Source organism: Paraburkholderia sp. TE9906, assembly GCF_056279605.1.
On sequence record NZ_JBWCCT010000018.1, the window covers coordinates 55,093 to 110,878 of the forward strand.

General features: G+C 64.0%; 58 protein-coding genes, 1 tRNA gene and 1 riboswitch (1 of these 60 cut by a window edge). Of the genes, 47 read left to right on the top strand and 12 right to left on the bottom strand.

Annotation, left to right across the window (positions count from 1 at the left end; genetic code table 11):
• The 4 genes from ACZ9H4_RS32415 to ACZ9H4_RS32430 form a co-directional block, all read left to right on the top strand.
• Positions 1–666, top strand: the final stretch of a protein-coding gene (locus tag ACZ9H4_RS32415; RefSeq protein WP_476122465.1) for a type IV pilus secretin PilQ. It extends 1,074 nt beyond the left edge of the window; the window shows 666 of its 1,740 coding nt (coding positions 1,075–1,740); the start codon falls outside the window, past its left edge; it ends in the stop codon at positions 664–666.
• Between the two features lie 106 nt (positions 667–772).
• Positions 773–1,324 (top strand): shikimate kinase, encoded by a 552-nt coding sequence (locus ACZ9H4_RS32420; RefSeq protein ID WP_121315876.1) that lies wholly within the window; start codon positions 773–775, stop codon positions 1,322–1,324.
• Positions 1,324–2,409, top strand: coding sequence for a 3-dehydroquinate synthase (aroB, locus tag ACZ9H4_RS32425; protein ID WP_476122466.1), 1,086 nt, complete (start codon positions 1,324–1,326; stop codon positions 2,407–2,409). The genes ACZ9H4_RS32420 and aroB overlap by 1 nt, the downstream gene beginning before the upstream one ends.
• A 75-nt stretch (positions 2,410–2,484) precedes the next feature.
• Positions 2,485–3,690 carry a deoxyguanosinetriphosphate triphosphohydrolase gene (locus ACZ9H4_RS32430; RefSeq protein ID WP_408146415.1) on the top strand — a complete coding sequence of 402 codons (1,206 nt, stop codon included), beginning with the start codon at positions 2,485–2,487 and terminating at the stop codon, positions 3,688–3,690.
• A 177-nt stretch (positions 3,691–3,867) separates the two neighbouring features.
• Here ACZ9H4_RS32430 and ACZ9H4_RS32435 read toward each other — a convergent pair whose 3' ends face one another.
• On the bottom strand, positions 3,868–4,248 hold the full coding sequence (locus ACZ9H4_RS32435; RefSeq protein WP_408146417.1) for an ElaB/YgaM/YqjD family protein: 381 nt from the start codon (positions 4,246–4,248) through the stop codon (positions 3,868–3,870).
• Between the two features lie 346 nt (positions 4,249–4,594).
• A complete protein-coding gene (locus ACZ9H4_RS32440; RefSeq protein ID WP_408327314.1) occupies positions 4,595–5,320 on the bottom strand; it encodes an OmpW/AlkL family protein in 726 nt (241 codons plus the stop codon).
• A gap of 187 nt (positions 5,321–5,507) precedes the next feature.
• Between ACZ9H4_RS32440 and ACZ9H4_RS32445 the strand changes: the two genes are divergently transcribed.
• The 3 genes from ACZ9H4_RS32445 to ACZ9H4_RS32455 all read left to right on the top strand — a co-directional run bounded on the left by ACZ9H4_RS32445 (position 5,508) and on the right by ACZ9H4_RS32455 (position 12,802).
• Positions 5,508–6,215 carry a transposase gene (locus ACZ9H4_RS32445; protein ID WP_168663499.1) on the top strand — a complete coding sequence of 236 codons (708 nt, stop codon included), beginning with the start codon at positions 5,508–5,510 and terminating at the stop codon, positions 6,213–6,215.
• A 294-nt stretch (positions 6,216–6,509) separates the two neighbouring features.
• Positions 6,510–11,213, top strand: coding sequence for a glutamate synthase-related protein (locus ACZ9H4_RS32450; RefSeq protein ID WP_408155297.1), 4,704 nt, complete (start codon positions 6,510–6,512; stop codon positions 11,211–11,213).
• Between the two features lie 119 nt (positions 11,214–11,332).
• The gene (locus ACZ9H4_RS32455) at positions 11,333–12,802 is read left to right on the top strand and encodes a glutamate synthase subunit beta (protein ID WP_175164692.1); all 1,470 of its coding nucleotides are present in this window, start codon (positions 11,333–11,335) and stop codon (positions 12,800–12,802) included.
• A 226-nt stretch (positions 12,803–13,028) separates the two neighbouring features.
• Here the strand turns inward: ACZ9H4_RS32455 and ACZ9H4_RS32460 are convergent, their stop codons facing one another.
• Together ACZ9H4_RS32460 and ACZ9H4_RS32465 are read right to left on the bottom strand one after the other, a co-directional pair.
• Positions 13,029–14,294 carry a D-amino acid dehydrogenase gene (locus ACZ9H4_RS32460; RefSeq protein ID WP_476122467.1) on the bottom strand — a complete coding sequence of 422 codons (1,266 nt, stop codon included), beginning with the start codon at positions 14,292–14,294 and terminating at the stop codon, positions 13,029–13,031.
• A gap of 37 nt (positions 14,295–14,331) precedes the next feature.
• Positions 14,332–15,591: an MFS transporter gene (locus ACZ9H4_RS32465; RefSeq protein ID WP_408146425.1), complete on the bottom strand. Its 1,260-nt coding sequence runs from the start codon at positions 15,589–15,591 to the stop codon at positions 14,332–14,334.
• A 353-nt stretch (positions 15,592–15,944) separates the two neighbouring features.
• On the opposite strand from ACZ9H4_RS32465, the gene ACZ9H4_RS32470 reads away from it, so the two are divergent.
• Entirely contained in the window at positions 15,945–16,895 is a 951-nt protein-coding gene (locus ACZ9H4_RS32470; protein WP_408155290.1) for a tyrosine-protein phosphatase, read from the top strand.
• Between the two features lie 193 nt (positions 16,896–17,088).
• On the opposite strand, the gene ACZ9H4_RS32475 is transcribed toward ACZ9H4_RS32470, so the two are convergent.
• Both ACZ9H4_RS32475 and ACZ9H4_RS32480 read right to left on the bottom strand, forming a co-directional pair.
• Positions 17,089–18,384, bottom strand: coding sequence for an ATP-binding protein (locus ACZ9H4_RS32475; RefSeq protein WP_476122468.1), 1,296 nt, complete (start codon positions 18,382–18,384; stop codon positions 17,089–17,091).
• Positions 18,381–19,121, bottom strand: a complete 741-nt coding sequence (locus ACZ9H4_RS32480; protein WP_408146431.1) for a response regulator — start codon at positions 19,119–19,121, stop codon at positions 18,381–18,383. The genes ACZ9H4_RS32475 and ACZ9H4_RS32480 overlap by 4 nt, the downstream gene beginning before the upstream one ends.
• Before the next feature lie 417 nt (positions 19,122–19,538).
• Between ACZ9H4_RS32480 and ACZ9H4_RS32485 the strand changes: the two genes are divergently transcribed.
• The 4 genes from ACZ9H4_RS32485 to ACZ9H4_RS32500 all read left to right on the top strand — a co-directional run bounded on the left by ACZ9H4_RS32485 (position 19,539) and on the right by ACZ9H4_RS32500 (position 21,462).
• Positions 19,539–19,721: a hypothetical protein gene (locus ACZ9H4_RS32485; protein WP_408146433.1), complete on the top strand. Its 183-nt coding sequence runs from the start codon at positions 19,539–19,541 to the stop codon at positions 19,719–19,721.
• A 15-nt stretch (positions 19,722–19,736) separates the two neighbouring features.
• Positions 19,737–19,934 (top strand): DUF6726 family protein, encoded by a 198-nt coding sequence (locus ACZ9H4_RS32490; protein WP_408146435.1) that lies wholly within the window; start codon positions 19,737–19,739, stop codon positions 19,932–19,934.
• A gap of 3 nt (positions 19,935–19,937) precedes the next feature.
• Positions 19,938–20,687, top strand: coding sequence for a hypothetical protein (locus tag ACZ9H4_RS32495; protein WP_476122469.1), 750 nt, complete (start codon positions 19,938–19,940; stop codon positions 20,685–20,687).
• Between the two features lie 103 nt (positions 20,688–20,790).
• Complete coding sequence (locus ACZ9H4_RS32500; protein WP_476122470.1) at positions 20,791–21,462, top strand: flagellar basal body L-ring protein FlgH; 672 nt, start codon at positions 20,791–20,793, stop codon at positions 21,460–21,462.
• A 70-nt stretch (positions 21,463–21,532) separates the two neighbouring features.
• Here the strand turns inward: ACZ9H4_RS32500 and ACZ9H4_RS32505 are convergent, their stop codons facing one another.
• The 5 genes from ACZ9H4_RS32505 to ACZ9H4_RS32525 all read right to left on the bottom strand — a co-directional run bounded on the left by ACZ9H4_RS32505 (position 21,533) and on the right by ACZ9H4_RS32525 (position 26,346).
• Entirely contained in the window at positions 21,533–22,270 is a 738-nt protein-coding gene (locus ACZ9H4_RS32505) for a response regulator (protein WP_121315861.1), read from the bottom strand.
• A gap of 90 nt (positions 22,271–22,360) precedes the next feature.
• Positions 22,361–22,987, bottom strand: a complete 627-nt coding sequence (locus ACZ9H4_RS32510) for a hypothetical protein (protein ID WP_408146596.1) — start codon at positions 22,985–22,987, stop codon at positions 22,361–22,363.
• 97 nt (positions 22,988–23,084) lie between these two features.
• The gene (locus ACZ9H4_RS32515) at positions 23,085–23,546 is read right to left on the bottom strand and encodes a hypothetical protein (RefSeq protein WP_408146441.1); all 462 of its coding nucleotides are present in this window, start codon (positions 23,544–23,546) and stop codon (positions 23,085–23,087) included.
• 248 nt (positions 23,547–23,794) lie between these two features.
• Positions 23,795–24,589 (bottom strand): SDR family NAD(P)-dependent oxidoreductase, encoded by a 795-nt coding sequence (locus ACZ9H4_RS32520; protein WP_408146442.1) that lies wholly within the window; start codon positions 24,587–24,589, stop codon positions 23,795–23,797.
• 5 nt (positions 24,590–24,594) lie between these two features.
• Positions 24,595–26,346, bottom strand: a complete 1,752-nt coding sequence (locus ACZ9H4_RS32525) for an ABC transporter ATP-binding protein/permease (RefSeq protein ID WP_408146444.1) — start codon at positions 26,344–26,346, stop codon at positions 24,595–24,597.
• A gap of 408 nt (positions 26,347–26,754) precedes the next feature.
• A riboswitch (TPP riboswitch) is annotated at positions 26,755–26,878 on the top strand.
• Positions 26,879–27,109: 231 nt separating this feature from the next.
• On the opposite strand from ACZ9H4_RS32525, the gene ACZ9H4_RS32530 reads away from it, so the two are divergent.
• The 28 genes from ACZ9H4_RS32530 (at position 27,110) to tatC (ending at position 48,878) form a co-directional block, all read left to right on the top strand.
• Complete coding sequence (locus tag ACZ9H4_RS32530; RefSeq protein ID WP_476122471.1) at positions 27,110–28,240, top strand: FAD-dependent oxidoreductase; 1,131 nt, start codon at positions 27,110–27,112, stop codon at positions 28,238–28,240.
• Between the two features lie 65 nt (positions 28,241–28,305).
• On the top strand, positions 28,306–28,503 hold the full coding sequence (gene thiS / locus ACZ9H4_RS32535) for a sulfur carrier protein ThiS (RefSeq protein ID WP_121315856.1): 198 nt from the start codon (positions 28,306–28,308) through the stop codon (positions 28,501–28,503).
• 48 nt (positions 28,504–28,551) lie between these two features.
• Entirely contained in the window at positions 28,552–29,367 is an 816-nt protein-coding gene (locus ACZ9H4_RS32540) for a thiazole synthase (RefSeq protein ID WP_476122472.1), read from the top strand.
• On the top strand, positions 29,364–30,467 hold the full coding sequence (gene thiE / locus ACZ9H4_RS32545; protein WP_476122473.1) for a thiamine phosphate synthase: 1,104 nt from the start codon (positions 29,364–29,366) through the stop codon (positions 30,465–30,467). Before ACZ9H4_RS32540 ends, thiE begins: the two co-directional genes overlap by 4 nt.
• 94 nt (positions 30,468–30,561) lie before the next feature.
• On the top strand, positions 30,562–31,383 hold the full coding sequence (locus tag ACZ9H4_RS32550; RefSeq protein WP_408146452.1) for an ABC transporter ATP-binding protein: 822 nt from the start codon (positions 30,562–30,564) through the stop codon (positions 31,381–31,383).
• Positions 31,380–32,147 carry a lipid asymmetry maintenance ABC transporter permease subunit MlaE gene (gene mlaE / locus ACZ9H4_RS32555; protein ID WP_408146454.1) on the top strand — a complete coding sequence of 256 codons (768 nt, stop codon included), beginning with the start codon at positions 31,380–31,382 and terminating at the stop codon, positions 32,145–32,147. The genes ACZ9H4_RS32550 and mlaE overlap by 4 nt, the downstream gene beginning before the upstream one ends.
• A 91-nt stretch (positions 32,148–32,238) precedes the next feature.
• Entirely contained in the window at positions 32,239–32,778 is a 540-nt protein-coding gene (gene mlaD / locus ACZ9H4_RS32560) for an outer membrane lipid asymmetry maintenance protein MlaD (protein ID WP_408146456.1), read from the top strand.
• 11 nt (positions 32,779–32,789) lie between these two features.
• A complete protein-coding gene (locus tag ACZ9H4_RS32565) occupies positions 32,790–33,827 on the top strand; it encodes an MlaA family lipoprotein (RefSeq protein ID WP_476122474.1) in 1,038 nt (345 codons plus the stop codon).
• A gap of 114 nt (positions 33,828–33,941) precedes the next feature.
• Positions 33,942–34,574 carry an MlaC/ttg2D family ABC transporter substrate-binding protein gene (locus ACZ9H4_RS32570; RefSeq protein WP_408146460.1) on the top strand — a complete coding sequence of 211 codons (633 nt, stop codon included), beginning with the start codon at positions 33,942–33,944 and terminating at the stop codon, positions 34,572–34,574.
• Entirely contained in the window at positions 34,571–34,864 is a 294-nt protein-coding gene (locus ACZ9H4_RS32575; RefSeq protein ID WP_408155274.1) for an STAS domain-containing protein, read from the top strand. Before ACZ9H4_RS32570 ends, ACZ9H4_RS32575 begins: the two co-directional genes overlap by 4 nt.
• A 349-nt stretch (positions 34,865–35,213) precedes the next feature.
• Positions 35,214–36,146 (top strand): ABC transporter ATP-binding protein, encoded by a 933-nt coding sequence (locus ACZ9H4_RS32580; RefSeq protein ID WP_408146464.1) that lies wholly within the window; start codon positions 35,214–35,216, stop codon positions 36,144–36,146.
• Complete coding sequence (locus ACZ9H4_RS32585; RefSeq protein ID WP_408146465.1) at positions 36,143–36,907, top strand: ABC transporter permease; 765 nt, start codon at positions 36,143–36,145, stop codon at positions 36,905–36,907. The genes ACZ9H4_RS32580 and ACZ9H4_RS32585 overlap by 4 nt, the downstream gene beginning before the upstream one ends.
• A 15-nt stretch (positions 36,908–36,922) precedes the next feature.
• Complete coding sequence (locus ACZ9H4_RS32590; protein ID WP_007180203.1) at positions 36,923–37,162, top strand: BolA family protein; 240 nt, start codon at positions 36,923–36,925, stop codon at positions 37,160–37,162.
• 111 nt (positions 37,163–37,273) lie between these two features.
• Positions 37,274–38,536 carry a UDP-N-acetylglucosamine 1-carboxyvinyltransferase gene (gene murA, locus ACZ9H4_RS32595; RefSeq protein ID WP_121315848.1) on the top strand — a complete coding sequence of 421 codons (1,263 nt, stop codon included), beginning with the start codon at positions 37,274–37,276 and terminating at the stop codon, positions 38,534–38,536.
• Positions 38,533–39,219, top strand: coding sequence for an ATP phosphoribosyltransferase (hisG, locus tag ACZ9H4_RS32600; protein ID WP_042329176.1), 687 nt, complete (start codon positions 38,533–38,535; stop codon positions 39,217–39,219). Before murA ends, hisG begins: the two co-directional genes overlap by 4 nt.
• A 63-nt stretch (positions 39,220–39,282) precedes the next feature.
• Positions 39,283–40,617 (top strand): histidinol dehydrogenase, encoded by a 1,335-nt coding sequence (hisD, locus tag ACZ9H4_RS32605; RefSeq protein WP_408146469.1) that lies wholly within the window; start codon positions 39,283–39,285, stop codon positions 40,615–40,617.
• Between the two features lie 183 nt (positions 40,618–40,800).
• Positions 40,801–41,871 carry a histidinol-phosphate transaminase gene (gene hisC / locus ACZ9H4_RS32610; protein WP_476122475.1) on the top strand — a complete coding sequence of 357 codons (1,071 nt, stop codon included), beginning with the start codon at positions 40,801–40,803 and terminating at the stop codon, positions 41,869–41,871.
• Positions 41,872–41,938: 67 nt separating this feature from the next.
• On the top strand, positions 41,939–42,526 hold the full coding sequence (hisB, locus tag ACZ9H4_RS32615; RefSeq protein WP_042329170.1) for an imidazoleglycerol-phosphate dehydratase HisB: 588 nt from the start codon (positions 41,939–41,941) through the stop codon (positions 42,524–42,526).
• A 128-nt stretch (positions 42,527–42,654) separates the two neighbouring features.
• Positions 42,655–43,296: an imidazole glycerol phosphate synthase subunit HisH gene (gene hisH / locus ACZ9H4_RS32620; RefSeq protein WP_476122476.1), complete on the top strand. Its 642-nt coding sequence runs from the start codon at positions 42,655–42,657 to the stop codon at positions 43,294–43,296.
• A 214-nt stretch (positions 43,297–43,510) separates the two neighbouring features.
• Positions 43,511–44,263 (top strand): 1-(5-phosphoribosyl)-5-[(5-phosphoribosylamino)methylideneamino]imidazole-4-carboxamide isomerase, encoded by a 753-nt coding sequence (gene hisA, locus ACZ9H4_RS32625; RefSeq protein ID WP_121315844.1) that lies wholly within the window; start codon positions 43,511–43,513, stop codon positions 44,261–44,263.
• 242 nt (positions 44,264–44,505) lie between these two features.
• The gene (gene hisF / locus ACZ9H4_RS32630) at positions 44,506–45,279 is read left to right on the top strand and encodes an imidazole glycerol phosphate synthase subunit HisF (protein WP_408146475.1); all 774 of its coding nucleotides are present in this window, start codon (positions 44,506–44,508) and stop codon (positions 45,277–45,279) included.
• A gap of 1 nt (position 45,280) precedes the next feature.
• Positions 45,281–45,691, top strand: coding sequence for a phosphoribosyl-AMP cyclohydrolase (hisI, locus tag ACZ9H4_RS32635; protein WP_408327284.1), 411 nt, complete (start codon positions 45,281–45,283; stop codon positions 45,689–45,691).
• Positions 45,688–46,071 carry a phosphoribosyl-ATP diphosphatase gene (locus tag ACZ9H4_RS32640; protein WP_408146478.1) on the top strand — a complete coding sequence of 128 codons (384 nt, stop codon included), beginning with the start codon at positions 45,688–45,690 and terminating at the stop codon, positions 46,069–46,071. Before hisI ends, ACZ9H4_RS32640 begins: the two co-directional genes overlap by 4 nt.
• A gap of 84 nt (positions 46,072–46,155) precedes the next feature.
• Complete coding sequence (locus tag ACZ9H4_RS32645) at positions 46,156–46,551, top strand: DUF4870 family protein (protein WP_408146480.1); 396 nt, start codon at positions 46,156–46,158, stop codon at positions 46,549–46,551.
• An 81-nt stretch (positions 46,552–46,632) separates the two neighbouring features.
• Positions 46,633–46,998 carry a histidine triad nucleotide-binding protein gene (locus tag ACZ9H4_RS32650; protein ID WP_408146481.1) on the top strand — a complete coding sequence of 122 codons (366 nt, stop codon included), beginning with the start codon at positions 46,633–46,635 and terminating at the stop codon, positions 46,996–46,998.
• A 265-nt stretch (positions 46,999–47,263) separates the two neighbouring features.
• Positions 47,264–47,503 carry a Sec-independent protein translocase subunit TatA gene (gene tatA / locus ACZ9H4_RS32655; protein WP_408146483.1) on the top strand — a complete coding sequence of 80 codons (240 nt, stop codon included), beginning with the start codon at positions 47,264–47,266 and terminating at the stop codon, positions 47,501–47,503.
• Between the two features lie 39 nt (positions 47,504–47,542).
• A complete protein-coding gene (gene tatB, locus ACZ9H4_RS32660; protein ID WP_476122477.1) occupies positions 47,543–48,061 on the top strand; it encodes a Sec-independent protein translocase protein TatB in 519 nt (172 codons plus the stop codon).
• Between the two features lie 34 nt (positions 48,062–48,095).
• Entirely contained in the window at positions 48,096–48,878 is a 783-nt protein-coding gene (tatC, locus tag ACZ9H4_RS32665; RefSeq protein ID WP_408146487.1) for a twin-arginine translocase subunit TatC, read from the top strand.
• A gap of 144 nt (positions 48,879–49,022) precedes the next feature.
• On the opposite strand, the gene ACZ9H4_RS32670 is transcribed toward tatC, so the two are convergent.
• Entirely contained in the window at positions 49,023–50,246 is a 1,224-nt protein-coding gene (locus tag ACZ9H4_RS32670; protein WP_408146489.1) for a Do family serine endopeptidase, read from the bottom strand.
• Between the two features lie 19 nt (positions 50,247–50,265).
• Between ACZ9H4_RS32670 and ACZ9H4_RS32675 the strand changes: the two genes are divergently transcribed.
• The 7 genes from ACZ9H4_RS32675 to ACZ9H4_RS32705 all read left to right on the top strand — a co-directional run bounded on the left by ACZ9H4_RS32675 (position 50,266) and on the right by ACZ9H4_RS32705 (position 55,405).
• Positions 50,266–51,012 (top strand): Nif3-like dinuclear metal center hexameric protein, encoded by a 747-nt coding sequence (locus tag ACZ9H4_RS32675; RefSeq protein ID WP_408146491.1) that lies wholly within the window; start codon positions 50,266–50,268, stop codon positions 51,010–51,012.
• A 220-nt stretch (positions 51,013–51,232) separates the two neighbouring features.
• Positions 51,233–51,856: a ubiquinol-cytochrome c reductase iron-sulfur subunit gene (gene petA, locus ACZ9H4_RS32680; RefSeq protein WP_168663719.1), complete on the top strand. Its 624-nt coding sequence runs from the start codon at positions 51,233–51,235 to the stop codon at positions 51,854–51,856.
• On the top strand, positions 51,856–53,235 hold the full coding sequence (locus tag ACZ9H4_RS32685; RefSeq protein ID WP_408155262.1) for a cytochrome b: 1,380 nt from the start codon (positions 51,856–51,858) through the stop codon (positions 53,233–53,235). Before petA ends, ACZ9H4_RS32685 begins: the two co-directional genes overlap by 1 nt.
• A 22-nt stretch (positions 53,236–53,257) precedes the next feature.
• Positions 53,258–54,013: a cytochrome c1 gene (locus tag ACZ9H4_RS32690; RefSeq protein ID WP_408146495.1), complete on the top strand. Its 756-nt coding sequence runs from the start codon at positions 53,258–53,260 to the stop codon at positions 54,011–54,013.
• 95 nt (positions 54,014–54,108) lie between these two features.
• Positions 54,109–54,720, top strand: a complete 612-nt coding sequence (locus tag ACZ9H4_RS32695; protein WP_006052302.1) for a glutathione S-transferase N-terminal domain-containing protein — start codon at positions 54,109–54,111, stop codon at positions 54,718–54,720.
• Positions 54,721–54,788: 68 nt separating this feature from the next.
• A complete protein-coding gene (locus ACZ9H4_RS32700; protein ID WP_408146496.1) occupies positions 54,789–55,310 on the top strand; it encodes a ClpXP protease specificity-enhancing factor in 522 nt (173 codons plus the stop codon).
• Between the two features lie 19 nt (positions 55,311–55,329).
• Positions 55,330–55,405: transfer RNA gene (locus ACZ9H4_RS32705), tRNA-Thr, on the top strand.
• The last annotated feature ends 381 nt before the right edge of the window (positions 55,406–55,786 follow it).

The following is a 55,786-nucleotide window of genomic DNA, read 5'->3' on the forward strand; positions in this document are numbered from 1 at the left end:
CGCAACCTCGGCGTGCGGCTCTCGCTGGCGGCCACGAGTACCGACGGGACGGCGAAAGGCCTGAGCGGCGGCACGGACGGCACCGTCTACGATCTGTCGGCCCGCCCGATTTCCGGCTTCGACGCCGCCAGCGCTGGGCTCACGTTGTTCGCAGCCGGCGCGACGCGGCTGCTGAATATCCAGTTGAGCGCGCTCGAAGCGGAGGGGCGCGGCAAAATCATCTCGAGCCCGCGGGTCGTCACCGCCGATCGGATGAAGGCGGTGGTCGAGCAGGGTACCGAGCTGCCGTATCAGGCCAAGGTGGGGCAGGGCGTGTCGGGCGTGCAGTTTCGCCGGGCCACGCTCAAACTGGAGGTCGAGCCGCAAATCATGCCGGACGGCCGGGTGGTGCTGGACCTCGATGTCGCCAAGGACAGCGTCGGCGAACAGACCGACGCCGGGCCCGCGATCAACACCAAACACGTGCAAACGCGCGTCGAAGTCGAGGATGGTGGTACGGTGTCGATCGGCGGAATTTACGCGTCCGATGACCGGGACGATGTGACTCGGGTCCCTGTCCTGGGCAAAATACCCATTTTGGGCGCGCTTTTCCGCAATCGGGCACATCGCGACCAGCGTAGCGAACTGGCGGTATTCATCACGCCGAGCGTCGTTCAGATAAATTAGGGGCAGGCCGCCGCCGCTCGCCAGCGGCGGCGCGTAGGCTCGACAAGGCAGCCGCTTTGCCAGTAAGCTGCGGCACGAACCATACCGGATTAGCCAGAGGACACCGTTGCAAGCGCGGGACGCACACGCCAATGTTTTTTTTGTAGGTCTCATGGGGGCAGGGAAAACCACCGTGGGCCGGGCCATTGCGCGCCGTCTCGATCGCCCGTTCTTCGATTCCGACCATGAAATCGAGGCGCGCACGGGCGCGCGCATTCCGGTGATCTTCGAGATGGAAGGCGAAGCGGGCTTCCGCGAGCGCGAGGCGAGCGTGATTTCCGAGCTCACCGGGCGCGACAATATCGTGCTGGCGACGGGCGGCGGCGCGGTGCTACGGCCGGAAAACCGCGCGGCGCTCCAGAATAACGGCGTAGTGATCTATCTGCGGGCCAATCCTCACGACCTGTGGCTGCGCACGCGGCGCGACAAGAACCGCCCGCTGTTGCAGACCGAAGATCCCAAAGCGCGCCTCGAAGCGCTCTACGAAGTGCGCGACCCGCTCTACCGCGAATGCGCGCATTTCGTGATTGAAACCGGCCGGCCGTCGGTCAACGGACTCGTCAACATGGTTCTGATGCAGCTCGAGATGGCCGGCGTCGCCAAACATCCTGCGTCATAATGGACCGTATGATTACCGTCAACGTCGAACTGGGCGAGCGCGCCTACCCCATCCATATCGGTGCCGATCTGATCGGCCAGACCGCGCTGTTCGCGCCGCATATCGCCGGCAGTTCGATCACCATCGTCACGAACACCACGGTCGACCCGCTCTACGGCGACACGCTGCGCGCCGCGCTCGCGCCGCTCGGCAAGCAGGTGTCGACGGTCGTCTTGCCGGACGGCGAGGCGCACAAGAACCTTGGCACCCTGAACCTCATCTTCGACGCGCTGCTCGGCTCGCGCGCCGATCGCAAGACCACGCTGATCGCTCTGGGCGGCGGCGTGATCGGCGACATGACGGGTTTTGCCGCGGCCTGCTATATGCGCGGCGTGCCGTTCATTCAGGTGCCGACTACGTTGCTGTCGCAGGTGGATTCGTCGGTGGGCGGCAAGACCGGCATCAATCACCCGCTCGGCAAGAACATGATCGGCGCGTTCTACCAGCCGCAGGCGGTGATCGCCGACATCGGCGCGCTGCGCACGCTGCCCGCGCGTGAACTGGCGGCGGGCGTCGCCGAAGTGATCAAGACCGGCGCGATCGCCGACGCTGATTTCTTCAACTGGATCGAAGCCAACATCGAGGCGTTGAATCGCTGCGAACCGGAGGCGTTGACCGAGGCGGTCAAGCGTTCGTGCGAGATCAAGGCGTCGGTGGTGGCCAAGGACGAGCGCGAAGGCGGACTGCGCGCGATCCTCAATTTCGGCCATACCTTCGGCCACGCGATCGAGGCTGGCCTCGGCTATGGCGAGTGGCTGCACGGCGAGGCCGTCGGCTGCGGGATGGCGATGGCGGCGGATCTGTCCGTGCGCATGGGCTATCTCGACGATGCCGCGCGCCGGCGTCTCGTCGACGTGATCGTAGCCGCGCATTTGCCGACCAAAGCGCCTGCGCTCGGCGAAACGCGCTATGTCGAACTGATGCAGGTCGACAAGAAGGCCGAAGCCGGCGCGATCAAATTCATTCTGCTGAAGCGTTTCGGTGAGACGCTGATCACCCAGGCGCCCGATGCCGAGGTGCACGCCACGCTGGCCGCCGCCGTCTAGACACGACGAGGCAATTCCCAGCTACGCATCACGCACCAGCGTCACGAGGCGCCGCCCCATGTTTCGGAGAACCCGGTGACTGACAGGCGCAGCGACGATGTACAGCATGACCCGGCGGCAGGCATGGCGGCGATCGCCGTGCCCACACAGGATGCACTCGAAGCGCACCTCGCGCCATACGCAGCGCATTCCGCGCAATCGCGCGGCCGCCGTTATCCCGAAGCCGCGCCGAGCGCGCGCACCGAGTTCCAGCGCGATCGCGACCGCATCGTTCACTCGACGGCATTCCGCCGGCTCGAATACAAGACGCAGGTGTTCGTGAATCACGAGGGCGACCTGTTTCGCACGCGCCTCACCCATAGCCTGGAGGTCGCGCAGATCGCGCGCTCTGTGGCGCGCAATCTGCGCGTCAACGAAGACCTCGTCGAAGCCATTTCGCTTGCTCATGATCTCGGCCATACCCCATTTGGCCATGCCGGCCAGGACGCGCTGAACGAATGTATGCGCGAGCACGGCGGCTTCGAGCACAACCTGCAAAGTCTCGCGGTGGTGGACGATCTGGAGGAGCACTACGGCGCGTTCAACGGCCTGAACCTGTGCTTCGAAACCCGCGAGGGCATCCTCAAGCATTGCTCGCGAGAAAACGCGCGGCGGCTCGGTGCGTTGGGCGAGCGCTTTCTCGAAGGACGCCAGCCGTCCATCGAAGCGCAGATCGCGAATGTCGCCGACGAGATCGCGTACAACAATCACGACGTCGACGACGGTTTGCGCTCAGGCCTCCTCACGGTCGAGCAGCTTGCCGAAGTGGAGTTGTGGCAGACGCATTTCGAGGCGTCGCGTCGCGATTTTCCGCAGATCGAAGGGCGCAGGCTGATTCACGAGACGGTGCGCCGGATCATCAACACGCTGATTGTCGACCTGATCGATACGACGCGGGAGAACATCGTCCGGCATGCGCCGGCCTCGCTCGACGCCGTGCGCGCCGCGCCCGCCCTCGTCGCGCACAGCGACGCGATTGCCGCCCAGGCTGCGGCGCTCAAGCGCTTCCTCTTCAAGAACCTGTATCGCCACTACCGCGTGATGCGCATGGCCAACAAGGCGCGCCGCGTGGTGGTCGGCCTGTTCGACGCGTTCACCGAAGACCCGCGGCTGTTGCCGCCGGCTTATCAGTCGGCGGACGTGACGCAGCAGCCGCGACTGATTGCCCATTACATCGCGGGAATGACGGATCGCTATGCGGTGAAGGAGTATCAGCGGCTGTTCGTGATCGACGACAACTAGCCAGCACCACGCGAACGCGCGTCGGCGCCGAGCTCGGGCGCCGACGCAACCGCACATTCGCGATCGCAACTGATTGCCGTCAGTCAAAGCCGCCGGAATGATGGCGGCTCGACTCTTCACTCAGCGCAGCCTGCGAGTGCAACTCAGGCGTACACGGAAGTGCACCTTCGGCGTACCTCAGCGCAACCGCGACGCGAACAGCGCGCCCGCGATCAGCGCCACCCCACCGACGATGGCAATCGTCTGCCACGGATTTTCATGCACGTAATCGTCCGCGTCGGACATCGCGACTTCAGCGCGTTCACGCACGACTTCGCGGGTGTCGTTCAGGCGGGTGCGCGCGGCGTCCAGCTGTTTGCGCAGCTTGCCGCGCAATGCCACGGCGTCGGCATGGGTGCCGTCCGCCAGCGTGGATTCGAGTTCGGTCAACAGCGTGCGCAACTCGCCCGCGATGTCTTCGGCAGCATGGCGGCTATGGCGGGCGATGCGCCGTGCGCGGCGGCTCGTGCTGGTCCAGGATTCGCCGAGGGCGTCTCTCGTATTCGGAAGTGCTGTCATGGTCGCTCCGTCGATGAGGGTGAAAGAGTTCACGCGTTGTCACGATGACGCGCTAGCGCGTCACGACGCGGAAAACACCGTGAGAACGCAACTTCAGTGCCAAACCCGTAAAGCCCCTCAGGGCGTGGCGCGGATGAAGAATCCTCCGCAGATATTGCACGAGCCGGGCCGATTCCGGGTCAAATTTACAAATACTCACGCGTGCGTGCGGCACCGGCCTAGCCGTGCTGCGGATCGCCCCTTGCTGCGAGCGCAAATAGAAACGCCGTCATCGAATGGATGACGGCGTTGTCCAAGCCACGAAAATTCGACTACCCTACCTCTACGCCCCCAATTTCTCGAAGCGTTAGAAACGGTAACCAATGTTGACGTAGCTAACGATCGGGTTCAGCTTGATCTTGGTCTGCGACTGCACGTTCAGCGTGCCGACCGGCGTGTTCGCGGCGGTGTTCAGCTTGGCCGTGGTGCTGAGCGGCAGGTACGAGATCGAGACGCCCGCGAACCAGTGCTGGGTGAACGCGTACGTGAAACCGGCATTAAACACCGGCGCCCACGAACTATCCGTGGTGACGCTGGTCGGACCATGCAGAACGTTGGCTTCGAATGCGCTGTTGGTGATCTTTTCGTCCGTGAACCAGACGCGGCTCACACCGACGCCGAGATACGGACGGAACGCGGCGGTCGGAGCGTTGAAATAGTACTTGAACAGCAGAGTCGGGCTCCATTGTTTCGCCTGGCCCAGCTTGCCGAACTGTTGGAGGCTGCCCGTGCCGTTCAGATCGAACGTGGGCGGATAGCCCATGACGAGTTCGGTTGCGATGTGGTCGGTGACGAAGTAACCCGCAGTGAAGCCGATGGTGTCGGTTGAATTGAGTGATGCCCCGGTATTCGGTTCTGTGATGTTGGTCGGGCTGCCGCCAATGCTTGTCACTCTCAATGGGTCGCTGCTCGATTGAGGCGCAAGATGGAACCAGCCCGTCGTGACGTAAAAACTGCCGGCCGATTGTGCGTGCGCTGCCGTCGTCATGCAGACTAGCGCCGCCATCCCCGTTACGGCCTGTTTTAATTTCATATGTGCTCCTCCAAAAAAGGCCCGCTCATTATGACGAGAACGTTTGAAACAAACCATACGCGGCGGTTAGAGCTTTCTCCCTAAGCGCCGCGCGGTTTCTGGCTTAGCCGCGTCGCGCCGAACCTTGAGCGCATGCGGTTCTTCGGACCTTCGGGTATGTACCAACGCGACTATTGGATACTCCAGCATGGCACGGCTTGCACGTCTTTATGTCCCTGACCAGCCGCAGCACGTCATCCTTCGCGGGCTCGATCAGCAGCCCGCATTCGTCGACGACCAGGACTACGAGCTCTTCATCGACTGCCTGAAAGCGGCTTCTCGCGACCATCATCTTTCGATCCACGCGTACGCATTGATGCCGGGCGCCGTGCAACTGCTCGTCACGCCAACCGAAGAGTCTAGCTTGCCCAAGGCGATGCAGGCGGTGGGTCGTCGCTACGTCGCGCATTTCAATCGACGCTACGCACGCCGCGGCACCTTGTGGGAAGGCCGCTACCGGGCCACGGTGATCGAAGGCGAGCGTTACTTCCTGCTGGCGAGCCGTGTCGTGGAGATGTGTCCGGTGCGCGCCCAACTCGTCAACGCGCCGGAGGACTATCGCTGGTCGAGCTACCGTCATCACATTGGCCTCACGCTCGACAGCCTGATCACCGACCATCCGTTGTACTGGTCTTTGGGCAACACGCCGTTCGAGCGTCAGCGGGCATACCGCGAATTGTGCGAGCAGCCGCTCGACGAACGCGAAGCCAGCCAACTTCAGCAAGCCACCCTGAAAGGCTGGGTTCTGGGCAGCGATACCTACCGGGAATGGGCGGCGCGCGCTGCAAACCGGCGCGTCTCGCCGCTGCCGCGCGGGCGGCCGCGCAAGGTCCGCGAGACGCCGCACACGCAATAAAGCGTTTCGCGTCAAAGGTCTAAAGGGAAACGGCATCGCGCATGCCGTTTTCTTTTGCCCTGTTTTGATATGGCACCAATAAAAAACGAGCGCGATGCACCAATTTGATAATTGGGGATCGATCACCACGTTTTATTTGCTATTCCATTGATTCGTCGCGTATATTCCGAATTCCGGCGCTTTTTGACACGCATAGCATTCAGCGTAAAGAGCGCCGTCGTGGTTGCGATGCCAACTGCGGTAATAGAAAAATGGTTTTAACGGCCGGTCCGGCCCCTCACAGACGGTGTCCCCATGAACGACCACCAGCAACCGACTCACCCGGTTCCCGCCGCGCAAGGTCTGTACGACCCGCAAAACGAGCACGACGCCTGCGGCGTCGGCTTCGTCGCTCACATCAAGGGCCAGAAGAGCCACCAGATCATCGAGCAAGGCCTGAAGATTCTCGAGAACCTCGACCACCGGGGCGCCGTCGGTGCCGATCCGCTGATGGGCGACGGCGCGGGCATCCTGATCCAGATTCCGGACGGTTTCTATCGTGAGGAAATGGCCAAACAAGGCGTGACGCTGCCGCCATACGGCGAGTACGGCGTCGGCATGGTGTTCCTGCCGAAGGAACACGCATCGCGCCTCGCCTGCGAACAGGAGCTCGAGCGTACGGTGAAGGCCGAAGGCCAGGTCGTGCTGGGCTGGCGCGACGTGCCGGTCGACCACACCATGCCGATTTCGCCCACCGTGAAGGCGAGCGAGCCGCTGATCCGCCAGATCTTCATCGGCCGCGGCAAGGACATCATCGTGACCGACGCGCTCGAGCGGAAGCTGTACGTGATCCGCAAGACCGCGAGCCACCGCATCCAGGCGCTCAAGCTCAAGCACGGCAAGGAATACTTCGTGCCGTCGATGTCGGCCCGCACGGTCGTCTACAAAGGTCTGCTGCTGGCCGGTCAGGTCGGCGTGTACTACCGCGACCTGCAGGACGAGCGCACGGTCTCGGCACTGGCGCTGGTGCACCAACGCTTCTCGACCAACACGTTCCCGGCGTGGGAGCTGGCGCACCCGTACCGCATGATTGCCCACAACGGCGAAATCAACACGGTGAAGGGCAACGTCAACTGGCTGAACGCCCGTACCGGCGCAATCGCGTCGCACGTGCTCGGCGACGACCTGCCGAAGCTGTGGCCGCTGATCTATCCGGGCCAATCGGACACCGCCTCGTTCGACAACTGTCTCGAACTGCTGGTGATGGCCGGCTACCCGCTCGTCCACGCGATGATGATGATGATCCCGGAAGCCTGGGAACAGCACACGCTGATGGACGACAACCGCCGCGCGTTCTACGAATACCATGCCGCGATGATGGAGCCGTGGGACGGCCCCGCCGCCATCGCGTTCACCGACGGCCGTCAGATCGGCGCGACGCTCGACCGTAACGGTCTGCGTCCGGCGCGCTACATCGTCACGGATGACGACCTCGTCATCATGGCGTCGGAAGCGGGCACGCTGCCGATCCCCGAGTCGAAGATCGTCAAGAAGTGGCGTCTGCAGCCGGGCAAGATGTTCCTGATCGACATGGAACACGGTCGCATCATCGACGACAAGGAACTGAAGGACAACCTCGCGAACGCCAAGCCGTACAAGAGCTGGATCGACGCGGTCCGGATCAAGCTCGACGAAATCGAGGCGAAGGCCGAAGATGTCGCGACCGAACGCCGCGAAGCCGCTGCTTTGCTGGATCGTCAGCAGGCGTTCGGCTACACGCAGGAAGACCTCAAGTTCCTGATGGCGCCGATGGCGCAAGCCGGTGAAGAAGCGGTAGGTTCGATGGGCAATGACTCGCCGCTGGCGGTCATGTCCAACAAGAACAAGACGCTGTATCACTACTTCAAGCAGCTGTTCGCGCAAGTCACGAACCCGCCGATCGACCCCATCCGTGAAAACATGGTGATGTCGCTGGTGTCGTTCGTCGGTCCGAAGCCGAACCTGCTGGACACGAACAACATCAACCCGCCGATGCGCCTCGAAGTGTCGCAGCCCGTGCTCGACTTCAAGGACATCGCGAAGATCCGCGCGATCGATCAGTACACGGGCGGCAAGTTCAGCTCGTACGAGCTGAACATCTGCTATCCGGTGGCGTGGGGCAAGGAAGGCATCGAAGCGCGTCTCGCGTCGCTGTGCGCGGAAGCCGTCGATGCGGTCAAGTCCGGCTACAACATGCTGATCGTGTCGGACCGCAAGACCGACCGCGACAACGTCGCGATTCCGGCGCTGCTGGCCACTGCCGCGATCCACACGCACCTCGTGCAGCAAGGTCTGCGCACGAGCACGGGTCTGGTCGTCGAAACCGGTTCGGCGCGTGAAACGCACCACTTCGCGCTGCTCGCGGGCTACGGCGCGGAAGCCGTGCACCCGTACCTCGCGATGGAAACGCTCGGCCAGCTCGCCAGCGGGCTGAAGGGCGACCTGTCGGCGGAGAAGGCGGTCTACAACTTCACCAAGGCAGTCGGCAAGGGCCTGATGAAGGTCATGTCGAAGATGGGCATTTCGACCTACATGTCCTACACCGGCGCGCAGATTTTCGAAGCGGTCGGTCTCGCTGAAGACCTCGTGCAGAAGTACTTCAAGGGCACGTCGTCGAAGGTGGGCGGTATCGGCCTGTTCGACGTCGCGGAAGAAGCGATCCGTCTGCACCGCGACGCGTTCGGCGACAACCCGATCCTCGCGAACATGCTCGACGCGGGCGGCGAATACGCGTACCGCGTGCGCGGCGAAGAACATATGTGGACGCCGGATGCGATCGCCAAGCTGCAGCACTCGGCGCGCTCCAACTCGTACCAGACGTACAAGGAATACGCGCATCTGATCAACGATCAGACGAAGCGCCACATGACGTTCCGCGGCCTGTTCGAATTCAAGTTCGATCCGACCAAGGCGATTCCGCTCGACGAAGTCGAATCGGCGAAGGAGATCGTCAAGCGTTTCGCGACCGGCGCGATGTCGATGGGCTCGATCAGCACGGAAGCGCACGCCACGCTGGCAGTCGCGATGAACCGCATCGGCGGCAAGTCGAACACCGGCGAAGGCGGCGAGGACGCGAACCGTTACCGCAACGAACTGCGCGGCATTCCGATCAAGAACGGCGACACGATGAAGTCCGTGATCGGCGACGAAGTGGTTGTCGACATTCCGCTGAAGGATGGCGATTCGTTGCGCTCGCGCATCAAGCAGGTGGCGTCGGGCCGTTTCGGCGTGACGGCGGAATACCTCGCGTCGGCCGACCAGATCCAGATCAAGATGGCGCAGGGCGCGAAGCCGGGCGAAGGCGGTCAGCTGCCGGGCCACAAGGTGTCGGACTACATCGGCAAGCTGCGTTACTCGGTGCCGGGTGTCGGCCTGATTTCGCCGCCGCCGCACCACGACATCTATTCGATCGAAGATCTGGCGCAGCTGATTCACGACCTGAAGAACGCCAACTCGGCGGCTAGCGTGTCGGTGAAGCTGGTGTCGGAATCGGGCGTCGGCACGGTGGCCGCGGGTGTCGCGAAGGCGAAGGCCGATCACGTCGTGATCGCCGGCCATGACGGCGGTACGGGCGCATCGCCGCTGTCGTCGATCAAGCATGCGGGCACGCCGTGGGAACTAGGTCTCGCCGAAACGCAGCAAACTCTGGTGCTGAACCAGTTGCGCGGCCGTATCCGCGTGCAGGCCGACGGTCAGATGAAGACCGGCCGCGACGTCGTGATCGGCGCGCTGCTCGGCGCGGACGAGTTCGGCTTCGCGACGGCGCCGCTCGTCGTCGAAGGCTGCATCATGATGCGCAAGTGTCACCTGAACACCTGCCCGGTCGGCGTCGCGACGCAAGATCCGGTGCTGCGTGCGAAGTTCCAGGGCCAGCCGGAACACGTCGTGAACTTCTTCTTCTTCGTTGCGGAAGAAGCGCGCGAGATTATGGCGCAACTGGGCATTCGCAAGTTCGACGAACTGATCGGCCGCGCCGAACTGCTCGACACGAAGAAGGGCATCGAGCACTGGAAGGCGAAGGGTCTCGACTTCTCGCGCGTGTTCTATCAGCCGCAAGTGCCGGCCGAAGTGGCGCGCAAGCACGTCGACGTGCAGGACCACGGTCTGGACAAGGCACTCGACCACACGCTGATCGAAAAGGCGAAGGCGGCGATCGAGAAGGGCGAGCACGTCTCGTTCATCCAGCCGGTGCGCAACGTGAACCGTACGGTCGGCGCGATGCTGTCCGGCACGATCGCGAAGAAGTACGGCCACGACGGTCTCGCCGACGACACGGTGCACATCCAGTTGAAGGGCACCGCAGGTCAGAGCTTCGGCGCGTTCCTCGCGAAGGGCGTCACGCTGGATCTGGTCGGCGACGGCAACGACTACGTGGGCAAGGGCCTGTCGGGCGGCCGCATCATCATCCGTCCGACTAACGATTTCCGCGGCAAGTCGGAAGAGAACATCATCTGCGGCAACACGGTGATGTACGGCGCGATCGAAGGTGAGGCCTTCTTCCGCGGCGTGGCGGGCGAGCGCTTCTGCGTGCGTAACTCGGGCGCGACGGCGGTCGTCGAAGGCACGGGCGACCACGGTTGCGAATACATGACGGGCGGCACGGTCGTCGTGCTCGGCGAAACGGGCCGTAACTTCGCAGCCGGTATGTCGGGCGGCGTCGCGTATGTGTTCGATCCGGACAGCACGTTCGCGAGCAAGTGCAACAAGTCGATGGTCGCGCTCGATCCGGTCTTGCAACAGGCCGAGCAGGAACGCACGGTCGACAAGGGCCTGTGGCACGCCGAGACGACCGACGAGGCACTGCTGAAGGGGCTCATCGAGCGTCACTTCCAGTTCACCGGCTCGCCGCGTGCGAAAGCGCTGCTCGAAAACTGGGACGCATCGCGCCGTCAATTCGTGAAGGTGTTCCCGACCGAATACAAGCGCGCGCTGGGCGAACTGGCAGCGAAGAAGGCGAACAAGGAAGTACTCGCCGCTTAAACACCGCTGCGCTGTTCATCAGCAAGACGTCACCTTTAGCCGTACCCGCCGCCGCTCGACGATTCGACGCGCGGCGGGTGTAGATCACCCCACCTGATACAGATAGAGAAGAGAACCACATGGGCAAGGCAACCGGTTTTCTCGAGTTCGAACGCCGCCACGAGGCGTACGAAGCTCCGCTCACGCGTGTGAAGCACTACAAGGAATTCGTCGCGGCTCTCAGCGACGACGAAGCGAAGATTCAAGGCGCACGTTGCATGGACTGCGGCATTCCGTTTTGCAACAACGGCTGCCCGGTGAACAACATCATCCCGGACTTCAACGACCTGGTGTTCCATCAGGACTGGAAGAACGCGATCGAAGTGCTGCACTCCACGAACAACTTCCCGGAGTTCACGGGCCGCATCTGCCCGGCACCGTGCGAAGCGGCGTGTACGCTCGGCATCAACGACGACCCGGTCGGCATCAAGTCGATCGAGCACGCGATCATCGACAAAGCCTGGGCCGAAGGCTGGGTGGCGCCGCAGCCGCCGAAGCACAAGACCGGCAAGAAAGTCGCCGTGGTCGGCTCTGGCCCCGCGGGTCTCGCTGTCGCGCAGCAACTCGCGCGTGCGGGGCACGATGTGACCGTGTTCGAGAAGAACGACCGCATCGGCGGCCTGCTTCGTTATGGCATTCCCGACTTCAAGCTGGAGAAGTGGCTGATCGATCGCCGCATGCGCCAGATGGAAGCCGAAGGTGTGACGTTCCGCGCCAACGTGTTCGTCGGCAAGGCGGATTCGCTGCCGGCCTACATCGGCAGCACGGCGAAGGAAACCATCACGCCGGCCGAGCTGAAAGAACAGTTCGACGCGGTCGTGGTTGCAGGCGGTTCGGAAACGCCGCGCGATCTGCCGGTGCCGGGTCGCGAGCTGGAAGGCGTTCACTACGCGATGGACTTCCTGCCGCAGCAGAACAAGGTCAATGCCGGCGACAAGGTCGCGAACCAGCTGCTCGCGAAGGGCAAGCACGTGGTCGTGATCGGCGGCGGCGATACGGGTTCGGACTGCGTGGGCACGTCGAATCGTCACGGCGCGAAGAGCGTCACGCAATTCGAATTGCTGCCGCAACCGCCGGAAGAAGAGAACAAGCCGCTCGTGTGGCCGTACTGGCCGATCAAGCTGCGCACGTCGTCGTCGCATGACGAAGGCTGCGAGCGCGATTGGGCGGTTGCGACCAAGCGCCTCGAAGGCAAGAACGGCAAGGTCGAGAAGCTGATCGCCGCGCGCGTCGAATGGAAGGACGGCAAGATGCAGGAAGTGCCGAACTCGGAATTCGAAATGAAGGCCGATCTGGTGCTGCTCGCGATGGGCTTCACGCAACCGGTGTCGCCGGTGCTCGAAGCGTTCGGCGTCGACAAGGATGCGCGCGGCAACGTGCGCGCGTCGACCGAAGGCGACAAGGCGTATTACACGTCGGTGGACAAGGTGTTCACCGCGGGCGACATGCGCCGCGGCCAGTCGCTGGTGGTGTGGGCGATCCGCGAAGGCCGTCAGTGCGCGCGTTCGGTCGATGCGTTCCTGATGGGGCATTCGGAACTGCCGCGCTAAAACGTCTCCGGCCGGTTTCCGTTGCGATCCGCGTTCTGGATTGGCGTGACACGGATACCGGCCACTGCTTGCAGGAAGAGGTGGAGACGACAATGTGCTGAACAACGGCACATAAGCGGCACATAAGCGGTACATCAAAGCGGTGAAAAACAAAGCCGGGCCACCTGAGAGGGTGGACCCGGCTTTTTAACGTCCAGTGGTTCGTGCGCCTGGCGCCAACGCGCCGTTACTTCCCGTACCGCGCCAACGTCAATCCTTCCAGATCGATTTCCGGTTTGCGCTGCGCGATCAGATCCGCGACCACGCGTCCCGAGCCCATCGACATCGCCCAGCCGGTCGAACCGTGTCCGAGGTTCAGCCACAGATTGTCCACACCGGATGGTCCGAGCAGCGGCGCCCCATCCGGCGTCATCGGCCGGCGGCCGACCCAGAAATGCGCGGACGTGGGATTGGCCGCGTGCGGGAACCAGTCGGCGAGTACTTTCATCAACGTTTGCAGCGCCTGTTCGCGCAGGGCGGATTGGCCATTGCCCAACTCCGCCGTCCCCGCCACGCGCAAGTTGTTGCCGAAGCGTGTGATCGCCGTTTTCAGCGACTCGTCCATCAACGCGGCGCGGGGGGCTTTTTCTTCGTCGGTGATCGGCAGCGTCGCCGAATACCCCTTCACCGGATAGAGCGGCACTTTCACGCCGTGCGGTGAGAGCAGCGCCGCGCTATCGACGCCTAACGCCACCACTACCGCATCGGCCTGCCATGTCTCGCTGCCACGTTCACTGTCGACACGCACGCCGCGCACCGCCGCGCCTTGCACATCGAGCGACGTCACACGCGTGTCGAAGCGAAAGCGCACGCCATTGCGCTCGCAGATCGCGCGCAGCTCACGGGTGAAGCGCGCGCAGTCGCCGGCTTCGTCGTCGGGCAGATAGAGACCGGCGAGCGGCATCTGACGGGCCCAGCGCAGCCCCGGTTCGATCTCGACACATTGCGCCGCGTTAATTTCCCGATGCGCGATGCCGGCGTCGCGCAGCACCGCGAGCGCCGGTTGCGCGAGTTCAAGGTCGTACTCGCTGCGAAACAGTTGCAGATAGCCCTGGCTGCGGCCGTAATCGAACGGGTGGCGGCCGCGAAACTCGTGCAGACAATCGCGGCTGTAGTAGGCGATGCGCTGCATCCGCTGCTTGTTGACGCGAAAGCGTTCGAGGTCGCATTCACGCAGCCAGCGCGCGATCCAGCGCCATTGCGCGGGATTGAAGGTGGGCCGGAAGATCAGCGGTGAGGCCGGTTTGAACAGGTATTTGAGGATTTTGGCCGGCATGCCCGGCGCGGCCCACGGCGTCACATAGCCCGGGGCGATCACGCCGGCGTTGCCGAAACTGGTAGAGAGCGCGACGTCGGGTTCGCGCTCGATCACCGTGACTTCGCAGCCTTGCTGGCACAGGTAAAAAGCGCTGGCGACGCCGATGACGCCGCCGCCGAGAACAATCGTTTTCATGTGTGTGTGCTGCAAATTCAGGCGAATGCTGGCGATTTCAGGTGGCTGCGCGTGTCGAGCCGAGCACCTTGCCTTTGGTTTCCGGCAGACACAGCGCGGCGACGATCACGAGCAGATAGCCCGAGCCGGCCACGATGCCCATCGCCTTCACGAGCGTCATGGTTTGCGACAGTGTACCGACCAGAATCGGGAAGAAGGAGCCGAGCCCGCGTCCCAGGTTGTAGCAGAAGCCTTGGCCCGAGCCGCGTATCTCGTTCGGATAGAGCTCCGACAGATATGCGCCCACGCCCGCGAAAATGCCTTGCACGACGATCCCGAGCGGGAAGCCGAGTGCGAGCATCATGACGTCGGTGATCGGCAGCATCGTGTAGACCATGCCGAGCACGAACGAGCCGATCGCGAACAGCACGAACGACGCGCGCCGGCCGATCCTGTCGCACAGAATCGCGCCGACGATATAGCCGGTGAACGACCCGACGATCAGCACGATCAGATAGCCGCTGGTGTTGAACACCGACAGATGGCGCACGGTCTTCAGATAGGTCGGCAGCCACGTGGTGATCGCGTAATAGCCGCCGAGCATGCCGGTGCACAAAGCGCTGCCGAGCAGCGTGGTCTTCACGTGAGCGGCCGAGAAAATCTGCATGAAGTGCGAGGTGTCGAAGCCGCTTTCGCGAGCGCGGCGCGTCTCGAGATAGATTTCGGGATCGCTCACGTTGCGGCGAATGTAGATGATCCACGCCGCGGGCAGCAGGCCGATCCAGAAGCACGCGCGCCATGCGTACTGTTCCGGCAGCAGCGCGAAGGCCGCCCAATAGACGATCGCCGCCGCGGCCCAGCCGAACGACCAGCTGCTTTGCACGGTACCGACCGCCTTGGCTCGATGCTGCGGCGAGCGGATGGTTTCGGCCATCATGATCGTCACGACCGACCACTCACCGCCGAAGCCGATGCCTTGCAGTGTGCGGGTCGTGAGCAGTTGCCAGAACGAATTGGTGAAGCCCGACAGGAAGGTGAACACCGCGAAGGTGGCGATGGTCCATTGCAACACGCGGATGCGGCCATATCGATCGGCGAGTATGCCCGCGAGCCAGCCGCCGATGGCCGACGAGATCAGCGAGCTGGTGGCAATCATGCCGGCTTCGCTTTTGGTCATGCCCCAGGTCGCGATCAGCGTCGGGATGAGGAACGAGTAAATCATGAAGTCGAAGGCATCGACCGCGTAGCCGCCGAAGCCGGCGTAAAGCGTGCGGCGCTCGCGCGTGGTCAGCTCGGTGAACCATTGGAGAGAAGGCATGTTTTGTTGTGGTCTCCAGATCTTTCTGCCGGCGGGGGGCTCGATAGTAGGGTGGTTGTATTCTACGGGGATGCGGCGTCCTGCGGCCAGTTGTGGTCAAAAATGGCGGCGGCGGTAATCGCTGATAAGTGCCGATAACCGGCGATAAGAGACGCAAGCAGGTGGAAACGAGTCCGGAAACATGCCGCGCGCCTTGGGTTGGCCGTTCTAGCCGCCGCCCGTGGACAAACTCACATCTCGCCTTCCCTTACGAACTACTACTGTGTAACGCAAAAGATATTGAGCACCGTTAAACTTTGCCCGCAGCGTCGATGCTGCGAATCACTCCCTCACGCCCGCGCCAGCCACGCCTAATGCCCGCAACCGCGAAATCCTGCTCGCCGTCCCACCGCTCAGCGAGTTCGATCGTGACGGAAAGCCATTGCACGCGCGGTGCCATATCCATGTCGCGCAGAGGCTTCCTCAAGGGCTCCGCGAACGTGGTGCTTGCCTCCGGTCTGGGCGGCGCGCTGCTGTCTGCGTGCGGCGGTGGCGACCTCGACACCGAACTGCCCGAGACCCCGCGTCTGGCATCGGTCAGCAACTTTCGCGATCTGGCGGGCGTCGGCGCAGGCTACACGACCGTCGACGGCAAACGGATGCGCCGTGGCGCGTTCTATCGCGCGAATGTGCTGGCGCTGAGCAGCGCCGATGAAACCGCGATCGACAAACTCGGCATCGCGTCGGTCTACGATCTGCGCACGCCTGGCGAAATCGCGCGGAAAGACGACGTGGTGCCGGGCGGCGCGGCGGCGCAAAACCTCAACGTGCTCGGCAGCAGCGACTTCGTCGTGCCTGAGATGAATACGACGGCGGCCTCCACCGCGTTCATGGAAGCGCAAGCGCGCGCCTATGTGACCGGCGCCGCGCAGCGAGCCGCGTACGGCACGTTGCTGACGCGTCTCGCCGATGGCGCCGGCGCGCAACTGTTTCATTCGAACGCGGGTAAGGATCGCGCCGGCTGGGTCGCGGCGCTGTTGCTTAGCATCGCCAACGTGCCGCTCGACGTCGTCATGCAGGACTATCTGCTCAGCAACACTTACCTGGCGGCGTCGCTCGATGAACAGACCGAGACGCTGCGCGCGCAGGACGGCGAGGCCGCCGTCGCGATCCAGATGCCTTTGCTGGAAGTTCAGGAGAGTTATCTGCAAGCCGGTTTCGATCAGGTGCAGATGAGCTACGGCACGATGGCGAACTATCTGACGCGCGGCCTCGGCATGTCGCAAACGACGATCGACACGTTGCGTGCCCGGCTCGTGAGCTAAGGCGCGTCAAAGACTCGCGCAAAAACGCGGGCAAAAAACCCAGGCGAAAAAAAAGTCCGCCCCAAGTAACCGGGCGGACAGAGAAGGGCGGCATCGAGGTTGCCGTCTCTGACTATAAAGCCGCAGTCATCGCGAGGATCCATTCAGTAAGGACGCGTAAGCGGCCACGTTCGCCGTGCCGCTTCGCTCGGTGTCACGCGGTCGGCGCGGCAACCGGTAGTTCGATCCGCACTTCCAGTCCGCCTTGCACGTGATTGCGCACATGACAACGCCCGCCGCGATCGTGCGCGAGCCGCGCGACGATCGCGAGGCCGAGGCCGCAATGGCCTTCGCCGCCCCGCGCGGCATCGAGCCGGACGAACGGCTTCATCGCCGCGGCGATGCGCTCGTCGGGAATGCCGGGACCGTGGTCGCGCACGCTGATCACCCAATGCCGATCGTCGCGCCCGGTGGCGATCTCCACCGGGGGCGTGCCGTGTTCGAGCGCGTTATCGACGAGGTTCGTTACGAGCCGGTCGAGCAGTGTGCGCGGCAGCGTGAACGAGGGGCCCGCGCGCAGATCGAGCGTGAAGAGCGGTGCTTCGGCGCTGTCGCCGGCGGTATCGCCGGACGCGTCACCGGACGAGAACTGCTCCCGTAAGAATTCTTCGACTTCGACCGGCGGCCCCGCGTCGGCGGATTGGCCGGCGAATTCGAGAAACTGCTGGACGATGTTGGTCAGCGAGTCGACATCGCGAATCAGACCGGCGCGTTCGTTCTCCGCCACCAGCACGCTTGCGCGCAACTTGAGCCGCGTGAGCGGCGCTTTCAGATCGTGGGCGACGCCGGCCAGCATCACCGCCTGATCGTCGCCGGCTTCGTTCAGGCGCCGCATCATGTCGTTAAACGAACCGATCAGATCGCGCAACTCGCGCGGGCCCTGCACGGTCACCGGTTCGGGACGCCCGCCCGAGCCGAACGCACGCGCGGCGGTGGAGACGCGCGACAGCGGCCGCTGCATCTGCCAGACCGCGAACAGCGAAAGAATCAGCGCGGCGAGCAGCATCGACGCGCCTTCGACGACAAAACGCGGGCGCGGCGGCACATCGACCGGCACGACCACCCAGTTCGACTTGCCGGGGAACAATACCCAGAGCTGCGGCGGATGCAGGTCGTCGACGGCGATCTGCGTGCCCGGCGGCAGGTTCTCTCGCAGATGCCGGCTCAGTTCGACCAGCGGATGAGCCGTGGGCTTGCGCAGATGCACGCTCGCCGGCATGTTCCAGGTGGGGACCAGATGCACGCGCAAGGCCGGCGGAAGCGCCGTGCCTTTCATCGGCTCGCTGTTGATGGCTTGCAGCACCAGCAGAATGCCGCGTGCGAAGCCGTCGATTTCGTGGCGCGGCGGCTGCATCACCACCAGCACGAACCAGCCGGCCTGAATCGCGAACAACACCGCCGCAGACAGCAACGCCATTCTGCCGAACAGCGTGTTCAGCGGATTTTTCATGCGCTTGGGGCGGCCTCGTCGGCGAAGGGCGAGGCGTTGGCGTCGGGCACGAACACGTAGCCCTTGCCGCGCACCGTCTGCACGTAGCAGGGGTTGGACGGATCTTCCTCAATCACGCGGCGCAGGCGCCAGATCGGCACGTCGAGACTACGGTCGCGGAACGCGAGATTGTCGCGATGCACGAGGTCGTGAATCAGCACGCGCGACAACACCTTGTACGGATTGTTGACGAAGATCTTCAGGAGCGCGAATTCACTGTCGCGCAATGGCAGCTTCGAATCGTCGCGCGACAGCGAACGGGTCGCGAAGTCGAGTTCGAACGGGCCGAAGCGATAGCGCTTGCGGGCTTCCGGCGCGCTGGTGGTGCTCGGCCCGCGACGGCGCAGCACGGTCTGGATGCGCGCGAGCAATTCGCGCGGATCGAACGGCTTGGTCAGATAGTCGTCCGCACCGAGCGAGAGCCCGACGATGCGGTCGGCCACCGTGCCGCGCGCGGTCACGAAGATCACCGGGATGTCGTCGCCGGCGGCGCGCAGCGCGGTGAGCGCGCGCAGGCCGTCGGTGTTCGGCATCATGATGTCGAGCACGACGACCGATGGCCGTTCACGTTCGAGCCGGCGCTGGAGATGGGTGCCGTCGTGCAGCACGGACGCGTCGAAGCCGTTCGATTGCAGAAACTTGCATAGCAGATCGCGTACGACCGGATCGTCGTCGACGATAAGGACCTGTGGATTCATGGCGAAATTCTAGACTGGCGCGCCCAACGCGAGACCGACTGTTTTCTTACCAATGCTTACGATGCGCCGCGCGGTCCTGAGCGACTCGCGTGTCAGGCCCGCCGCTCAAGGCTCACAGCATATTTCAGCGCGGCTGGATCGCGGCAATCGTGCGGAATCCGTGTCACACCAGCGCCTCCCGCCGATCAAAAACGGCTGCGCGCTGGCATCCGTTGCAAGCATTGGAACCGATGGCAACGGCTCGGAACGGCTCGTAAGAACCGCCGGAAAGCGCGCTTTGCTTCGTGCATCGCCGATGCGCGTGCGGCGCGATGATTCGCCGTGCAGTACGTTGCGCCGCATGCCGGGGACAGCCTTGATGCGTTGGACCACGGCCGGTGGCGTGAAATCGAAACCCGGTGCCACGCGAGGCTCATCATGACCATTCACAGCAACCTCAGTTCGACTCACCTTCCTTCGCTCACGTCCACGACCGCGAGGGACAAACCCGCGAGCGCCAGCAACCCGGCCGCGAGCGCGCAGACGCAGGAGAGCGCAACCCGCGCGCAGCCGTCGCCGCCGACCGGGGTCGTCGGGCACAACGTCAATACGACTGCCTGATCCCACGAGGCCTGTGTGTCGACTCCGAGAATTTTTGCCCGCCTCGTCCGTGCCGCCGTGTGGTTGACGCTCGGCGCGGCGCTGCTGCCGCTCGGCGGCTGTGCCGTCGCCGCGCTGCCGTGCCGGCTGACTTCGGCCACGCTGAAGATCATCCCGGTCGTCGGCCATGCCGCGGCCACGCCATTCGATATGTGCTCCTCCGCAATCGACTGAACCATGACACTCACACGGATTGTTTGCGCGCTGGCGCTGTTGGGCGGAATCGTCGCGTCGGCCGCTGGTGCACAACCCGGCGCACAGCCCGGCGCGCGCGAAGCGAAGGCGGTGGGCGCCGCGTCGAACAACGGGTCCGCCGACGCGTCCGTCAACACCCCGTTCACCGCGCGCCGGCGCTCGCAGGACGCGCCGTTTGCTTTTCGCGGCGTGGCGCTCGGCATCACGCTCGACGAATTCCGCGCGGGTTCGACCGTGCGGGCGACGCCAATCGGTAGCGTGCCCGTCTGCGAGACCGACGTGCAGGCGGGCACGCTCGGCATGCGGCTGAAATCACGCGAGAGCCTGATGGTCGCGTGCCGCTGGGCGCATCGCGTGGATGACCGCTGGGCGATGTCCCAAGCGGTGGTGGACGGCGCGCCCGCGCTCGAGCACGTGCTGCGCTTCGCGCGGACCGACGCGCAGAGCGCGCTGCGTCTGTATGAGATTTCGTTCGTGATCGACGAACTGACCGCCGAGGACTTGCGCGACGCGCTCGAGGATCGCTACGGGCCGCCGCGTCTCGCGACGCAGAACGTGGCGGCGTCGGGTGCGATGCCGACGTACGTGTGGGAAAACGCGGTGAGTTCGATCACGTTGTGCTTTTTGCCGGGCAGCCGCAACGGCACGCTCACTTATCTGCTGAAGGGTTCGGATGCGTGGGTGAAGTCGGTCGTGCGGCAGTGGCAGGCAAGCGGCGCGGAGGCGGGGTGATGAACCGCTCTGATCGTCGATGCGAGGGGGCGGTGGTGCGTTCACGTCGGCCGAACCCATTCCGAACCCGGCCCATCCGGCCGATCCCCTTCAAGGAGCACGCATGATCGCGCTACGTCTCACGGTCACGCTAGGCGCGGCGGTTTGTCTCGCCGCTTGCGCGGGCCATCAGCAGAACTCGATCGTCGACACGCCGATGGCGCCGCCGCTCGCTTCGGCGCCGCTGAACGTCAACACGCAAGGCGCGATCTATCAGGCGGGCACGCCGCTGCTGCTTTACGAAACGCCGCGCGCCCAACATATCGGCGATGTGCTGACGATCCGTCTCGCGGAATCGTATAGCGGCAACAACAGCTCGACCGCGGCGGCGAGCCGCGCGAGCAGCATCACCGCCGACGCTGCCGATCATTCGAGCAACGCCGCCGCGCGGCTCGCGAGGCTGTTCAACATCGGCTCGGCGAGCACCGACTACAAAGGCCAGGGCAGCCTCACCGACGTCAGCGGCATGACCGGCACGCTTGCCGTCACCGTGATCGGCACGATGTCGACCGGCAACCTCGTGGTGTCGGGCGAGAAGGTGATCGCGATGAGCGGCAACCGCGACCGGTTGCGGCTGTCGGGCATCGTCAATCCGAAGGATATCGAAGCAGGCAATTACGTCGCGTCGAGCAAGGTCGCCGACGCGCGCATCGAGCAGGCCGGCGTCGGCATGGTGTCCGACGCCACCACGATGGGCTGGCTGCAGAGAATGTTCCTGAGTGTGCTGACTTTCTAACGCATGCGCGCGCGGCGTTGCTGCGCGATGCCGCGCAAGCTGCGCAGTTCGTCTTCCGCGCCGCGCCGTGTCAGGCGAGCGCTGCGCTTCGTTCCGCGGCCCCGATCTCACCGTCCGGCACGAACACATAGCCGCGTCCCCACACGGTTTGCACGTAGCGCGGCTCGGACGGATCGACTTCGATCAACCGGCGCAAACGCCAGATCGACACGTCCAGGCTGCGGTTGCGATGCGCCTCGCTATTGCCGTGTAGTTTCTCCAGCAATTGCGAGCGCGTGAGCACGGTCATCGCGTGGGTGACGAACACCTTGAGCATCGCAAATTCGCTCGAACGCAGCGTGATGCGCTCGCCGTCGCGGCGCAGTTCGCGCGCCGGAAAATTCACTTCGAAACGCCCGAAGTGATACGGCGCGCGCTGCTCCGGCGCGCTCGGCGCAATCGAGCCGCGCCGGCGCAGCACCGTGCGAATGCGCGCGACGAGTTCGCTCGGCTCGAACGGCTTGCCGAGATAGTCGTCGGCGCCGAGTTCGAGCCCGATCACACGGTCGATCGTATCGGCGCGCGCGGTCAGCAGGATCACGGGGATATCGTCGCCGGCGACGCGCAACGCGCGCAGCGCGCTGATGCCGTCGAGCTCCGGCATCATGATGTCGAGCACGATCAGCGCGGGACGCTCGTCCTGCAATTTGCGCTGCAGCGCCATGCCGTGTTCGAGCGTGGCGACCTTGAAGCCGCGCCCCTGCAAATATTCGCTGACGAGCTCACGTACGACGGGGTCGTCGTCGACGACAAGAATGGTTTGGTTCATTCAGGGCATCTTAGTGATGCGCGCGCGCGGAGCAAAGCGCGCGATACTTTCGAATCCTTTCCCGCGTAAGACAAAGCAAGCAGCCGGCGCTCAGTTCGCCTGCGACGTTTGAATGGTCTGCGGCGGCGAGCGCGCGAAGTCGGTCTGATCGACCACCATCCGGTCGATCAGACCGCTGAGCTTGGTCGATGCGGAAGAGAAGCGGTCGGTGTTGAGGCCGCCGGTCTGATAACGCGCCGTGACGAGGATGCGGCCGTTCTGGATCAGCGTCAGATCGATGATCGACAGATACTGGATCGATTCGTCGCTGAACGAGCGGCGGCCATAGTCGATCGCGGCGTTGTAGACGAGCCGCGCCTCGCAGCCGGCGGGCGAGGTGCCCGGATTGTAGACGTCCGAACGAATGCCGCGCCGGTCGAGCGCGAGTTGCAGCGCCGGCACGAAATCGCCGACCGACACCGTCTGGTTCACTTCGATGCAGACGTGATGCAGGTCGGCCGGCCTGCCGTTGACGAAGGTCGGTGACGAGTAGTTCGCCGCGATCGCGTAGCCCGCCTGAATCACCGAGCCGGTGGCGTCGGCCGCCTGGATCAGCGTCCATGCGCAGCCGTTCAGCCCGAACGCGAGCGGAGCGGCGACGGCCAGCCACGCGCACGGTCGCCGCAGCCGGACCCACGCGGCCCGTGAGGGGCGCGTGAAGCGGGCGTCGACGCGCATGCTCGGCGTGAGGGTCATGAGAGCGGATGCCTGGTGGCGGTGAGGAATGCGGCCGATCGCGGCGGATCGCTACGGAGAATGGCGCTTGCGCGCACGCTCAGCGCGTGACGCGCAGGCGCAATTCGTTTTGCCCTTGCACGCTGGCCGTGACGCTGACGCGCCGCTCGGCGGTGGTCACGATGAAATGCTGACGCGTCGGCGTGTTGACGTCGTGCACGACGTTCGGGAAGCACGCGGCGATGTCGGCGCCGAATTCTTCGAGCGGATCGTTGATCACGCCGTCGGCTTCCCAGTGCGCGCGCCAGTGGCAGTCGTACGAGTGCGAGTTGGCGCGGCAGTCGTCGGCGGTCGATACGCCCGGCAGTTGTGCAGCGGGCTGGCTGCGCAGCTGCTTGAAATCGTCGGCGTCGACGATGTGTTTCAGCGCGGGGCAAACGTCTGCGGGCTCGTTCGGTTGAGTGGCTTGCGCTGCGTGCGCGGTGCTCGCGACCAGCAACGCTGCGCCGAGAGCGAGCGCGAGGCGCTGGGTCAATGGATGGGAGCGGCGATCGAATGACATGGGCAAAGAGTCCGGTAACAGTGAATGACGTTGGGGCGAGGACGGGATCGGCCCGCATGACTATCGTCGCTGCCGGGAGGCATTTTCAAAGCGCGGAACAGCTTGCCCGCTTCGCAAATGCTTTCGAGCCCTTCTCGCGTGTTTCCGGATGTTGCGGGATGTTGTGTTGCGGCGAGGGGAAGGCGTGACGGGGTGGCGCGTGCGGCGGGAGGGGGGTGCCGTTGCGTAGTGCGTTGCAAGAATGCCGCTCAGCCGAGGGTAAGACCGCCGTCGATATGAATCACCTGCCCGGTGATATGGCGCGCTTCGTCGGAGAGCAGGAACGCGATCAGCGCGGCGACATCCGCAGGCTCGCCGACGTGGCCGAGCGGCGTCGCTTCGGCGGCGCGCGTCCACGCCGACGCATTCTCCGCGCTCGGGCCGCGATCCTTGCGGGTGTAGCCGGGTGCCACGCAGTTGACGGTCACGCCGTGTGGCGCCAGTTCCGCGGCGGCGGTCTTGGCCAGCGATTCGAGCGCCGCTTTCGCCGCCGCCGTCGCGGCAAACGGCGCGTCCGCGCGATAGCGGTGCGCAACGAACGAACTCAGCGCGATCACGCGAGCGCGCTTCGACGTTTCCAATGCAGGGGTTGCGCGTCTGACGAGCGCCGCGAACGCGGCCGGCATCGCAGCGAAGGCGGCGCTGAACGTGTCGGGGTCGAGTGCGTTGAGGGTCTGGCGTTGCGCGTGCCCCGCGTTGGCGACCAGTTGATCGAGTGCGCCAAAGTGTGCCAGCGTCTGGTGAACCAGATGTTCCGCGGCACCGGGTTCGGCGAGGTCGCCGAACACCGTCGCGCAGCTTGCGCCGCGTGCGCGGCACTCGGCGGCGACTCCGGCAAGCCGCTGGCGGGCGGCGTCATCGGCGCCACGGGCGTGCAGCATCAGTGCCGAGTGCGGCGCGGCGATGCGCCGGGCAAGCGCCGCGCCAATGCCGGAGCCCGCCCCGGTGATCAGCACGACGCGCTCATCAGGGCGGGCTGCGCTCACGTCACGGATGTCGCTCATGATGGTCAGGCCGCGACCGCTTCGCCCGCACGTTCGACGTCGAGCGTTTCGTCGTGGAACGCCGCCAGCGATTCGCGATGCGCAACGCTGACGATCGCCGCCTTCGGCAGCCGCTCCGTGAACAGGCGATACAGACGTGCTTCGTTTTCCGCGTCGAGCGCGCTGGTCGCTTCATCGAGGAACAGGTAGTCGGGCTTGTGCAGGAGCACGCGCGCGGCGGCGAGGCGTTGCTGTTCGCCCGGCGACAGGATGCGGGTCCAGTGTCCGGACTCCTGCAGGCGGTCGGCGTACTCCGACAGATGGCAGATGACGAGCGCTTCGCGGCATTCTTCGTCGGTGTAGGTGGCGGCCGAGGACGGGTAGGTGAGCGCCGCTTTGAGTGTGCCGATGGGCATGTAGCTGACCTGCGGGATGAACATCATGCGCGCGTTGACCGGCGCGTCGATCGAGCCGTCGCCGAACGGCCACAGGCCGGCGAGCGCGCGCATCAGCGTGCTCTTGCCCGAGCCGGACGGACCGCGCACCAGCCAGCGCGAGCCCGGTTGAATCGCGATATCGCGGATGCGCGACAGCGGGTTGCCGTTCGGCAGAGCGAGCTTGAGGCCTTCGGTGGAAAGCTGATCGGCGTCGACGAAATGCAGGTTGATGCCGCCATGCTCGGTAGCCGGCGAGACCGATTCCTTCAGGCGCGGCGCATGCACGACGCGTTTGAATTCGCGCAACCGGTTCACGGTGGCGCGCCATTCGACGAGGCTCGCATAACTATTGATGAACCACGAGAACGAATCGCTGACAGTGCCGAACGCGCTCGAAATCTGCATCAGCACACCGAAGGTGAAGGCGCCCGCGAAGTAGCGCGGCGCGGCGACCACCAGCGGAAAGATGATCGCGATCTGGCCGTAGAAGCTCAGCACGAAGGTGAGCCGCTTGGTGTACTTCATCACCTGCCACCAGTTGTCGCGGATGCGGCCGAACAGCGAGTGCGCGTTCGACTTCTCGGTGTCCATGCCGTTGTAGAACGCGATCTGTTCGGCGTTCTCACGCAGCCGGATCAGGCCGAAACGGAAATCCGCTTCGACTTTCTGCGCCTGGTAGTTGATCGACACGAGCGGATGGCCGACCTTCTGGATGATCAGCGAGCCGACCACCGCATACAGTGCCGCGGCCCACACCATGTAGCCGGGAATCTGCAACGGCATGCCGCCGAGCGAGATGGTCAACGCACCGGCCAGCGACCACAGGATCGTAATGAACGACACCAGCGTGACGACCGTGGACAGCAGATCGAGCGTCAGCGACAGCGTGGTGGTGGCGAACGATTGCAGGTCGTCGCTGATCCGCTGGTCGGGGTTGTCGGCGAGCCGGTCGCGTTCGATCCGGTAGAAGGCGCTGTCGTGCAGCCACTCGTTCAGATAGCGCGTGGTCAACCACTGGCGCCAGCGGAAGCCGAGCATCTGACGCAGGTATCGCCCGTACACCGCGAGGATGATGAAGCCGAACGCGAGTCCCGAGAACACCATCAGCAGGTGCGGGAAATCGTGCACGTTCTTGGATTGCAGCGCGTTGTAGAAGTCGGCGCTCCAGCGGTTCAGGCGCACGTTGATCCACACGACGAGCAGGTTCATCACGATGATCGCAACGAGCAAGCCCCACGCCGTCTTGCGTTCTTCGGAAACCCAGTAGGGTTTGATCAGGCTCCAGGCGGAGACTTTTTCGTCGGGCGGTAGCGCGGGGCTGGCAGAAATATTGGGTGTCATGAGCGTCCTGATGAAGTGCAGGCCCGAAGTGCTGATCCGAAGCGCCGACCCGACTCCGGCCGGCCCATGTCGGGCTATTGCGCCGCGAAGCGGCCCAATGTTGGGCCGCTCTGCGACGGCGGTGCGATACCTGCCCGGGCGACGTAATTCGGCGAACGCGCGTCCAGGCGAGCGCCCGATTCTGGCGTGAGGCCCTTAAGCGAAAATTAATTTTCGCTTAAGGGCCTCGCCTTGGCGCCGCCCGTCGCGCATGCGGCGAGGCGCGCTTGCGGCATCCGGTCCCGGCATTGTGCCAGAGCGCCGGGTCCGCCCACATCGATGCAATGAAACAAGGTGCCGGATCAAACGCCGGCTGCGCGCGCGAGCCGCTGGTTTGCGGGTGCCGCGCCTTTTATGGTCTAATGACCTGTGACGAAACAGGGGTGCTTCGCCCACAGGCGGCTTGATTTTCAGGCTGCGGCGGCGAGGCTGAGAGAGACCCTTTGCACCCGATCCGGGTAATACCGGCGCGGGAAGTTTCCGGAAGCAGCCAGTCTTCCATTCCCCGCCGGACGGCGTCCGTACGTAAGTGCGCGCGTATTGTCCGGCCGGCTTCACCCGCCGGTTTCGTCCTGGGTACGTGCGTTTTTTTGCCGTACGGAAAGGACTCGATGACCGCCTATTCTTCAGATATGTGTTTTGCTCTTCGCTACGTCGCCGTCGGTGCGTCGTGCTTCAGCCTTGCTTGCCGCCGTAGAGCGGCGCCCACGCGGGAGTCCGCGCGATGAACCGGTCCGCCCAACCTGATTTCGCCGTCCTCGGCGGCGGTCTTTGCGGCCGGCTGGTCGCGTGGCGTCTGGCGGGCCAGGGACATCGCGTGGCGCTGTATGAGCGCGGCGACGCCGCCGGTTCGCAGGCCGCCGCGTGGGTCGCCGCGGCGATGCTCGCGCCGCTCGCCGAAGCCGCCAGCGCCGAGCTGCTGATCACGCGTCTCGGCGCGAGTTCGCTCGATACCTGGCCGCAGTTGCTGGCCGAATTGCCCGAGCCGGTGTTCTTCCAGCGCAATGGCACGCTGGTCGTCTGGCATCATGCCGACCGCACCGAAGCGCCGCTGTTCGAGCGCCGGGTTCGCTCGAACGCGCCGGCCGACCTGCTCGACGGCGGTTTCGTGACGCTGGCGGGCGCCCAGGTCGGCGCGGCCGAGCCCGCGCTGGCGGGCCGCTTCAATCAGGGCTGGCTGCTGCCGCGTGAAGGCCAACTGGACAACCGCCAGGTGCTGGCCGCGTTGGCCGCGGGGCTTGCCCAGCGCGGCGTCGACACTCACTGGAACACGCCCGTCGACGAGCAGTCGCTGCCGTCCGCGCGCATCACGATCGACTGCCGGGGCCTCGGTGCGAAGCCCGTGCTGCCCACGCTGCGGGGCATTCGCGGCGAAGTCGCGCGGGTGCATGCGCCAGGTATCAACCTGACGCGCCCGGTGCGGCTGCTGCATCCGCGCTATCCGCTCTATATCGCGCCGAAGCAGAACGACCTGTACGTGATCGGCGCTACTGAAGTCGAAGGCGAGGACATGTCGCCGGTCAGCGTGCGCTCCGCGCTCGAACTGCTGAGCGCGGCGTTTTCCGTGCATCCGGGCTTCGGCGAGGCACGCATCCTGGAACTGAATTCGCAGTGCCGCCCGACCTTGCCGGACCACCGTCCGGCGCTCCTGTGGGACGGCGCGCGGACACTGCGCGTGAACGGGCTGTACCGGCACGGCTACATGATCGTGCCCGAAGTCGCCGACGAAGCCGTGCGCTTCGCGTCGGCGCTGCTCGACGGCCGTATCGGCGATGCCGACGCGTTCGCCGACTGGCGCCGCGACGCGCGCTGGAGCGAGCTTTTCCAACAGGATTGCGCGCGGGAGCCGGCATGAGCGTTGCGCGCTCCCATGCCGCTCGCCCGCCGCTTTCGCCATCGATTGAACCGCATTCGAACACCATGGACATTCATATCAATCAGAAGCCGTTGTCGCTGCCCGAAGGCGCGACCGTCGCCGATGCGCTCGCCGCGTACGGCGCGCGCCCGCCGTTCGCGGTCGCGCTGAACGGCGATTTCGTCGCGCGCACCCAGCATGCGGCGCGCGCGCTGCAGCCGGGCGACCGGCTCGATGTCGTGCAACCCGTGGCCGGCGGCTAAGCGTTGCCCCGCCGCCCGCCACGCCTTGCCGGAGACCCGATGATGCAAATGACTTCCCCCCAAACCGCCGACGCGCTCACGCTGTACGGCCAATCCTTCGCGAGCCGCGTGCTGCTCGGCACCTCGCGCTATCCGTCGCTGCAGTCGCTGTCCGATTCGATCGACGCGGCGCACCCCGGCATGGTCACCGTCGCGCTGCGCCGGCAGATGAACGAAGGCGGCGCCGAAGCCGGCTTCTTCGATCTGCTCAAGCGCCACGGAGTGCCGCTGCTGCCGAACACGGCCGGCTGCCTGACAGTCGGCGAGGCGGTGACTACCGCGCACATGGCGCGAGAAATCTTCGAAACGGACTGGATCAAGCTCGAACTGATCGGCGACGACTACACGTTGCAGCCTGACCCCGTCGGGCTGATCGAAGCGGCCGCGCAGTTGATCAAGGACGGCTTCAAGGTGCTGCCGTATTGCACCGAAGACCTCGTGATCGGCCGCCGTCTGCTCGACGCCGGTTGTGAAGCGCTGATGCCATGGGGCGCGCCGATCGGCACCGGCAAGGGTGTGATCAACCCTTACGGGCTGCGGGTGCTGCGCGAGCGGCTGCCGGACGTGCCGCTGATCGTCGACGCCGGGCTCGGCGTGCCGTCGCATGCGGCGCAGGTGATGGAGTGGGGTTTCGACGGCGTGCTGCTGAACACCGCAGTGTCGCAGGCGACGCACCCCGATGCGATGGCGCGCGCGTTCGCGCTGGGCGTCGAAGCGGGCCGCCAGGCTTTTCTGGCGGGGCCGATGGCCGAGCGCGAAAGCGCGCACGCGAGCACGCCGGTGGTCGGCATGCCGTTCTGGCACCAAGACGGGAGCGCCGCATGACGCAAACACTGGCATTGAAGCATCGCGACCTGTTCTGGCCGCCCGCCGACGAACTCACCGAAGCCACCGAGCGCATCCGCGCGCGCCTCGGCGACTGGCCGCCGACGCACGCGCCGTGGCGCATCTGCCTGACCGCGCCGGACGAGCCCAACGGCGGCGACCTGATCGTGATCGCCGACGCCCAGCAGCACGGCGAGCAGATGGCGCGCTGGCTGGTGCAGGGCGCCGGCGTGGTTGAAGCGGCGCAGGACACGGCCACGCTGCATCTGGGCGGCGAGAAGTACCGCCTCGAAGGTCATCTGGCGGACGACTGGATTGCCGCGCTGGCCGCGTTTCTCGACTGTGGTTTCGACCCGCACGATGCGCTGGTGCTGGCGCTCGCGTGGCGCGACGGCGACGAAACTCGCGCCGACGACGCCTTTCCGGCCGACATCGCGCGATTCCCGCGCCTTGCCGGTTTGCCGGCCGCGCCCGCGCAAGCGTTCGCGCGCTGCCCGGACCGGCTCGGCCTATATCCGGTGCTGCCGAGCGCGGAATGGGCCGAGCGGGTGGTGGCCTTCGGCGTGAAGACGGTGCAGTTGCGCCGCAAATCGGCCGAACCCGCCGACGAGCTGAAGCGCGAAATCGCCCGCTGCGTGGCCGCCGGACGCGCGCACGACGCTCAGGTATTCATCAACGACCACTGGCAGGCCGCGCTCGAAGCGGGCGCGTATGGCGTCCACCTCGGTCAGGAAGACGTGCATACCGCCGACCTCTCCGCGCTGGCCGCCGCCGGCATCCGGCTGGGTCTGTCGACGCACGGTTTCTACGAGATTCTGAAAGCGCTGCATTTTCGGCCGAGCTACATTGCATTGGGCGCGGTGTTTCCGACCACGACCAAGGTCATGCCCACCGCGCCGCAGGGTCTCAAGCGCCTTGCGCGCTACGTGCGTCTGCTCGACGGTGTCGTGCCGCTGGTGGCGATTGGCGGCATCGACCTGCAGGTGCTGCCCGACGTGCTGGCGACGGGTGTCGGCTGTGCTGCGGTGGTGCGCGCGGTCACGGAAGCAGCCGATCCGGCGGCCGCCGTTTCTGCGCTGCAGCAAGCGTTTACGCAATAATCGTCGGGCTTATTTTAGAGACAGGGCACCTCACGGCAGCTTTTGCATGATGGCCCTATAATTCGGCCTTCCGTGTAAAAGGACTGTCAGTTTCGTGTCTTCCTCCCCCGAGACCTTACTCGAGCTGCGCGACGTCGACTTCGGTTACGGCGACCGGCTCGTCCTGTCGAGCCTGAATCTGCGCTTCAAACGCGGGCAGGTCGTCGCGGTCATGGGCGGCTCGGGTTGCGGCAAGACCACGGTGCTGCGTCTGATCGGCGGTCTGGTGCGCGCGCAGCGCGGCCAGATCCTCTTTCACGGCCAGGACGTCGGCCAGCAGACGCGCGACGGCCTTTACGCGCTGCGCCGCAAAATGGGCATGCTGTTCCAGTTCGGCGCGCTGTTCACCGACATGTCGGTGTTCGAAAACGTGGCCTTCGCGCTGCGTGAGCACACCGATCTGCCCGAAGAATTGCTGCGCGACCTCGTGCTGATGAAGCTCAACGCGGTCGGCTTGCGCGGCGCGCGCGACTTGATGCCGTCGGAGATTTCCGGCGGTATGGCGCGGCGCGTGGCGCTCGCGCGCGCCATCGCGCTCGACCCCGAACTGATGATGTACGACGAGCCGTTCGCCGGTCTCGATCCGATCTCGCTCGGCATTACCGCGAACCTGATCCGCGCGCTGAACCAGGCGCTGGGCGCCACCTCGATCCTGGTCACGCACGACGTGCCTGAATCGTTCGCGATCGCCGATTACGTCTACTTTCTCGCCAACGGCGGGGTCCACGCCGAAGGCACGCCGGCCGAACTTCGCGCGTCGGCCGATCCGACAGTGCGGCAGTTCATCGACGGCGCCCCGGACGGCCCGTTCAAATTCCACTATCCGAGCAAGGCGTCGCTGGCGGCGGACTTCGGCATCGGCGGAGGCCAGTCATGATCAGTGCGATCGGTCGCTCGGTGATCGGCGGGCTCGGCACGGCCGGCTACGCCACGCGTTTTTTCTTCCGGCTGCTGCTCGAGTTCTTCCCGTTGCTGCGTCGTCCGCGCCTTGTCACGAAGCAGATCCACTTCGTGGGTAATTATTCGCTGGTGATCATTGCCGTGTCGGGGCTGTTCGTCGGCTTCGTGCTTGGGTTGCAGGGCTATTACACGCTCAATCGGTACGGTTCCGAGCAGGCGCTGGGCCTGCTGGTCGCGCTGTCGCTCGTGCGCGAACTCGGACCGGTGGTGACCGCGCTGCTGTTTGCCGGCCGCGCCGGCACGTCGCTCACGGCCGAGATCGGCCTGATGAAGGCGGGCGAGCAACTCACCGCGATGGAAATGATGGCGGTCGACCCGGTCAAGGTCGTGGTCGCGCCGCGCCTGTGGGCCGGCATTGTCGCGATGCCGGTCCTCGCCGCGATTTTCAGCGCGGTCGGCGTGTTGGGTGGTTATGTGGTGGGCGTACTGCTAATCGGCGTCGACGCGGGCGCGTTCTGGTCGCAGATGCAAGGTGGCGTGGACGTCTGGCGCGATGTCGGCGCCGGGGTCGTCAAGAGCGTGGTGTTCGGCCTCGCGGTGACCTTCGTCGCGCTGTTTCAGGGCTACGAAGCCAAGCCCACGCCGGAAGGCGTGTCGCGCGCGACGACCAAAACGGTCGTGTATGCGTCGCTGGCGGTGCTCGGGCTCGATTTTCTGCTGACCGCACTGATGTTCAGCTAAGACTGCGCGGCACGTTGGCCGCCGGCGACGCGTCACTGGACGCGCGCGGCGGGCAGCGTTGGCGGCGTGGCAGATTCACTTTGGGATGACGATGAAAAAGACTGCTCTCGACTTCTGGGTCGGCCTGTTCGTGGTGTTGGGTTTCGTGGCGTTGCTGTTTCTCGCGCTGAAGGCCGGCAACATGAGCTCGTTGTCTTTCCAGGCAACGTACCCGGTCAAGCTGAAGTTCGACAATATCGGCGGGCTGAAGGCGCGCGCGCCGGTGAAAAGCGCGGGCGTGACGGTGGGCCGGGTTGCGTCGATCGGCTTCGACAGCAATGCGTATCAGGCAGTCGTGGTGATCGATCTCGACAAGCAGTACCAGTTTCCGAAAGACACCTCCGCGAAGATCCTGACTTCGGGTCTGCTCGGCGAACAGTACATCGGACTCGAACCCGGCGGCGACACCGAAATGCTGAAGGCCGGCGACACGATTTCGATGACGCAATCGGCGATCGTGCTGGAAAATCTGATCGGCCAGTTCCTGTATAGCAAGGCCGCGGATTCGGGGGCGTCGAAGCCCGCGACGGCCGCGCCCGCCCCGGCGGCTGCGGCGCCGGGTTCGTCTGCCGCCGGCGCGGCCGGTCAATAAGGAGAACACGAATGCAGACCACACGCATCGGAGGCGTGCGCGCCTTCCAGTTGGGCACGATCGTGGTGGCGGCCGCGGTGCTGGCCGGCTGCGCCACGGTGGAAACGGCCACCAAGGGCGATCCGTTCGAAGGCCTGAACCGCACCATCTTCACCGTCAACGACAAGATCGACCAGTACGCGCTGAAGCCGGTCGCCAAGGGCTACGTGTGGGCGACTCCGCAGCCGGTGCGCGACAGTGTGACGAACTTCTTCTCGAACATCGGCGACGTCTACATCGCGGCGAACAACCTGCTGCAGTTGAAGATTACCGACGGCGTGCAGGACATCATGCGGATCGTGATCAACACGGTGTTCGGTGTCGGCGGCCTGTTCGACGTGGCGACGCTCGCCAAGCTGCCCAAGCACGAGAACGACCTCGGTCTGACGCTCGGTCACTACGGCGTGCCGCCGGGGCCGTACCTGGTGCTGCCGCTGTTCGGCCCGAGCACGGTGCGTGACGCGGTCGGCTCGGTCGGCAACTACTATGTGAACCCGCTGAGCTACATCGACCCGCCGGGTCTGAGCTGGGCGCTGTACGGCCTGAACATCGTCAACGTGCGCGCGAATCTGCTGAGTGCGAGCGACGTGCTGGAAGGCGCCGCGCTCGACAAATACTCCTTCGTGCGTAACGCGTATCTGCAACGCCGCCAGTATCTGCTGTCGGACGGCCGCCGGCGCACGCAGGAGCTGCCGAACTACGACGACGAAGCGCCGCTGCCGAAGTACGACGAGGACGTCGACGGCACGGCAGGCGCGGCCGCCGCGCCTGCCGGTGCGGTCACCGGAACGGCCGGCGCCGCGGCGGGCACGCAAGGTGCTGCTGCGAAGGCTGCGCCAGCATCCGGCCCGGCCGTCGCGACGCCGCCGCAAGCTGCGTCGGGAGCCGCGGCGGGCGAGTCGGAAACGCCACCGCTCGACCTGAACGGCGGTCCCGAAACGACGCAAATTCCGGCCGGCCAACTGGTTCCGCCGTCGCGTTTCAACTTTCCGTCATTCAAATTGCGCTGAACGTGCGGCGGTAACAGATCGATACGACTCTCGCAGTTTGCGCATGGATTGCCGTCGAACTCGCGTGCTAAGGTCGCCTCAAACGCTTGCACTACTTTTAAGGCTAGGCTCGATATGAAAAAACTTTTCCTGATTCCGTTGTTCGCCGTGTTGTTTTCCTTCGTGAGTGCCGGGGCATCGGCGCAAACCGTGGACACGAATTCGCCCGACGTCCTGATCAAGACCGTCACCCAGCAGGTGGTCGACGCGGTGCGCGGCGACAAGTCGATCCAGCAGGGCGACATTTCGCACATCACCCGTCTCGTCAACGAAAAGATCCTGCCGTACATGGATTTTCGCCGCACCACGCAACTGGCGATGGGCCGTAACTGGCGCACCGCCTCGCCCGAGCAGCAAAACCAGGTCGTCGAGCAGTTCAAGATGCTGCTGATCCGCACGTACTCGGGTGCGCTCGCGCAGGTGCGCGACCAGCAGATCCAGTACAAGCCGTTCCGCATGAATCCGGACGACACCGACACGGTGGTGCGCTCGGTGGTGATGAACAACGGCTCGCCGATCGAACTCGACTACCGTCTGTACAAGACGCCGCAAGGCTGGCGCGTGTATGACATCAACGTGCTCGGCGCATGGCTGATCCAGGCGTATCAGCAGCAATTCAATGAGCAGATCCAGCAGAAGGGCGTCGACGGGCTGATCCAGTTCCTCACGCAGCGCAACCAGCAACTCGCCGCGGGCAAGCAGTCGTGAGCGAAGTGCTGAGCGCCGTCGCGAACCGCTTCGAGAGCGGCGCATCGTTGACCCACGAGAGCGCGAAGGCCGCGCTCTCGGCGGGTTTGCAACGCATCTCGGCCGGCGCGACCGGTGTGGATTGCACGCCGCTCGCGCAATTCGATTCATCCGCACTGGCTGTGTTTCTCGCGTGGGAGCGTGCCGCCCAGGCACGCGGCGTCAAGTTCGAGATCGTCAATCTGCCGGCTGGTCTCGCCAGTCTCGCCCAGGCCTACGGCGTCGATACGTTGGTGTGTCGAGCTGCCTAGGCGCTTTAGCGCTTACGCACGGTCCCACGCAGCGCGAGTCGATCGGGGTTAGCGCTTTCGCGCATACTCCGGTCCCACGCAGCGCGAGGCCCCGGGCTTCCCGCTTTAGCGCTTACACCGCTTCCTCCCATCATCGCTGCATCAACGCGACATTGACGCTCCGTCCGCGTCACTCCCAATCCTCCCAGTCGAGTCGGGCTTGCTGATTTTTGCCCTATAATCAAACGTTTTTTGGTGCTCGTCACCGGCCCCAATTCCGTTCTCCCAGCATTTTGTTGACCCTGCTCTGGGCTGCCTCCAGGCTCCCACAGGGTTCATTTAGGCGCTGCGACCCACGCGGCCCACAGTCATGTCAGCCATAGAAATTCGTAACGTCAAGAAGCGCTACAAGGACTTGCAGGCGCTCAAGGGCGTCAGCCTCACAGTCGAAGAAGGCGAGTTCTTCGGACTGCTCGGTCCGAACGGCGCGGGCAAGACGACGCTCATCAGCATCCTCGCCGGCCTCGCCCGCGCCGATGAAGGCAGCATCGCGGTACGCGGCCACGACGTCGTGGACGACTTCCGCCACGCGCGCCGCGCGCTCGGCGTGGTCCCGCAGGAGCTCGTGTTCGATCCGTTTTTCACCGTCCGCGAAACCTTGCGCATCCAGTCCGGCTACTACGGGCTACGCAACAACGACGCGTGGATCGACGAGATCATGGCCAATCTCGACCTCACCGATAAAGCCGACGCCAACATGCGCGCGCTGTCGGGCGGCATGAAGCGTCGCGTGCTGGTCGCGCAGGCGCTGGTGCACCGCCCGCCGGTGATCGTGCTCGACGAACCGACCGCGGGCGTCGACGTCGAGCTGCGTCAGACGTTGTGGAAATTCATCTCGCGCCTGAACCGCGAAGGCCACACCATCGTGCTGACCACGCACTATCTGGAAGAAGCCGAGTCGCTGTGCGACCGCATCGCGATGTTGCGGCGTGGTGAAGTGGTCGCGCTGGAGCGCACCAGCACGCTGTTGCAGCGCTTTGCCGGCATGCAGCTGTTCGTGCGTTTCGCGCAGGGCGTGCTGCCTGCCGAACTGCGTCCGCTCGAAGCGGAAAGTGGCGCGGGCAACGGCAATGGCCGTCAGCATCTGCTGCGCCTCACGAGCTACGACGAGGTCGAACGGATTCTCGCGCAGTGCCGCGCAGCGGGCTGTACATTCGAAGAAATCGAGGTCCGCAAGGCCGACCTCGAAGATGTGTTCGTTCAGGTGATGAACGGTCCGGAAGTGATCGAGGGGCTTGCATGAGCGGCTACAGTGGATTCAGTACGCTGTTTTACAAGGAGTTGCTGCGTTTCTGGAAGGTGGCGTTCCAGACCGTGCTCGCACCGGTCATCACTGCGCTGCTCTATCTGACCATCTTCGGCCACGCATTGCGCGACCACGTGCAGGTCTATCCGGGCGTCGAATACACGAGCTTCCTGATTCCGGGTCTCGTGATGATGAGCGTGCTGCAGAACGCGTTCGCGAACAGTTCGTCGTCGCTGATCCAGTCGAAGATCACGGGCAACCTCGTGTTCGTGCTGCTGCCGCCACTGTCGCATTACGAGATGTTCGCCGCCTATGTGCTCGCTGCCGTGGCGCGCGGGCTCGCGGTTGGCTTCGGCGTGTTCATCGTGACAATCTGGTTCGTGCCGCTCAGCTTCACCGCGCCGCTCTACATCATTCTGTTCGCGATTTTCGGCGCGGCGATTCTCGGCACGCTCGGTCTGATCGCCGGTATCTGGGCGGAGAAGTTCGACCAGCTCGCCGCGTTCCAGAATTTTCTGATCATGCCGCTTACGTTCCTCTCGGGCGTGTTCTACTCGACGCATACGCTGCCGCCGGGCTGGCGCGAAGTGTCGCGTCTCAATCCTTTTTTCTACATGATCGACGGCTTTCGCTATGGGTTCTTCGGGATGTCGGATATCAATCCGCTCGTGAGCCTTGCGATTGTCGCCGGTTTCTTCGTGGTGCTGGCTGTGGTAGCGATGCGCATGCTCGCTTCCGGCTACAAACTGCGCCACTGATCAGGAGCTTCTCTCATGTTGCCGACTCCCGAACAGGTCAAGCAATACATTGCGGCTGGGCTCGCTTGCCAGCATCTCGAAGTCGAAGGCGACGGCCAGCACTTCTTCGCGACCATCGTGTCGCCGAGCTTCGAAGGCAAGCGTCCGATCCAGCGTCATCAACTGGTGTATGCGGCGCTCGGCGACCGCATGCGCGAAGAAATTCACGCGCTCAGCATGAAGACGCTGACGCCCGCCGAATGGCAGAACGCGTAATCTGGAAATTTAGTGCGAATTACTCAAGAAGGACGCGACGCCGGTAGCGGCGCGTCGAACACGCTCAATGCAGCCCCGGCCGAAGTCCGGGTCAATCAGGAACTGACAGGCATGGATAAACTCGTCATTGAAGGTGGCTACCCGCTGTCGGGTGAAGTCGTCGTCTCGGGTGCGAAGAATGCGGCGTTGCCGATCCTGTGCGCGGGTTTGCTCAGCGCGGAACCGGTGCATCTGGACAATGTGCCCGACCTGCAGGACGTACGCACGATGCTCAAGCTGCTCGGCCAGATGGGCGTGCGCATCGAGAGCGGCGAAGGCCGCGTGACGCTGGACGCATCGAAGGTCGACAACGTCGTCGCGCCGTACGAGATGGTGAAGACCATGCGCGCGTCGATTCTCGTGCTCGGCCCGCTGGTCGCGCGCTTCGGCCACGCGCGGGTGTCGCTGCCGGGCGGCTGCGCGATCGGCGCGCGTCCGGTCGATCAACACATCAAGGGCCTGCAGGCGATGGGCGCCGAGATCACGATCGAGCACGGCTTCATCGAAGCCCGCGCGAAGCGTCTGAAGGGCGCGCGCATCGTCACCGACATGATCACCGTGACCGGCACCGAAAACCTGCTGATGGCGGCGGTGCTGGCCGAAGGCGAAACGGTCATCGAGAACGCGGCGCGTGAGCCGGAAGTCGGCGACCTCGCACATCTGCTGGTGTCGATGGGCGCGCAGATCGAAGGTATCGGCACGGACCGTCTCGTGATCCAGGGCGTCGACAAGCTGCATGGCGCGAAGCACACGGTGATTCCGGATCGCATCGAAGCCGGCACGTTCCTGTGCGCGGTGGCGGCAGCCGGCGGCGACGTCACGCTGCGTAAAGTGCGTCCGCTGATTCTCGAAGCCGTGACCGAAAAGCTGCGCGAAGCGGGCGTCACGATCGAAGAAGGCGACGACTGGATGCGCGTGCGCATGGACAAGCGTCCGAGCGCCGTCACGTTCCGCACCTCCGAATACCCCGCGTTCCCGACCGACATGCAGGCGCAGTTCATGGCGCTGAACACGATCGCGGACGGCACCTCGCAGGTCGTCGAAACGATCTTCGAGAACCGCTTCATGCACGTGCAGGAATTGAACCGCCTTGGCGCGAGCATCACGATCGACGGCAACACCGCGCTCGTGAACGGCGTCGACAAGCTGTCGGGCGCGATGGTGATGGCCACCGACCTGCGCGCGTCCGCGAGTCTCGTGATTGCCGCGCTGCGTGCCGAAGGTGAGACGCTGATCGACCGTATCTATCACCTGGATCGCGGCTACGACCGGATGGAGACCAAGCTCAACGCGATCGGCGCGAAGGTGCGCCGCGTGTCCGGGAGCCAGGCATGAGTTCGATGCCGCAAACGTCGTCGTCGCCGGCGGTGAGCGCGCCGCTCACGCTGGCGTTGTCGAAAGGGCGTATCTTCGAAGAAACGCTGCCGTTGCTCGCGGCAGCCGGCATCGAAGTGGCCGAGGATCCGGAAACCTCGCGCAAGCTGATTCTGCCAACCACCGACGCGAACCTGCGCGTGATCATCGTGCGCGCCACCGACGTGCCGACCTATGTCGAATACGGCGCGGCCGATTTCGGCGTGGCGGGCAAGGACGTGCTGCTCGAGCATGGCGGCAGCGGCCTGTATCAGCCGGTGGACCTGGATATCGCGCGTTGCCGGATGTCGGTCGCGGTCGCCGCGGGTTTCGATTATGCGAAGGCGGTGCGCCAGGGCGCGCGCCTGCGCGTGGCGACCAAGTACGTTGAGACCGCACGTGAGCATTTTGCCGCCAAGGGGGTACACGTCGATCTGATCAAGCTGTACGGTTCGATGGAACTGGCGCCGCTCGTCGGCCTCGCCGATGCGATCGTCGACCTGGTGAGTTCGGGCAATACCTTGCGCGCCAACAATCTTGTCGAGGTGGAGGAGATCATGGAGATCTCGTCGCGCCTCGTCGTGAACCAGGCGGCGCTGAAACTGAAGCGCGCCGCGCTGCGGCCGATTCTCGACGCGTTCGAACGTGCGTCGAAAGCTGGCTGATCGGCGGCCCGACAATGTTGTGACCACGCTGTAAAGCGCGCCTTACCGAAAACGGATACCCGTATGTCTATCAAGATTCGCAAACTCGATTCCACCGCTTCCGACTTCCACAAGTCGTTGCATGCGGTGCTCGCGTTCGAGGCGAGCGAAGACGAAGCAATCGAGCGCTCGGTCGCGCAGATTCTGAACGACGTGAAGGCGCGCGGCGACGCGGCGGTGCTCGAGTACACGAACCGCTTCGACCGGCTCGACGTGCAGAGCGTCGCTGCGCTGGAGTTGCCGATGGCCGAGCTGGAAGCGGCGCTCGAAAGTCTGGAGCCGAAGCGGCGTGCGTCGCTCGAAGCGGCGGCGGCGCGCGTGCGCGGCTACCACGAGAAGCAGAAGATCGAGTGCGGCAGCCATAGCTGGCAGTACACCGAGGCCGACGGTACGGTGCTTGGCCAGAAGGTCACGCCGCTCGATCGCGCGGGCATCTACGTGCCGGGCGGCAAGGCCGCCTATCCGTCGTCGGTGCTGATGAACGCGATTCCGGCGCGTGTGGCCGGCGTGCGCGAAATCGTCATGGTCGTGCCCACGCCGGACGGCGTGAAAAATCCGCTCGTGCTGGCGGCCGCGCTGCTGGGCGGCGTGGATCGCGTGTTCACGATCGGCGGCGCGCAGGCGGTGGGCGCGTTGGCTTACGGCACGCAAACCGTGCCGGCGGTCGACAAGATCTGCGGCCCCGGCAACGCGTACGTCGCATCGGCCAAGCGCCGCGTATTCGGCACGGTCGGTATCGACATGATCGCCGGGCCGTCGGAAATTCTCGTGCTGTGCGACGGCACCACCGACCCGCGCTGGGTCGCGATGGACCTGTTCTCGCAAGCCGAGCACGACGAACTCGCGCAATCCATCCTGCTGTGCCCGGATGACGCGTTCATCGCGCGCGTGCACGATGCAATCAACGAATTGCTGCCGACCATGCCGCGCCAGGACGTGATCCGCGCGTCGCTCGAAGGGCGCGGCGCGCTGATCAAGGTGCGCGACATGGCGGAAGCCTGCGCGATCGCCAACGACATCGCCCCGGAACACCTCGAAATCTCCGCGCTGGAGCCGCATCAGTGGGGCCAGCTGATTCGCCATGCAGGCGCGATCTTCCTCGGCCGCTACACCAGCGAGAGCCTCGGCGACTACTGCGCGGGACCGAATCACGTGCTGCCGACCTCGCGTACCGCACGGTTCTCGTCGCCGCTGGGCGTCTACGATTTCTTCAAGCGCTCGAGCGTGATCGAAGTCAGCGCGGAAGGCGCGCAGACACTCGGCGAGATCGCCGCTGAACTCGCGTATGGCGAAGGCCTGCAGGCGCACGCCCGCAGCGCTGAATACCGGATGCGGCAGAACAACAACGATCGCGGCTAGGCGCGGCGAGTCGGACACGGAAGATAAGCGGGCGGCCAGCGAACCGGTGCCCCCAATCTTCAGCGACGGACTGCGCGTGCTCGTTGCCCTCCCGTTCAAAACGACAATAGAGACCAACCAGGGCGGCCCATGCGCCGCCGATGCCCGGCCGGCATCTTCCTTCGCGGCCGGTTCCACACTGCTATGACGACACCTCAAGACATCATCCGCCGCGACGTGCTCGCGATGACGAGCTATCCGGTTCCGGACGCCACGGGCTTCATCAAGCTCGACGCGATGGAAAATCCGTTTCCGCTGCCGCCGGTCCTGGCCGCGCATCTGGGCGAGCATCTCGCCGGCGTCGCGCTGAACCGCTACCCGGCGCCGCGCCCGGACGCGCTGATCGAAAAGATCAGGCGCGTGATGGGCGTGCCGGCCGGCTGCGACGTGCTGCTCGGCAACGGGTCGGATGAAATCATCAGCATGGTGTCGGTCGCGTGCGCGAAGCCGGGTGCGAAGGTGCTCGCGCCGGTGCCGGGTTTCGTGATGTACCAGATGTCGGCGAAGCTGGCGAATCTCGAATTCGTGGGCGTGCCGTTGAAGGCGGACTTCACGCTCGACACCGAAGCGATGCTCGCCGCGATCGCTGAGCACGAACCGGCGATCGTCTATCTCGCGTATCCAAACAACCCCACCGGCACGCTTTTCGACGACGCCGACATGGAACGCATTATCGCCGCGGCGGGCAAGAGCCTGGTGGTGATCGACGAGGCGTATCAGCCGTTCGCGCAGCAAAGCTGGCTGCCGCGCGCCGACGCGTTCGACAACGTCGTCGTGATGCGCACGGTGTCCAAGCTCGGCCTCGCCGGCATCCGTCTCGGCTACCTGGTCGGCAAGCCCGCGTGGCTGACCGAGTTCGACAAAGTGCGGCCGCCGTACAACACCAACGTGCTGACGCAGGCTGCCGCGGATTTCCTGCTCGACCACGTCGACGTGCTCGATGCGCAAGCCGCGCAATTGCGCGAAGAACGCACGAGGCTCGCGCAGGCGGTCGCCGCGTTGCCGGGCGCGCAAGTGTTCCCGAGCGCCGGCAACTTCCTGCTGGTGCGCGTGCCCGATGCGTCCGTTATGTTCGAAACCCTGCTCACTGCGCGGGTTCTGATCAAAAACGTGAGTAAAATGCATCCATTGCTGGCCAATTGCGTGCGTTTGACCGTCGGATCGCCGGAGGAGAATGCGCAATTGCTGGCCGGCCTGAAGCTCGTGCTGCACTGAACGAACGGCATTGCCGTTTTCCCATCCCACACTACTATCGCTTTCTAGCTAGATTCGAGGAATTACCATGCGCCTTGCGGAAGTCGTTCGCAACACCAGCGAAACGCAGATCCGTGTGAAGATCAACCTGGACGGCACCGGTCAGCAGAAGCTGGCCACCGGTGTGCCGTTTCTGGACCACATGCTCGACCAGATCGCACGGCATGGCCTGTTCGACCTCGAGATCGAAGCGCATGGCGACTTGCATATCGACGACCATCACACGGTCGAAGACACCGGCATCACACTCGGCCAGGCCGTCGCGAAGGCGATCGGCGACCGCAAGGGCATCCGCCGGTACGGTCATTCGTACGTGCCGCTCGACGAAGCGCTGTCGCGCGTCGTGATCGATTTTTCCGGCCGCCCGGGCCTCGAATTCCACGTGCCGTTCACGCGCGCGCGCATCGGCACGTTTGACGTCGATCTGTCGATCGAATTTTTCCGCGGTTTCGTGAATCACGCGGGCGTCACGCTGCATATCGACAACCTGCGCGGCCTGAACGCTCACCATCAGATGGAAACGGTGTTCAAGGCATTCGGCCGGGCGTTGCGTATGGCCACGGAAATGGACGAACGCGCGGCGGGGCAGATTCCGTCGACCAAGGGCAGCCTTTAAGCCTAACCAAGCCGCATTCAGCCGCTCAACTTCAGACGACTCATTGACCAGGATCGCGCGTCGGCCGACCGTCGTTCGGTGCCGGACCTCACCGTCGATCGATTGACGGCGTTGCCGCCAAACTTGAAATGAAAACTTCGATAGCGATTGTGGATTACGGAATGGGCAACCTGCGTTCGGTTGCCCAGGCATTGCGCAAGGCTGCGCCGGAAGCGGACGTCGCGATCGTCGACCGGCCGGAAGCGATCCGCACGGCCGACCGCGTGGTGCTGCCCGGCCAGGGTGCGATGCCCGACTGCATGCGCAGTCTCGGCGAGTCCGGCTTGCAGGAAGCCGTGATCGAGGCGTCGCGCAGCAAGCCGCTGATGGGCGTGTGCGTCGGCGAGCAGATGCTGTTCGACTGGAGCGCGGAAGGCGACACGCCGGGCCTCGGTCTGCTGCCGGGCAAGGTGCTGCGCTTCGACCTGGAAGGCCAGGTGCAGGACGACGGCTCGCGCTTCAAGGTCCCGCAAATGGGCTGGAACCGCGTGCGCCAGGCGCAGCCGCATCCGCTGTGGGACGGCGTCGCGGACAACGCATTTTTCTATTTCGTGCACAGCTATTATGTGCAGCCGGACAGCGCGGCTCATACCGCGGGCGAAACGGTGTACGGCGTGCCCTTTACCTCGGCGGTGGCGCGCGATAACATCTTCGCCACCCAATTCCACCCGGAAAAGAGCGCTGACGCGGGGCTGCGCGTGTATCGCAACTTCGTGCACTGGAACCCGTGAGCGCCTTTTTTCATCCGGTTGCTGCGCGCCATTGCGCCGCAAATGCGGCGGCTGCCGCGCGCCGTAACCGCGGCACTGCGATTTCGCTTGCAGAGGACGCTCAGCAAGGGCGTCGAAAGACTTGTACTAAACTAGCGAAACGGCGTTTTGGCGGACTGGCTCATCAGCCGCTGCCGCCGACCTTCAACCCCTTCCCAGACAACACCCGATTGCTATGCTGCTGATTCCCGCCATCGACCTGAAAGATGGTCAGTGTGTACGCCTCAAACAAGGCGATATGGACCAGGCGACGATATTTTCCGAGGAACCGGCGGCGATGGCCCGACATTGGGTCGAGCGTGGCGCCCGCCGTTTGCACCTCGTCGACCTGAATGGCGCGTTTGCCGGCAAGCCGAAGAACGAAGAGGCGATCCGGGCGATCATCGAGGAAGTGGGCGGGGAGATTCCCGTGCAACTGGGCGGCGGTATCCGTGACCTGAACACGATCGAGCGCTATCTGGACGACGGTCTGTCGTACGTGATCATCGGCACCGCGGCGGTCAAGAATCCGGGCTTTCTGCAGGATGCGTGCACGGCGTTCGGCGGCCACATCATCGTCGGGCTGGATGCGAAAGACGGCAAGGTCGCGACCGACGGCTGGAGCAAGCTGACCGGCCACGAAGTCGCCGATCTCGCGCGCAAGTTCGAGGATTACGGCTGCGAGTCGATCATCTACACCGACATCGGCCGCGACGGCATGCTGCAAGGCATCAACATCGAAGCGACGGTGCGCCTCGCGCGCGCGGTGAAGATTCCAGTGATCGCGAGCGGCGGTCTGTCGAACCTCGCTGACATCGAATCGCTGTGCGAAGTCGAAGACGAGGGCATTGAAGGCGTGATTTGCGGCCGTGCGATCTACTCGGGCGATCTCGACTTCGCGGCGGCGCAGACGCTCGCGGACCGGCTGCGCGAATCGGACGACGCGTAACGCCGATTCGGGCTCGCGGCGAGACCCCGAGCCCCGAGCCCCGAGCGCCGGCCGTCGCGGTAGACCGATCGTGCGGCGTGCGCCACGGACGCGGTGCTTCGTCCGCGGAACAACGCGTCGCGGCCGAGCTTCACTCGCGGCGTGATCCAGCCTCGGCAGCCTTGCGGCGGGTCGCGCCGGCATAGCGCCGCAAGCCCCCGGGCGAGCGGCCTCATCAGCGGTATTGGCAGAATTGCAAGATCATGGCTCTAGCTAAACGCATCATCCCCTGTCTCGACGTCACGGCCGGACGCGTGGTCAAGGGCGTCAACTTCGTCGAACTGCGCGATGCGGGCGACCCCGTCGAAATCGCCCGCCGTTACGACGATCAGGGCGCCGACGAACTCACCTTCCTCGACATCACCGCCACCTCCGACCAGCGCGATCTGATCCTGCCGATCATCGAAGCGGTCGCCTCGCAGGTGTTCATTCCGCTGACAGTCGGCGGCGGCGTGCGCGCGGTCGAAGACGTGCGGCGCCTCCTGAACGCAGGCGCGGACAAGATCAGCATGAACTCGTCGGCGGTCGCGAACCCGCAGCTCGTCAAAGACGCAACCGACAAATACGGCTCGCAGTGCATCGTCGTTGCGATCGATGCGAAACGCGTGTCCGCGGACGGCGAGCCGCCGCGCTGGGAAGTCTTCACGCACGGCGGGCGCAAGGCCACCGGCCTCGATGCGGTCGAATGGGCGCGCAAGATGGCCGAACTCGGCGCCGGCGAAATCCTGCTGACCAGCATGGACCGCGACGGCACCAAGAGCGGCTTCGACCTCGCGCTCACGCGCGCGGTGTCGGACGCCGTGCCCGTTCCGGTGATCGCGTCGGGCGGCGTGGGCAACCTGCAGCATCTGGCCGATGGCATCAGGAGCGGCCACGCAGATGCGGTATTGGCCGCGAGCATCTTCCACTACGGCGAGCACACCGTGGGCGAGGCCAAGCGCTTCATGGCCGATCAAGGCATTTCGGTGAGGTTGTGACGTGGTGAATCCCTCGGCGGTGAATTGGCTCGATAAGGTGAAGTGGGACGCGAACGGCCTCGTGCCGGTGATCGCGCAGGAAGCGTCGACCAACGACGTGCTGATGTTCGCGTGGATGAACCGCGAAGCGCTGGCGAAGACCATCGAATTGGGCCGTGCGGTGTACTTTTCGCGTTCGCGTCAGCGTTTGTGGTTCAAGGGCGAGGAGTCCGGCCACGTGCAGCACGTGCACGAAGTGCGGCTCGATTGCGACGAAGACGTCGTGCTGCTGAAGGTGGAGCAGGTGTCGGGCATCGCGTGCCATACCGGCCGCCACTCGTGCTTTTTCCAGAAATTCGAAGGCTCGGTGGATGATGGCGACTGGCTCGCCGCAGATCCCGTGCTGAAAGACCCCGAACACATCTACAAATGACGCAATCCACGCCAACCACGTCGTCTACCGCCGATACCTTGCTGCGCCTCGCGGCGATCATCGACAGCCGCAAGGGCGGCGATCCGGACGTTTCCTACGTGTCGCGCCTGTTCCACAAGGGCGATGACGCAGTGCTCAAGAAGATCGGCGAAGAGGCCACCGAAGTCGTGCTGGCCGCCAAGGACGCGCGCCACGGCGGCGCGCCGAAGGCGCTGGTCGGCGAGGTCGCGGACCTGTGGTTCCATTGCCTCGTGATGCTGTCGCACTTCGATCTGAGTCCGGCGGACGTGCTCGCCGAACTCGAGCGCCGCGAAGGCCTGTCGGGTATCGAGGAAAAGGCGCTGCGCAAGAGCCGCGAACGCGAGCAGAACGGCGATTGATCGGCCGGCCCGGCTTGAAGCCGCGCGCACCGGCGCCCATATTGCACTGAACGCATCTGAGCGCATCATCGGGAGGACGCAAGCATGGAACAGCCGCACGAGAGCTACCCGCCGCCGGTTTATCGCCACGCGATGGAGCCGGAACGCGAACGCAGTCTGCGCACGCTCACCCACGTGCTGTATGCGCTATACGCGGTCCACTGGCTGACGGGCGGCCTGACGATCCTGATCGCGATCATCATCAACTACGTGAAGCGGCCCGACGTAGCGGGCACGCCGTATGAAGCCCACTTCGAATGGCAGATCCGTTCGTTCTGGCTGTGTCTGCTTGGTTACGCGATCGGGGCCATGCTGTTGCTCGTCGTGATCGGCATACCGGTTCTGTGGGCCGTCAGCATCTGGATGTTGTACCGTATTATCAAAGGCTGGCTGTATCTGTACGATAACAAGCCGCTTGCGAATCCGCGTGCCTGGGTCTGAGTGTAGTACGCCCGTTTATCGGGCTTTGCTCGAATCTTGCCGCGTCGCTTCGCGCCCCAGTCATACCGCGTCAGGAATACGATGAGTCACGATCCGAACTGCCTTTTCTGCAAGATCGCCACTGGCGAGATCCCATCGACCAAAGTCCACGAAGACGAAGAGTTCGTTGCCTTCCGCGACATCCGTCCGGCGGCCGACACGCATGTGCTGGTGATCCCGCGCAAACACATCGCCACACTGTCGAATTGCACCGATAGCGACGCGCCTCTGCTTGGTAGAATGATCGTCTTGGTGGCGCGTCTGGCCGATCAGCTCGGGGTTGCCTACACCGGCGGCGAAACGGGTTTTCGCACGGTAATCAATACCGGCCCCGGCGGCGGCCAGGAGGTGTATCACCTGCATGCGCACATTCTCGCGGGACCGCGTCCGTGGCAACGGATGGGCTGACGCAAAAGCGGGGTCATGTATGCCCGCTGCAAGTTTTGGTCGTGGACAATAGCGCAGCTGTCGTTTTTTAAGCACTGTAATAACGACGACGCGATCGTTCGGCCACAATGACATTCGTCATGTCGCCGGTTGAATCGGAGCAGTCCGCGGTCACGTATAGAGGAAGCGCAAGCGCGACGGAGCAAACGCAAGCGCTTCGGTCACGCCGCAAGGCGCACGAATTTTGCCGCATCGCGGTGCGGTGTCGGGGTTAAGGAGAGTAGTCATGGGTTCGTTGAGCATTTGGCATTGGCTGATCGTGTTGTTGATCGTGGCGCTCGTGTTCGGCACGAAGAAGCTGCGCAATATCGGCACCGACCTGGGCGGCGCGGTGAAGGGTTTCAAGGAAGGCATGAAGGAAGCCGAAACGCCGGCAGGTGACGCGCAGCAGCGCGAACTGCCGCGCAACGGCGCCGTGGATGTGGATGCGAAGGAAAAAGCGCCGCGTTCCGGCGATTACCGCTAAGCCGCGGCTCACCCGCGTTACTGACGGACATTCCACTTCATGCTGGACCTCGGTCTAACCAAGATGGCGCTGATCGGCGTCGTCGCGCTGGTCGTACTCGGACCGGAGCGCCTGCCACGCGTCGCCCGCACGGCGGGCGCGCTGTTCGGCCGCGCGCAGCGGTATATCAACGACGTGAAGTCCGAAGTGACGCGCGAAATCGAGCTCGACGAATTGCGGCGCATGAAGACCGAGTTCGAAACGGCCGCGAGCAATGTCGAAACCTCTGTTCAGGACAATCTGCGCAAGCACGAGAGCGAACTGAACGACGCGTGGAACAGCGGCACGTCGGTGTCGCCGAGCATTGCCGGCGGCGCGCTCGAAGACGTTGGCAATTCGCCGTGGCAGACCAGCACGCCGGCCACGGCGTCCAAGCGCAAGAACTGGCGTGTCAAGCAGACCGCCATGCCCGCCTGGTACAAACGCGCCACCACGCGTCGCACGCGCGTGCAATCGGGGGCGGCGCGCGTCGCGCGGCATACGCCCGCCACCTTGCGTCGTCCGACGCGGTTCTTCTGATGATCAGAACGACAATCTCTAACCGAGGGCCGGTGTGAGCGACCCCCAGCATACCCAGAACGAAGGCACTGAAGAGACCTTCATTTCACACCTCGTCGAATTGCGCGACCGCATCATCCGCGCGGGCCTTTCCGTCATCGTGGTGTTCATCGGACTCGTGTATTGGGCGCCGGATATTTTCCGGCTGCTGGCGCGCCCGCTGATGCAGAACCTGCCGAAGGACGGCAAGATGATCGTCACCGACGTCACCGGCTCGTTCTTCGTGCCGATGAAGGTGACCATGCTGGTCGCGTTCGTGATCGCACTGCCCATCGTGCTGTACCAGATCTGGGCGTTCGTCGCGCCGGGTCTCTATCAGCACGAGAAGAAGCTGGTCGTGCCGCTGGTCGCCAGCAGCTACACGCTATTCCTGTGCGGCATGGCGTTCGCGTACTTCGTGGTGTTCCCGACCATCTTCCGCGTGATGGCGCACTACAACGCGCCGCTCGGCGCGGAAATGACCACCGACATCGACAACTACCTGAGCTTCGTGCTGACCATGTTCATCGCGTTCGGCGTGACGTTCGAAGTGCCGATCGTCGTCGTGCTGCTGGTTCGCATGAACGTCGTCACGTTGAAGAAGCTCAAGGAGATCCGACCGTATGTGATCGTCGGCGCGTTCGTGATCTCGGCCGTGGTGACGCCGCCGGACGTGTTCTCGCAACTGATCCTGGCGATTCCGCTGATCGTGCTCTACGAAGCGGGGATCATTGCGGCGCGCCTGATTGTCCGCAAGCAGCCGATCGCGGTCGAAGACGCGAGTTCGCCGCCGGGTTGAATTGACACATGCCGGGGTCTTGCAGAAAAGCAGTGATCGCCATGCAAAAGGGCAGTCCATCGCGGACTGCCCTTTTTGCTTTCGGCATTCGCGGGTCGCTCGCTATGCCTTTGCGCGACCGCTGCGTACTCTCTTCCCTCTGCCTTAACCCGCGTCGTCGTCCTGCTGGTCGCCGCCGCCGTTATCCTCGACCGGCTGCTTCGGAGGGGGCGGACGCTTGCCGATGGTGACGTCCAGATCGATCTCGCGGCCCTTGCGCACCAGATGCACCTTTGCGGCCGTGCCCGGCTTGATCTGCGCAATGACGTTCAGCAAGCGCGTGGTGTCGGTGATCTCCTGGCCGTTCACGCTTACCAGGATGTCGCCCGGCTTGACGCCCGCGCGGTCGGCAGGGCCGCCCTTCAGCACGCCCGCGACGATTGCGCCCGATTTCTGATCGAGCCCGAACGACTCGGCGATCTCCGGCGTCACGTCCTGCGGCTCGACGCCGATCCAGCCGCGCGTGACCGTACCGGTGGTGATGATGCTCTCCAACACGCTGCGCGCGGTCGACACGGGGATCGCAAAGCCGATGCCGAGCGAGCCGCCCGAGCGCGAATAGATGGCGGTGTTGATGCCGAGCAGGTTGCCGTTCTCGTCGACCAGCGCGCCACCCGAGTTGCCGGGGTTGATCGCCGCGTCGGTCTGAATGAAGTTTTCGAACGTGTTGATGCCGAGGTGGTTGCGCCCGAGCGCACTGACGATGCCCATGGTCACCGTCTGGCCGACGCCGAACGGATTGCCGATGGCGAGCACCACGTCGCCGACGCGCGTCTGATCCATGCGGCCCAGCGTGATGGTGGGCAGGTTGGTCATGTTGACCTTGAGCACGGCCAGATCCGTTTCAGGATCGATGCCGATCACCTTGGCATTGGTGGTGCGGCCGTCGGCCAGCGCGATTTCAATCTGATCGGCGCCGTCCACGACGTGCTGGTTCGTTAGAATGTAACCTTCCGAACTCACGATCACCCCGGAGCCGAGGTTGGATGCCGGTTGCTCCTGCTGATTGCGTTTGTTCTTGTCGCCGAAGAAATAACGGAACAGCGGATCTTTCGCGCGCGGATCGGGCGGCAGTGAGCCATCCTTGCTGGAGAACACATTGACGACCGCGGGCATGGCCTTTTGCGCGGCGTCCGCGTAGGACGCCTTAGCCGGGCCGCTGCCGATGCCTGGCGCCACTTCCCGCAGGGCGACGATGGGTTCGGCGAGTTGTTTGCCGAATTGCCCTTGACGCTGGAGCCACTGCGGTTTGAGGGTCGCAATGATGAACATCAGCGCCAACAGCACAGTCACCGCTTGGGCAAAGAACAGCCAAAAGCGTCTAAGCATCTGAAGACTAGAGGTTTATATGGATCGGATCGAACTTGAATTGTACTTGAACAATCTTCTTGAAACCGCGCGCTTCAAGGACTATTGCCCCAATGGATTGCAGGTCGAAGGGCGGCGCCGGATCAATAAACTCGCGACCGGCGTGACCGCGTCGGTCGCCTTCCTGGAGGCCGCGCTCGACTGGGGCGCGGACGCCGTGCTGGTCCACCACGGCTACTTCTGGCGCAACGAAGCGCCGCAGATCACCGGCCGCAAACATGCGCGCCTGAAACTGCTGATCGGCAACGACCTGAACCTGTTTGCCTATCACCTGCCGCTCGACGACCACTCCGAGTTCGGCAACAACGCGCAGATCGGCGCGAAGATGGGCTGGATCAGCGACGCGCGCTTCGGCGAGAACGACCTCGGCTGGCTCGCCACTTTTCCGATGCCGATTACGCTCGCGCACTTCACCGCGGAAATCGAACAGACGCTCGGCCGCACGCCGCTCGTGTTCGGCGACCCGGACCGCGAACTGCGGCGCGTAGGCTGGTGCACGGGCGCCGCGCAAGGCATGTTCGACGCGGCGATCAACGCGGGCGCCGACGTCTACCTGACCGGCGAGGTCTCGGAATCGGTGATGCACACGTCGGCGGAGAGCGGCGTCGCGTTTCTCGCGGCCGGACACCATGCGACCGAGCGCTTCGGCGTGCAGGCGGTGGGCAAGCATCTGTCCGAGCAGTTCGATATCGAACACCTCTTTATCGATATCCCTAATCCAGTTTGAATTGCGAATTGCATTAAAGAAGGAAAAGTCACGAATAACGCAGAGGGTACTTAAAAGGAGGTGCAAAATAGTTTGCGATCCGTACGGAGAAACCCTGATTTATCAAGGGCTTCGCACGGTTTTTGGCAATCGGCCCTTGTAAATGGCGACTCCATTCGCGCAAACTAGCGGCGGTAGAAGCGACGTGAAGGAAAAATCCAACTCAGAAGTGGGGCGTGTGATGCGAGACAAGGAAGATGAACGCGTCGTCGACGGCAGCCGCCGTAACTGGCTGGTAGCGACGACCGTAGCAGGTGGCATCGGAGGTGTTGCCATTGTCGTACCCTTTGTTAGTTCGTTTGCACCATCTGAAAAGGCCAAGGCAGCAGGCGCCCCGGTCGAAGTCGATATCAGCAACCTCAAGCCCGGCGACATGATGACCGTCGCCTGGCGTGGCAAGCCGGTGTGGATCATCAACCGCACCGACCAGATGCTCGCCGATGTTCAGAAAGCCGATAACCAGGTAGCGGATCCCCTCACCAAGAATCCCTTTTCAATGCCGTTGCCGGAGTACTGCAACAACGAATTCCGTTCACGCGCCGAGAACAAGCACCTTCTAGTCGCCGTCGCCGTGTGCACCCATCTGGGCTGCACGCCGACGCCGCGCTTCCAGCCGGGCGCGCAGCCCAATCTTCCGGACGACTGGCCAGGCGGCTTCCTGTGCCCGTGCCACGGCTCGACCTACGACATGGCCGGCCGCGTCTTCAAGAACAAACCTGCGCCGCAAAACCTCGATATCCCGCGCTTCATGTTCACGTCGGCCACCGGCCTCGTGATCGGGAAGGACGAGAAAGGAGAAGCGTAATGGCGAGCGACCACGAAGTAGAGACGACCGGGCTGGTCGGCTGGATCGACCGGCGCTTCCCGATGACTTCCACCTGGAAGAAGCACGTTTCCGAGTACTACGCGCCGAAGAACTTCAACTTCTGGTACTTCTTCGGTTCGCTCGCGCTGCTGGTGCTGGTCAACCAGATCGTCACCGGCATCTTCCTCACGATGAACTACAAGCCCGACGCGACGCTTGCGTTCTCGTCGGTCGAGTACATCATGCGCGAGGTGCCGTGGGGCTGGCTGATCCGCTATATGCACTCCACGGGCGCGTCGATGTTTTTCGTCGTCGTGTATTTGCACATGTTCCGCGGGCTGATGTACGGCTCGTACCGCAAGCCGCGCGAACTGGTGTGGATCTTCGGCTGCCTGATTTTCCTGTGTCTGATGGCCGAGGCGTTCTTCGGCTATCTGCTGCCATGGGGGCAGATGTCGTTCTGGGGCGCGCAGGTGATCGTGAATCTGTTCTCGGCAATTCCGTTCATCGGGCCCGATCTGTCGCTGTGGATTCGCGGCGACTACGTCGTCTCGGACGTCACGCTGAACCGCTTCTTCGCGTTTCATGTGATCGCGATTCCGCTGGTGCTCGTCGGCCTCGTGATCGCCCACCTGGTCGCGCTGCATGAAGTGGGGTCGAACAACCCGGACGGCATCGAGATCAAGGCGAAGAAAGGCCCGGACGGTGTGCCGCTCGACGGCATTCCGTTCCACCCGTTCTACTCGGTGCATGACTTCATGGGCGTGACGGTGTTCCTGCTGATCTTCGCGGCGATCATTTTCTTCGCGCCGGAGATGGGCGGCTACTTCCTCGAAGCCAACAACTTCGTGCCGGCCAATCCGCTGCAGACGCCGCCGGAAATCGCGCCGGTGTGGTACTTCACGGCCTTCTACGCGATGCTGCGCGCCACCACCGACCCGTTCAAGATCGTGCTGATGATCGTGATCGCGCTGCTCGGCCTGCTCGCGGTGGTGCGCGCGCGCGGCAAGTGGAAGCTCGGATTGCCGGTGCTCGCGGTGCTGGTGATTCTGGCGATGGCCTTCACGGAGTCGAAGTTCTGGGGCGTGGTGGTGATGGGCAGCGCGGTGATCTCGCTGTTTTTCCTGCCGTGGCTCGACCGCTCGCCGGTGAAATCGATCCGCTACCGGCCGTTTTTTCACAAGGTGTTCTACGCGATCTTCGTGCTCGCTTTCCTGACGTTGGGCTTCCTCGGCACTAAACCGCCGTCGCCTGCCTCGACGTTGATTGCCCAGGTGTGCGCGCTGATCTACTTCGCGTTCTTCCTCGGCATGCCGTTCTGGACGCGGCTTGGCAAGTTCAAGCAGCCGCCCGAGCGGGTGCGGTTCAAGCCTCACTAATCGCGAGCCAGGAGAACACGAAATGAAGAAACTGCTTTCGACGTGCGCGCTGATCGGCGCGACACTGCTCGCGGTGCTGGCCACTCCGGCTTACGCGGACGAGAATTTCCATCTCGACCGCGCGCCGGATAACGCGGAGAATTTCGCTTCTTTGCAGCACGGCGCGCAATTGTTTGTAAACTACTGCCTGAATTGCCACAGTGCGAGTCTGATGCGCTACAACCGCCTGACCGACATCGGCATCACGCCGAGCGAAATTCAGGCGAACCTGCTGTTCACCACCGACAAGGTCGGTAACACGATGACCGTGGCGATGCGCCCGGACGACGCGAAAGCGTGGTTCGGGGCGGCGCCCCCGGATCTGTCGGTGGAAGCGCGGGCGCGGGGCAAGGACTGGCTCTACACGTATCTGCGCAGTTTTTATCGCGACAATACGCGGCCCACCGGCTGGAACAATCTGGTGTATGAGAACGTGAGCATGCCTCACGTGCTGTGGCAGCTTCAGGGGCAACGTGCAGCGAAGTTCGGTGACGAAACCGACGAAAAAACTGGCGAGACGGTACACAAATTTGTCGGCTTCCAGCAGCTCACTCCGGGGACGATGTCGCCGGTAGATTATGATTCTGCTGTGGCCGACCTCGTGTCGTACCTGTCATGGATGTCCGAACCGACGCAGAAAACCCGCAAACAGCTTGGCGTGTGGGTGCTGCTGTTCCTCGGTATCCTGAGCTTTTTCGCCTGGCGACTGAACGCCGCGTACTGGAAACATATCAAATAATCACGCCGTCACCCGGCGTGGGGCCGGCGCCAGGAAAAACCTGCTGAACGGTTTTTCCGCGCGCTGGCCCTTCAGCTTTTTGAGGAAACGTAAACATGATGGTTCTGTATTCCGGCACAACTTGCCCGTTCTCCCAGCGTTGCCGGCTGGTGTTGTTCGAAAAGGGCATGGACTTCGAAATCCGCGACGTCGACCTGTTTAACAAGCCGGAAGACATCGCCGTGATGAATCCGTATGGTCAAGTGCCGATTCTCGTCGAACGGGACCTGATTCTGTACGAATCGAACATCATCAACGAGTACATCGACGAGCGCTTCCCGCATCCGCAGCTGATGCCGGCCGATCCGGTGCAGCGTGCCCGCGCCCGTCTGTTCCTGCTGAACTTCGAAAAGGAACTGTTCGTGCACGTCGGCACGCTCGAGAACGAGAAGGGCAAGGCCGCCGAGAAGAATCACGAGAAGGCCCGCCTCGCGATCCGCGATCGCCTGACCCAGCTTGCGCCGATCTTCCTGAAGAACAAGTACATGCTCGGCGAAGAGTTCTCGATGCTCGACGTCGCGATCGCGCCGCTCCTGTGGCGTCTGGATCACTACGGCATCGAACTGTCGAAGAACGCCGCACCGCTGATGAAGTACGCTGAGCGCATTTTCAGCCGCCCGGCTTACATCGAAGCGCTGACGCCTTCGGAAAAGGTGATGCGTCGTTGAGTTTGGCTTTGGGGTGAGGGCGCCGCGCAACTCGTTGCGCGAGCCCGAACCCGGTAAGAGGACTGTTGATGCAAGAGATTTCCACCAAGCCTTACCTGCTGCGCGCGCTCTACGAGTGGTGCACGGATAACGGCTATACGCCGCACATCGCGGTCCGGGTCGACAATCAGACGCGCGTGCCGCGTCAGTTCGTGCGTGACAACGAGATCGTGTTGAACATCAGCTTCGAGGCGACCAGCCAGTTGCAGATGGGCAACGAGTGGATCGAGTTCAGCGCGCGTTTCTCCGGCAAGTCGCACAAGATCGAGGTGCCGGTCGCGAATGTTCTCGCGATCTATGCGCGCGAAAACGGCCAGGGTATGGCGTTTCCGGTCGAGTCGGCGGGTGGCGAGGCGCAAGATTCCGGCGCCGATGCGGTGCCGGCGGACGAGGCCGCAGCGCCGGTTACACCCGCGGCGCCGCGCGCGGTCGAGGCATCGCCGGCGAGCGACGCAACTGCCGCGAAGGCGGATAGCGCGACGAACGCCCCCCAACCTGACGACGATGGCTCGAAAGGTGGCGGAAGGGCTCGCCTCAAGATCGTAAAATGAAGTAGAATCACGGCCTCATGCCGGCTTAGCTCATCAGGTAGAGCGCTTGACTTGTAATCATGAGGTGGCGGGTTCGAGTCCTGCAGCCGGCACCAGTAGTACGAAACGGGGTTTCTGTTCAACCAGAAACCCCGTTTTTTATTTGCCGGTCCGCAATTCAATTTACTGGGCGTGCGATTAACCTGGCTGTGCCGGGATGTGCAAATGGTCTTATTGCAGAGGGAAACGAGCTTGAATGCGTTAAACGCCAGAGATGGCCAGTGGCGATTAAGCGTTAAAGAAAAGATGAGTTGCGGACCGCGGCGGGTCCGCAACGGAAGGACGGCCTATTTGTTTGACTAGGGCGCTAGGCAGAATACCGTGCCGCGCCACTTTTGGTCTCTCAGGTTCTTTTTCAGCCATATTCTTACTAACGATAACTATACCCAGAGGATACGCGTCTGTCTATTTTGCTCATTGACGGCGATGTTAAAACA

Coding starts and splice junctions, on each gene's coding strand:
- ACZ9H4_RS32650 (WP_408146481.1), top strand. CDS start 46,633: ATGAGTCACGATCCGAACTGCCTTTTCTGCAAGATCGCCACTGGCGAG.
- ACZ9H4_RS32675 (WP_408146491.1), top strand. CDS start 50,266: ATGGATCGGATCGAACTTGAATTGTACTTGAACAATCTTCTTGAAACC.
- ACZ9H4_RS32515 (WP_408146441.1), bottom strand. CDS start 23,546: ATGTCATTCGATCGCCGCTCCCATCCATTGACCCAGCGCCTCGCGCTC.
- ACZ9H4_RS32505 (WP_121315861.1), bottom strand. CDS start 22,270: ATGAACCAAACCATTCTTGTCGTCGACGACGACCCCGTCGTACGTGAG.
- ACZ9H4_RS32590 (WP_007180203.1), top strand. CDS start 36,923: ATGTTGCCGACTCCCGAACAGGTCAAGCAATACATTGCGGCTGGGCTC.
- ACZ9H4_RS32435 (WP_408146417.1), bottom strand. CDS start 4,248: ATGACAGCACTTCCGAATACGAGAGACGCCCTCGGCGAATCCTGGACC.
- ACZ9H4_RS32585 (WP_408146465.1), top strand. CDS start 36,143: ATGAGCGGCTACAGTGGATTCAGTACGCTGTTTTACAAGGAGTTGCTG.
- ACZ9H4_RS32690 (WP_408146495.1), top strand. CDS start 53,258: ATGAAGAAACTGCTTTCGACGTGCGCGCTGATCGGCGCGACACTGCTC.
- mlaD (WP_408146456.1), top strand. CDS start 32,239: ATGAAAAAGACTGCTCTCGACTTCTGGGTCGGCCTGTTCGTGGTGTTG.
- thiS (WP_121315856.1), top strand. CDS start 28,306: ATGGACATTCATATCAATCAGAAGCCGTTGTCGCTGCCCGAAGGCGCG.
- ACZ9H4_RS32445 (WP_168663499.1), top strand. CDS start 5,508: ATGGCACGGCTTGCACGTCTTTATGTCCCTGACCAGCCGCAGCACGTC.
- hisC (WP_476122475.1), top strand. CDS start 40,801: ATGACGACACCTCAAGACATCATCCGCCGCGACGTGCTCGCGATGACG.
- ACZ9H4_RS32570 (WP_408146460.1), top strand. CDS start 33,942: ATGAAAAAACTTTTCCTGATTCCGTTGTTCGCCGTGTTGTTTTCCTTC.
- ACZ9H4_RS32695 (WP_006052302.1), top strand. CDS start 54,109: ATGATGGTTCTGTATTCCGGCACAACTTGCCCGTTCTCCCAGCGTTGC.
- ACZ9H4_RS32670 (WP_408146489.1), bottom strand. CDS start 50,246: ATGCTTAGACGCTTTTGGCTGTTCTTTGCCCAAGCGGTGACTGTGCTG.
- ACZ9H4_RS32440 (WP_408327314.1), bottom strand. CDS start 5,320: ATGAAATTAAAACAGGCCGTAACGGGGATGGCGGCGCTAGTCTGCATG.
- hisH (WP_476122476.1), top strand. CDS start 42,655: ATGAAAACTTCGATAGCGATTGTGGATTACGGAATGGGCAACCTGCGT.
- hisB (WP_042329170.1), top strand. CDS start 41,939: ATGCGCCTTGCGGAAGTCGTTCGCAACACCAGCGAAACGCAGATCCGT.
- ACZ9H4_RS32470 (WP_408155290.1), top strand. CDS start 15,945: ATGCCCGCAACCGCGAAATCCTGCTCGCCGTCCCACCGCTCAGCGAGT.
- ACZ9H4_RS32700 (WP_408146496.1), top strand. CDS start 54,789: ATGCAAGAGATTTCCACCAAGCCTTACCTGCTGCGCGCGCTCTACGAG.
- ACZ9H4_RS32495 (WP_476122469.1), top strand. CDS start 19,938: ATGACACTCACACGGATTGTTTGCGCGCTGGCGCTGTTGGGCGGAATC.
- ACZ9H4_RS32510 (WP_408146596.1), bottom strand. CDS start 22,987: ATGCGCGTCGACGCCCGCTTCACGCGCCCCTCACGGGCCGCGTGGGTC.
- hisA (WP_121315844.1), top strand. CDS start 43,511: ATGCTGCTGATTCCCGCCATCGACCTGAAAGATGGTCAGTGTGTACGC.
- ACZ9H4_RS32525 (WP_408146444.1), bottom strand. CDS start 26,346: ATGACACCCAATATTTCTGCCAGCCCCGCGCTACCGCCCGACGAAAAA.
- tatB (WP_476122477.1), top strand. CDS start 47,543: ATGCTGGACCTCGGTCTAACCAAGATGGCGCTGATCGGCGTCGTCGCG.
- petA (WP_168663719.1), top strand. CDS start 51,233: ATGCGAGACAAGGAAGATGAACGCGTCGTCGACGGCAGCCGCCGTAAC.
- ACZ9H4_RS32520 (WP_408146442.1), bottom strand. CDS start 24,589: ATGAGCGACATCCGTGACGTGAGCGCAGCCCGCCCTGATGAGCGCGTC.
- mlaE (WP_408146454.1), top strand. CDS start 31,380: ATGATCAGTGCGATCGGTCGCTCGGTGATCGGCGGGCTCGGCACGGCC.
- ACZ9H4_RS32450 (WP_408155297.1), top strand. CDS start 6,510: ATGAACGACCACCAGCAACCGACTCACCCGGTTCCCGCCGCGCAAGGT.
- ACZ9H4_RS32645 (WP_408146480.1), top strand. CDS start 46,156: ATGGAACAGCCGCACGAGAGCTACCCGCCGCCGGTTTATCGCCACGCG.
- ACZ9H4_RS32530 (WP_476122471.1), top strand. CDS start 27,110: ATGAACCGGTCCGCCCAACCTGATTTCGCCGTCCTCGGCGGCGGTCTT.
- ACZ9H4_RS32565 (WP_476122474.1), top strand. CDS start 32,790: ATGCAGACCACACGCATCGGAGGCGTGCGCGCCTTCCAGTTGGGCACG.
- ACZ9H4_RS32485 (WP_408146433.1), top strand. CDS start 19,539: ATGACCATTCACAGCAACCTCAGTTCGACTCACCTTCCTTCGCTCACG.
- ACZ9H4_RS32460 (WP_476122467.1), bottom strand. CDS start 14,294: ATGAAAACGATTGTTCTCGGCGGCGGCGTCATCGGCGTCGCCAGCGCT.
- ACZ9H4_RS32455 (WP_175164692.1), top strand. CDS start 11,333: ATGGGCAAGGCAACCGGTTTTCTCGAGTTCGAACGCCGCCACGAGGCG.
- murA (WP_121315848.1), top strand. CDS start 37,274: ATGGATAAACTCGTCATTGAAGGTGGCTACCCGCTGTCGGGTGAAGTC.
- hisG (WP_042329176.1), top strand. CDS start 38,533: ATGAGTTCGATGCCGCAAACGTCGTCGTCGCCGGCGGTGAGCGCGCCG.
- hisF (WP_408146475.1), top strand. CDS start 44,506: ATGGCTCTAGCTAAACGCATCATCCCCTGTCTCGACGTCACGGCCGGA.
- ACZ9H4_RS32580 (WP_408146464.1), top strand. CDS start 35,214: ATGTCAGCCATAGAAATTCGTAACGTCAAGAAGCGCTACAAGGACTTG.
- ACZ9H4_RS32480 (WP_408146431.1), bottom strand. CDS start 19,121: ATGAATCCACAGGTCCTTATCGTCGACGACGATCCGGTCGTACGCGAT.
- hisD (WP_408146469.1), top strand. CDS start 39,283: ATGTCTATCAAGATTCGCAAACTCGATTCCACCGCTTCCGACTTCCAC.
- tatA (WP_408146483.1), top strand. CDS start 47,264: ATGGGTTCGTTGAGCATTTGGCATTGGCTGATCGTGTTGTTGATCGTG.
- ACZ9H4_RS32465 (WP_408146425.1), bottom strand. CDS start 15,591: ATGCCTTCTCTCCAATGGTTCACCGAGCTGACCACGCGCGAGCGCCGC.
- ACZ9H4_RS32540 (WP_476122472.1), top strand. CDS start 28,552: ATGACTTCCCCCCAAACCGCCGACGCGCTCACGCTGTACGGCCAATCC.
- ACZ9H4_RS32685 (WP_408155262.1), top strand. CDS start 51,856: ATGGCGAGCGACCACGAAGTAGAGACGACCGGGCTGGTCGGCTGGATC.
- ACZ9H4_RS32500 (WP_476122470.1), top strand. CDS start 20,791: ATGATCGCGCTACGTCTCACGGTCACGCTAGGCGCGGCGGTTTGTCTC.
- ACZ9H4_RS32640 (WP_408146478.1), top strand. CDS start 45,688: ATGACGCAATCCACGCCAACCACGTCGTCTACCGCCGATACCTTGCTG.
- aroB (WP_476122466.1), top strand. CDS start 1,324: ATGGACCGTATGATTACCGTCAACGTCGAACTGGGCGAGCGCGCCTAC.
- thiE (WP_476122473.1), top strand. CDS start 29,364: ATGACGCAAACACTGGCATTGAAGCATCGCGACCTGTTCTGGCCGCCC.
- ACZ9H4_RS32475 (WP_476122468.1), bottom strand. CDS start 18,384: ATGAAAAATCCGCTGAACACGCTGTTCGGCAGAATGGCGTTGCTGTCT.